The following is a 56,277-nucleotide window of genomic DNA, read 5'->3' on the forward strand; positions in this document are numbered from 1 at the left end:
AAGATAAGCACTCTATCCCTTAATTCAAGGTTACTATTCGAAAAGGCCTAAGATTTCACAATCTTGCCGCAATTTGGCGATCGCAGCCCCAGATATAGGGGGGTCGATTGACAAAACCCACCCCCTGCCGTTTTATAGTCGGTGCAATCCGATGTTTTGGCCTGCTGCTGTGGGCCGTCGGTCCCGGGTGTTCCGGCTGATAGTGTTCAGACGCCTCCAAAATCCAGGATTGTCCGGCCTGCATGTGCAGGTCTGGTCTGTGACTATGCCTATCAGGAGTTTCCTATGGCGAACGGTACCGTGAAGTGGTTCAACAGCACCAAGGGCTTTGGCTTTATCCAGCCGGAAGCCGGCGGCAGCGATGTCTTCGTGCATATCAGCGCCGTCGAGCGCGCCGGCCTGAATGGCCTGAACGACGGCCAGAAAGTCAGCTACGAGCTGGCGACCCAGAAAGGCAAGACCTCGGCGGTGGACCTCAAGGTTCTTTGAGCGCCTGCGATCATCGCATCGCACGAAACGGCGCCCTCACGGGCGCCGTTTTTTTGCGCCATTTTCATAGGGGCCGTCAGACCTGCGGCAGGCCAAAAACTTCGCGCGGCTCGGCCACGCCGCGCAGGCTGTGATACCCTAGGGACACTAGGCCGGTATCAGCGCCGGCGATCCGCACAAAGGTCTCCGAGGCCAGCAGGTTGCGATCCAGCCCGGTACACAGGTTTTCCAGACGCGAGGCCTCGTTCACGGTCGGCCCGATCAGGGTGAAGTCGAGCCGCGCACCGGTGCCGACATTGCCATACATCACCAGGCCTTCATGCAAGGCGATGTCGAGCGCCAGGACGGGTAGCCCCGTTGCCGCACGACTGGCATTGAGCGCGTCGACCGCGGCAAGCGCGGCCTGTGCCGCCTGCAGCGCGGCCATGCCGACATCCTGTGCCGAACGCCGATCATCCAGCTGAAAACTCGCCAGCAGTCCATCGCCGAGAAATTTCAGCACCTGCCCGCCTCCCGCCTCGATGGCCGGGCCGAGACAGTCGAAATAGGCATTCAGCGTTTCGACCAGGGGCTCGATCTCCAGCCGGTCGGCCAGGGCCGTGAATCCGCGCAGATCGGCATAGAGAATCACCGCCTCGATCCGCTCGGCTTGGCCGCGCTGGATCACACCGTTCAGCACGCGATGGGCCGCATCGCCGCCGATATAGGCGGCGATCAGGTCGCGGCTCATCTGGGTCAATGTGGCCGCCTTGACCGCCAGCGCCAGCAGCGGCACCAGCCGGCGCAGCCGCGTCAGGTGATCCTCGCTGAAACCACCCGCCCGCATGGTGGTGAAACTGCTGATCATGCCGATACCGGCATAGCGGTCGGTGATGTGATGGGAATTCTTGAAGGTCCAGCCGAAGCTGTGCGCCATGGCAAACCAGTCGGTCAGCCCCTGCTCGGCAAATTCCTGGAGCACCGGGAAATCGTATGTCGCATCCGGCCCGACCAGCGGACGATGCAGTTCTCCGACCTCGCTGGCCAGCATGTGGCGCAACGGACTGGCCACCCAGGCGGCAGGCTCCTCATCAGGATTGCGATGCGGCATGGCATCGTTGCCGATCAGGCCGTCTGTCTGCGTCCAGGTATAGCCGCGCGCCCGAAGCAGCGGATGCAGTGTCGCCATGCCGACGAACACCCGCTGCAGCGGAATACCGGCCGTGACGACCTGGCCACAGAAACCGGTGATCAGGGTTTCGGGAGCGACATCATCCAGGCCGGCCTTGACCAGCCACATCGCCACCGGGATGTCGCTCGCCGGCATATGTTCGCTATTGGGAATCATCATGCCCCCAGATTACACGACCACAGTGCCGATTTCCTGTGATGGCTGTTGGATTTATCTGTTTTACGCAGACTCATTCCCGCCGGATCAGCCCGGTGAGCGGTTTGGCGGCCCACCGGTCTCATCCGCCCGTGGGTCAAGGTCGGCCCGGACCGGCGCGGTACTCGGCATCGGCACGAAATCGGCCTTCTGCTCTTCTGGCGGTGCGGCGCGCTGGCGCATGCGATAGAGGGCAAAGCCCGCCATGGTGGCATGCATGACCGCGGTGAACCCGAACAGGCCAAGCGGTCCGAACCGGTCCATCGCCACGCCGGCGATCACCGGGCCGATCACCGAGCCGACACCATTGGTCAGCAGCAGGCCACCGGCCACGGCGACGAAATCGACATCCTTGGCCATGTCGTTGGTGTGGGCGACGCTGAGGGCGTAAAGCGGAAACGAGAAGACCCCGAACAGGAAGGCGGCAACGATCATCACCGCCGGCATGCTCAGATAGATGAAGATCAGCAGAAGCGCAGACACACAGGCCAGGGCGCAGGCGATCATGATGGTGCGGCGGCGGTCCATACGATCCGACAGCCGGCCGAATGGCCATTGCGCCAGCGCGCCGCCCACCACGGTGGCGCTCATGAACCAGGCGATCTGCGGCACCGTCAAACCGGCCTGTGAAGCGAAAGCCGGGGCCATGCCCCAGAAGGCGCCATTGGCGAGGCCGACGGTGAGTACGCCGGCGACGCCGACCGGCGAAACGCGATACAGCTTGCGCAGCGACAGGCGCGCCGAGGAAATCGGCGCCGGCGCCGGCGAGCGGGTCAGCGCCACCGGCACGGCAGCGAGCGAAACCAGGATCGATGCCAGGCTGAACAGATGGAAGCGCACCGGATCGTCGACCAGCATCAGCATCTGGCCCAGCGTGATGACGGAAAAATTCACCGTCGTGTAGGTGGTGAAAACGACACCCCGGTTTTCCGGCGTGGCACGTTCGTTCAGCCAGCTTTCGATGATCAGGTACAGGCCGGCCAGGCACATGCCGGTCATCGCGCGCAGCAGCCACCAGGGCAGCGGGCCGACCAGCATCGCATGTGCCAGCGGAACCACCGAGGCAATCGAAACCATGGCGGCAAACAGCCGGATATGGCCGGCGCGGCGGATCAGCTTCGGTGTCAGGACACAGCCGGCGACAAAGCCGATGTAATAGGCCGACCCCATCACGCCGATAGACAGCGCGCCAAAGCTTTCCAGATTGGCACGCACCGGCAGCAAGGTGCCCTGCAGACCGTTGCCGGTCAGCAGCAGGGCAACGCTGAGCAATAAGGCGCCGACGGGGGCAAGCGTGGCGATCATGACGTTTCCCAGCCTAGGGTTTCTGCTTCGGTCTGACCGGAGCCGCCGCGGCACACAGCATTACAATATTTCGGCCTGCTCGGGTCAGAGCCAGACGGGCATACGGCATAGGCTCGGTGGATCCGCAAAATTCTCGCATGGGTTGATATACCGGATAACCGTTGAGTCGATACCGCCCTGCGATTGCAGGGGCCAAGAGTTTATAATCTGTATGAAAACCAGTCACTAACCATACCACCCTCCCGGCTCCCATAACTACTTACGGTATTTTAATGAGGGTCATCCAGAAGGCGCGGGATATGACTCCGCCAACTGGTCTCAACCCCGATTAACCCTCATGTACATGCAGAACCTGAAGACCAAACCCGCAATCACCGGCCGCATGTTGCGCATCGGTCTCGGCATCTTCCTGCTGGGCCTGTTTGGCTATGCATTGGTACCGGGGGTGTTCTTCTCGCAACTGCCGACCGGCCGCGTGAATGCCGAACTGGTAACGGTCCGCGCGCCGATCGATGGCCAGATCAGTTATGCCGAGCCTCGCATCGGCGAACGGGTGAAACGCGGCCAGACCCTGGCTGTGCTGCGCGATCTGCCGGATCGCGATGTCCGCCTCGCCAACCTGCAGGCACAAAGCACAAGCCTGGCAGAACGCATCGCCGGCCTTGACCAGCAGGCTGCCGCCATGGAGCCGTTGCTGCAGCGCCTGGGCGGCGACAGCCGTAATTTCCGTGACGCGGTGATTTCCAATCTGCTGGCGCAGATTGCAGAAGCCGATGCGCGTGTGCGCCAGGCCGAGGCCAATCTCCGCCTGGTGGACGCGCAGTTCAAGCGTATCGAACCCCTCGCCGCCAAGGGCTTTGCCAGTCGCGCCGATTTTGATCGCCGCCACTCTGAAGTGGATGTGGCCCAGGCCGAGCTGGCAGCCCAGCGCCGCAGCCTGGATCGTCTGCGCCAGGAGCGTCAGGCCGCCGATCAGGGGATTTTCCTCAGCGACTCCTACAACAACGCGCCCTATTCACAGCAGCGCCGCGACGAGATCGAACTGCAGCGTCTGGCCCTGACCAGCCGCAAGGCCGAACTGGAGGCCGAGCGTGCCCAGGTTGACCGCCAGATCGAGGCCGAGCAGCGTCGCCGCCAGCAGATGGGCGAAGCTGTGATCGCCTCCCCGGTCAATGGCGTGCTGTGGCGCCAACTCGAAAGTGATGGCGCCACGCTTGGCGTCAGCCTGCCGATGCTGCAGGTCGCCGACTGCTCGCGTATCTTCTTCGAAGTACTGCGCGACCGCCGCTCCGGCGAAACCCTCTCGATCGGCGACAGCGTCATGGTCGAATTCGAGCGCAATGGCCGCATGGTCAATCACAAGGCCCAACTGGTCGGCCTGCGCGGCGATCAGGATGTCGGCCGGGAATTCGCCATTGCCACCGCCGCCAGCGCCGACCAGCTGCGCCTGATCTTCTCGGTCGATTTCGCATCGGGCAACGGTGGTAACGGCGCCGCCACGTCACAGGTGCAGGTGCAGAACGGCCAGCCGGAAGCCTGCCCGATCGGCCGCGTCGGCCGCCTGCATGCCAGCGACACCGTGATCGACCGCACCACACGCCGTCTGAACGACCTGTTCAGCGGCAGCTGACCGACGTGAACAATCTGCTGGCCACGATTCCCGGTGTTGCCCTGCTGGCCGGGGCCCTGCTGCTGCTGCCGCTGGTCAAACCCACCAACCTGCTGGTGCGGCGTAGCCTGATCGTGATCGTCCTGCTGCTCAGCCTGCGATATTTCTGGTGGCGCATCACAGAAACCGTGCCACCGCTGTCGCAGCCGGCAGATTTCACCTTCGGCCTGCTGTTTCTCATCCTCGAACTGATGCTGGCTTTCAGCACCTATGTCTGCCTGGTCACCTTCTGGCGCCATCGCGACAACACGCCGCTTGCCGAAGAGAACGAACGCAAGAGCCATCACAGCACCACGATGCCGGCGGTCGATGTCTTCATCCCGACCTATAACGAATCCTGGGAGGTGCTGGAGCGCAGCATCCTCGGCGCCCGGGCGCTGGACTACCCGAATTTCACGCTCTGGGTGCTGGACGATACGCGGCGCGACTGGTTGCGCGACAAATGCGCCGCATTGGGCGTGCGTTATCTGCGCCGCGACAGCAATGAAGGCGCCAAGGCCGGCAACATGAATCATGCGCTGGCGATATCGAAAACCGAAACCAACGCGCCCTTCATCATGGTGCTGGACGCCGATTTCGTGCCGAAGCGGAAATTCCTGCGCCGCATCGTCGGGTTCTTCGACGATCCGAAGGTGGCGCTGGTGCAGACGCCGCAGTTCTTTTTCAACCCGAACATGCTGCAACATAACTTCATGCTGTCGGAATCCTGGGTCGACGAGCAGCGCTTCTTTTTCGACACGCTGCAGCCGGCAAAGGACGCCTGGGACGTTTCCTATTGCTGCGGCACATCCTTTGTCGCCCGTCGTGCCGCCATCGAGGATATCGGCGGCTATCCGATGGAAACCATCACCGAGGATATCCTGCTCAGCTTCAAGCTGATCGATGCCGGCTATGTCACGCGCTACCTGAACGAAAAACTGTCCAACGGCCTGGCCCCGGAAACCATCGCCGAATATATCAAGCAGCGCAGCCGCTGGGGCATCGGTGCGATCCAGTCGCTGTTTGTCAAGGTCGGCCCCTTCGGCCGCAACAACCTCGACCTGATGCACCGTTTCCTGTTCCTGGAAACCGCCAATTACTGGCTCAGCCTGCCCACCTTCTGCCTGTTCGGGCTCATTGCCCCCTTGTTGTACTGGTATGGCGGCATCTCGATCCTGCGGGCCGATGCCGGCGACTACGCCTATCACTTCATGCCGGCCTTCTTCTCGTCTACCGCACTGTTCGTCTGGGTCTCCAGCGGCCGCATCATGCCGATCCTGACCGACCTGACCGAATTCGTCTGCGCCTCGCGCGTCGCGCCCTCGGTGTGGACGGCGCTGCTCTTCCGCAAGGCGCAGACCTTCCGGGTTACCAGCAAGGGCGTGATGACCGACCGCGTGCAGATCAACTGGACCGTCATGCTGGAAGCCGGCGCATTGTTCGCACTCACCGCGATCGCCATCATTGCCTATCGCACCAGCCTGGTCGAAGGCCGCCAGCCCGATGGTGGCGATCCGGCGCTCTATACCTTCTGGAGCTGCTGGAACCTGCTGATCCTGGCGCTGGTCATGCTGCTGTCGGTGGAACGCCCGCGCCAGCGCCGCGAGGAACGCTTCGATCTCAATGAACCCGCCACACTGCTGTGGCAGGGACTGCGCCAGCCGGTGCGGCTGCTCGACATGTCGGTCTCGGGTGCGCGCCTCGATCTGCCGCCGGCCCTGGCCATGCAGCTGCGCGATGCCGACATCATCATCGAGATCGCCGAGATCGGCCCGGTGACGGCACAGGTCACCTCGGCCGGCAGCGGCCTGGTGCATCTGCGTTTCGGCGCCGGTTCGCCGCGCGAGGCGATCATCACCAAGCTCTATACCGGCAATTACGAGAGCGTGGCGCAGCGGGCCGATATCGGCACCGCTTTCACCGGCGTGTTCAAGCGGGCGTTTGGCTGGCAGTGAGTTGATCCCGGTCCCCGGTTGCCATAGGTCTATGGCACGGGAGGCAAACATGGATCGCAAGCAGCATTGGGACACGGTCTACACCAGCAAGGCCGAAACCGAGGTCAGCTGGTTCCAGGATAATCCGGCCACCTCGCTTGCCCTGATCGAGCAGGCGGCCATCGGCCTTGATGCGGCGGTGGTCGATATCGGCGGCGGTGCCTCGCGCCTGGTCGATGCCCTACTCGCTCGTCAATACAGATCCATTTCAGTGCTCGATATCGCCGTTGATGCCCTGGCGAAAAGCAAGGCGCGTTTGGGCGCGCAGGCCGCGGACGTCACATGGATCGTTGCCGACATCACGCGCTGGCAGCCGCCACAGCAGTATGCGCTCTGGCATGATCGCGCGGTGTTTCACTTCCTCACCGATCCGGCCGACCGCCTCGCCTACAGAACCGCTCTGCTGGCCGGCACGGCGGCGGGCAACCGGATCATCATCGCCAGCTTCGCGCTGGACGGCCCGGAACGCTGCAGCGGCCTGCCGGTGATGCGCTATGCACCCGAGACTCTGCAGGCTGAACTCGGCACGCCGTTTGTGCTGACCGACTCCCGGCACGAAGAACACCGCACGCCCGGCGGCGGCGTTCAGCGCTTCCAGTATAGCTGCTTCATCCGCACCTGACTGTCAGCCCCGGGTGAAAGCCTCCAGCGCCGCCGGCGCCACGCCAGCCTGCGCAGCAATGCGGCCGGCAAGCTGGACTGCGGCGGGACGCAACTTGCCCGGCGGGCGATCGAGCCAGTAGGACACTGAATTCAGTGCAATGCGATGATCCACCGCCACCACGCGGCCGGCATCGATATCGCGCTGTGCCAGCGGCGGACGGGCCAGCGCGATGCCCAGCCCGCAGGCGGCGGCATCCAGCACCAGGCCGTAATCCTCGAAGCGGCGATCATGCACGGCAGGCCGATAGTCGAGCCCCTGTTCGGCGAACCAGGCGCGCCAGCCGGTGGCACTGGAATCATGGATCAGCGGATAGTTCAGCAGGCGCTTGGCATCGCCGCTGCCGATGATCCTGGCGAGTTCCGGCGAGGCGACGGGATAGCACCATTCCTCGAACAGCTGCAGCGACAGGCGGCCCGGCACTTCGCCACGGCCGCAGCGCAGCGCGAGGTCGATGCCCTCCTCTTCCATGTCGACCTGCCGGTGATCGACGCTGAACAGGATGCGCAGGCGCGGCTCGCCGCCATCTTCCAGCGCGGTCAGTCGCGGCATCAGCCAGCGGCTGCTCACCGAGGGCAGCGCGCTGAGCCGCACCACCGCCGTGCCGCGCGGTTCGGTCCAGCGGTCGGAATAGGCGCCGATCAGCGCAAAGGCCTCGCGGGTGGAGACATAGAGCCGGTCGCCATCGGGTGTCAGCGTCACGCCGCGCGCCTCGCGCTGGAACAGCTTGAGGCCGAGCCAGCGCTCCAGCTTCGCCACCTGCCGGCTGATCGCGCCATGGGTCAGGTTCAGCCCCTCGGCGGCGGCGGAAAAGCTGCCCAAGCGGGCCGCGGCCTCGAAGGCGCGCAGGGTATCGAGCGGGGGAAGCTGGGCGGGCAAGCTGTGATCCATACGCACAGCTGACCCACTATCTATTCGATTGTCAATCAGCTGATGCCGCCCCATGCTCTAGCTCATTGATTTTCAAGGAGCTTTCCCATGACCACCGCTTGCCCAGCCCTGCCGGCCCCGTCCGGGGCGACCCCGTCCCGGATCGATACCACCACCCTGATCCTGGTGGCGATCACCGTGCTGGGCTGGGCATCCGCCTTCCCGGCTATCCGCCTCGGCCTCACCGGTTTCGGCCCGCTGGAGCTGGGGGCGCTGCGCTTCGGGCTGGCCGCCATCCCGGCCGCCATCTTCCTCGCCGTCACCCGCCCGGCCCTGCCGGGCTGGCGCGACGGCTGGCGGTTTGCCTTCGGCGGCGTGGTGTTCGTCGCGCTCTATACCGTGCTGCTCAATCTGGGCCAGCAGACCGTGCCGGCGGCCGCCGCCAGCTTCATCATCAACGTCAACCCGATCCTCACCGCGCTGCTGGCCATGGCCTTCCTGAACGAGCGTTTCGGGCTGTATGCCTGGCTCGGCACGGCCTTGTCTTTCCTCGGCGTCGGTTTCATCGCGGTCGGCAAAATCGACGGCTTCAATGTCGACAGCGGCGTGCTGCTGGTGCTCGGCGCCACCTTCGCCACGTCAATCAACAACATCGTGCAGAAGCCGCTCTTCGCCCGCCACAAGCCGCTCACCGTGGCCGCGTGGAATATCGTGATCGGCGCCCTGCTGCTGGCCCCCATGCTGCCCGACAGCATCGCGCAGGCGCAGGCCGCACCCACCGATGCGCTGTTCGCCGCGATCTATCTCGCCGTCATCCCCAGCTTCGTGGTCTACGGCACCTGGGCCATGGTGCTCTCGCGCCTGCCGGCGGCGCGCGCCACCAACATGCTCTACGCCGTGCCGCCGGTGGCGACACTGATCGGCTGGCTCTGGCTCAGCGAAGTGCCGACCACGCTTGGCCTGATTGGCGGCGCACTGGCGCTCGGCGGTGTGGTGCTGGTGAATGTGAAGAGATAGGAAGACTGGATGCCTGCTTTCGCGGGCATCCAGGTCTTACGCTATCGATCCGCGTGATGCGCCTTGGCCTGCACGCCGGCTTCGCGGATCTGGCTCAAGGTCTGGCGCGGCGTCAGCGCTTCCGGATCGAGCTTGATCTCGATGATCGCCGGCTTGCCGCTCGCCTGCGCGCGCTTGAAGGCGGCGGCGAAGTCTTCGGTGCGCTCCACCGTCTCACCATGGCCGCCGAAGGCCCGCGCGTAAGCTGCGAAATCCGGGTTCTTCAGTTCGGTGCCGCTGATGCGGGCGGGATACTCGCGCTCCTGATGCATGCGGATGGTGCCATACATGCCGTTGTTGACCACGACGGCGATGATGTTGGCGCCATACTGCAGGGCGGTGGCAAATTCCTGGCCATGCATCAGGAAACAGCCGTCGCCGGCAAAAGCCACCACCGTGCGCTGCGGGTTGATCAGCTTGGCCGCCACCGAGGCCGGCAGGCCATAGCCCATCGAGCCCGACGTAGGCGCCAGCTGGTTGCTGTGGCGGCGATAACGGTGGAAGCGGTGCACCCAGGTGGCGTAGTTGCCGGCGCCGTTGCAGAACACCGCATCGGCCGGCAGCGTCTCGTCGAGCCATTTGATGATCTGCGACATCTGCACATTGCCCGGCGAGGTCACCGGCGCCTGCCAGGCCTCGTAATCGGCGCGCGACTGCTTGGTGGCCGCCGCCCAAGCCTTGCCATCCACCGGGCCCATCTTCGTGAGCGCGGCGGCGAAGCCGGCATTGCTGGCATGGATCGGCAGATCGGCGGAATAGACGCGGTTCAGTTCCTCGGCGCCGGCATGCACATGCACGATCTTCTGGTTCATCACCGGAATGCCGAACATGGTGTAGCCGCCGGTCGCCATCTCGCCCAGCTTCGACCCCATCACCAGCAGCAGATCGGCCTCCTTGACGCGGGCCTGCAGCTTGGGATTGATGCCGATGCCGACATCGCCGACATAATTCGGCCAGTCGTTATCCAGATAGTCCTGGCGGCGGAACACCGCGCCCACCGGCATGTCAGACGCCGCGGCCCACTCCTGCACTTGCGCGCGAACGGCCTCGCTCCAGCCGCTGCCACCCACGATCATGAAGGGCTTTTTGGCATCCTGCAGCATGGCTTTCAGCTGCGCCATCTGCTCCATCGACGGATGCGCTTCGGCCGGAATCACCGGACGGCCATCGGCGCAGTCCACCATATCGGTCAGCATGTCTTCCGGCAGCGCCAGCACCACCGGCCCACGCCGGCCCGACATCGCCACGCTGAAAGCGCGGCTGATGAATTCGGGGATGCGCGCCGCATCGTCGATCTGCGCCACCCATTTCGCCATCTGGCCGAACATGCGGCGATAGTCGACTTCCTGGAAGGCCTCGCGCTCCATCATGTCGCGGCCGACCTGGCCGATGAACAGGATCATCGGGGTCGAATCCTGAAACGCGACATGCACGCCGGCCGAAGCATTGGTGGCGCCCGGGCCACGCGTCACCATGCAGATGCCCGGCCTGCCCGTGGTCTTGCCATAGGCATCAGCCATCATCGCCGCGCCGCCTTCCTGGCGGCAGATCACGAACTTCATGTGGTTGGTATGGTCGTGCATCGCATCCAGCACGGCGAGGAAGCTTTCGCCCGGCACGCCGAAGGCCATATCGACGCCATGCAGGCGCAACTGCTCGACCAGGATCTGACCACCACTGCGTTTCATGATCGGTACTCTCTGACTGAAATGTTAGCGCTTGATCGGGGCGAAGGCCGCCGGGGTCATCAGCTGGTTCTGCTGGTTGATCAGATAACCGGCCTCGCCGCTCGCCTTGAGATAGGCCTGCCAGTCCGGATCGGCCTGCATGCCCGCACGCTTGGTCTCGCGGTCGGCGGCGCTCTCATAGGCCCAGATATGGATATAGGTGTTGATCGGGCCGGTCTCGGTGACCAGGAAGGCAAACGGCTGGCCGAGATGGCGGGTCTGCGCCTTGAAGCCGAGCTTCTCATACATTTCGAGCTGCAGCTTGATGGTGCCGGGGCGGCAGGTATAGGTGCGGACGTCGAGCAGCATGGACAGGAATCCTCCGGGGTTTCGGCCAAGGACACTAGGCAGCGACCGGCGCCCGCGCAAGCCGCCCGGAACGACCAAACTGGCCACGAAGGCGTGGGGTTAGAGCCTTGTTCACGTGGCGGAATCCCGGCATAAGCAGACGGGCTATAAGCGGGAGGAAAAGCATGCAGATTGCCGCGCGGATGTCGCGTCTGGGCTCGGAGAGCGCCTTCGAGGTGCTCGCACGTGCGAAGGCTCTGGAAGCCCAGGGCAAGAGCGTCATCAATCTCGGCATCGGGCAGCCCGATTTCCCCACCCCGCCGCATGTGGTCGAGGCCGCGATCAAGGCGTTGCGCGACGGCCATCACGGCTACACGCCGGCCAACGGCATCCTGCCCCTGCGCGAAGCGGTCTGCGCCGAGATCGCGACCCGCTACAAGGTGAATGTCTCCCCCGACCGCATCGTCATCGTGCCCGGCGGCAAGGTGACGATGGCGACCGCCATCGAAATGTTCGGCGAGCCCGGCGCCGAGATCATGTATCCCGATCCCGGTTTCCCGATCTATGAATCGCTGGTGAATTACACCGGCGCCACGCTGGCCGGCTATCCGCTGCTGGAAAAGAACGGCTTCGCTTTCCGCGCCGAAGATCTGCTCGCGCGCATCACGCCGAACACGCGGCTGCTGATCGTCAATTCACCGGCCAATCCCACCGGCGGCGTCGCGCCGGCCAGTGAAGTGAAAAAGCTGGTCGAGGGTCTGCAGCGCTTCCCGCATGTCACCATCATGGCCGACGAGATTTATTCGCGCCTGGTGCTGGATGGCGACGGCACCTATGCCAGCTTCATTCCCTATCTCGACCAGTTGCAGGATCGCCTGATCATCCTGGAAGGCTGGTCGAAGACCTATGCCATGACCGGCTGGCGGCTCGGCTGGGGCCTGTGGCCGGCGCGGCTGGCCGAACTCGCCACCAAACTGGCCATCAACACGCATTCCTGCGTCAACGCGCCGACGCAGTTTGCCGGCATCGCCGCCCTCACCGGCCCGCAGGATGCGGTGGAAGAGATGCGGCTGGCCTTCCGCCGCCGCCGCGACCTCTGCGTCGCCGGCCTGAACAAGATCCCGGGCATGAGCTGCATCAAGCCCGAGGGCGCTTTCTATGCCTTCCCCAACATCACCGAGACCGGCCTCAACGCCCGCCAAATGCAGGACGGGCTGCTGGAACAGGCAGGGGTTGCCACGATTGCGGGCACCAGCTTCGGCAGCCATGGCGAAGGCTATATCCGGCTGTCCTTTGCTGCCTCGGATCAGGCCATCACCGAGGCGCTCGGCCGTATCGCCAGCTTCCTGAGCCAGGCACGGCCGAAACATTAGGCGTTAAACGGCCTATTTTTTATACAAATAGGACATAAAATGAGCAAAAAGACCCTTCGAACTTATCCACACCCCCGTCTCTAGCGGGAATCCAGCGCGTTAAAGCCAGGTTAACACTGGCATAGAGCGTGCATAATTGAACCCGTCATTCCATTCCGGCCAAAGTGTTGTAGCACCCATGAAAAAGATCGAAGCCATCATCAAGCCCTTCAAGCTCGACGAAGTGAAGGAAGCGCTCCACGAGATCGGCCTTCAGGGCCTCACCGTCACCGAAGCCAAGGGCTTCGGTCGCCAGAAGGGTCACACCGAGCTGTATCGCGGCGCCGAGTATGTCGTCGACTTCCTGCCCAAGGTGAAGATCGAGGTCGTGCTCGATGACGCCATGGTTGAAAAGGCGGTCGAGGCGATCACCCAGGCGGCCCGCACCGGCCGTATCGGCGACGGCAAGATCTTCATCTCCACCGTCGAAGACGTCATTCGCATCCGCACCGGTGAAAAGGGCGCGGAAGCAGTCTGACGGCGGAGCAGGAACACTCCGCCTTCATCACTCTCATCGGATCGGCCCACCTCTCCGGATCGTCCCCATGAGTCGTTACCAACCAGGGAAGAACTAGCAGGAAAAAACAGCCATGGCTGATGCAAAATCCATTGTGAAGCAGTTTAAGGACAAGGACGTCAAGTACGTCGACTTCCGGTTCACCGATCCGCGCGGCAAGTGGCAGCATGTCGCCTTCGACATCACCATGATCGATGAAGCCACCCTCAAGGAAGGCATCATGTTCGACGGTTCGTCGATTGCCGGCTGGAAGGCGATCAACGAGTCCGACATGCTGCTGAAGCCCGACTTCGACAGCCTCACCTACGATCCCTTCTCGGCGCAGACCACCGCCGTGCTGTTCTGCGACGTTCTCGAGCCGCATGAAGGCACCCCGTACAACCGCTGCCCGCGCTCGATCGCCAAGGCCGCTGAAGCCTACATCAAGACCAGCAAGACCGGCGACGTGGCCTACTTCGGCCCGGAAGCCGAGTTCTTCGTCTTCGATGACGTGCGCTTCAAGACCTCGATGAACGAAACCTTCGTCTACCTCGACGACATCGAAGGCGACTACAATTCGGGTAAGGTCTACGAAGGCGGCAATATGGGCCACCGCGCCCCGATCAAAGGCGGCTACTTCCCGGTCGCTCCGATCGATCAGGGCGGCGACCTGCGCTCTGAAATGCTGACCACCATTGCCGGCATGGGCGTGACGGTCGAGAAGCACCATCATGAAGTGGCGAACAGCCAGCATGAGCTGGGTATCAAGTTCGCCACCCTGCTGAAGTCCGCCGACAGCATGCAGATCTACAAGTACTGCGTGCACAACGTGGCGCATGCCTGGGGCAAGAGCGCGACCTTCATGCCGAAGCCGATCAAGGGCGACAACGGCTCGGGCATGCACGTTCACCAGTCGATCTGGAAGGGCGGCAAGCCGCTGTTCGCCGGCAACAAGTATGCCGGCCTCAGCGAGATGGCGCTGTTCTACATCGGCGGCATCATCAAGCATGCCAAGGCGCTGAACGCCTTCACCAACCCGCTGACCAACAGCTACAAGCGCCTGATCCCCGGCTTCGAAGCCCCGGTGCTGCTCGCCTATTCGGCGCGCAACCGTTCGGCCTCCTGCCGCATCCCGTTCGGCGCCGGCGAGAAGGCCAAGCGCGTCGAGGTCCGCTTCCCCGATCCGGGCGCGAACCCCTACCTGGCTTACTCGGCCATGCTGATGGCCGGTCTCGATGGCATCAAGAACAAGATCCATCCCGGCCCGGCCATGGACAAGAACCTGTATGACCTGCCGGCTGAAGAGCTGAGCAAGGTTCCGCAGGTTTGCGGCAGCCTGCGCGAAGCCCTCGAGGCCCTGGACAAGGACCGCGCCTTCCTCAAGGCCGGCGGCGTCTTCTCGGATGACTTCATCGACAGCTACATCGATCTGAAGTTTGAAGAGGTGTATGCCTTCGAGCACACCCCGCATCCGATCGAGTTCTCGATGTACTACTCGGTCTAAAACGACCTTCCCTGGGCCGCGGCTTAACAGCCGGGTGTCCAACAAGCCCCGCCGGTTCCTGCCGGCGGGGCTTTCTTTTTAGACTTCCCCCGGCGCGACCCGGCCCGTAAAATTGACGCGTTGCCCTCCTGGTCAAACCGGGCGACGGGGGAGTGAAGATGCGGCCGGCAATCGCGATCCTGGCTCTGGCGCTGCTTGCGGGTGGCTGCTCGAAGGATTTCAGCACCACCAACATGGCGCGCTATCACGATGCCGGCACACGTGCCGAAAGCAGCCGCGATTATCAGGGCGCCGAAGAGAATTACGAACGTGCCCTGGTCTGGGCCGGGACCGAAAAGGTGCCGCCGGCCATGCTGTCGCTCACGCTCTACAATCTCGGCCGCATGAAGGGCCATGGCTGCAAATTCGAGGAAGCGCGCGAACTGTTGCTGACCTCGCTGGCCCTGGAAGAAGCCACCTCCGGCCCGGCCAGCACGCAGATTTCACGTCGCCTGTTCGAGCTGGCGCGCCTGTTCTATGACCGCAAGCAGTATGCCGAAGCCCTGCCCTATTATGCCCAGGCCATTCCCATGGTGCGGCAGCTTAAACTGGAAAACGAAAATCCGGTCGCCTTCACCGATGCCTTGCAGGAATACGCCACCAGCCTGCGCCAGACCGGCGACCCGCAGACCGCCGAGTCCCTTGCCGCCGAGGTCAGCAACCGGCGCATCCAGCATGCCGACGCCCGACCGCAATACCTGATCGTCCGCTACACCGCGATCTGCCGCAGCACGACCCTGGTGCAGGCTGGCCGCGCCTGAATCTCCGACACCTCCCGGCCGTGCCGGCCCTTGATTCCCAACAGTGGCCCGACCACACTCCGCGCCAATGAGCAACGCCGTCGTCAGCCCTCGCAAAGACATCACCGTTCGTCCCGGGCCAATCCTGTTTTTCGTCGGCGTGGTCAGCTGCTGTTTCGGCATTGCCATGCTGCTGCCGATGCTGGCCGATATCGTCGACGGCCATGAGGACTATACGGTTTTCCTGATCTGCTCGGCGGGCACCCTGTTTCTTGGCGCCGGGCTGGCCTTTGCCACCTATGACCGCACCCAGCAGATCAACCTGAACGAAACCCTGCTGCTGCTGCCGGCCACCTGGCTCACCATCAGCCTGGTCTCGGCCGCGCCCTTCATGCTGTCAGACCTGAAACTACCGCTCGCCGATGCAGTATTCGAAGCAGTGTCCGGCCTGACCAATACCGGCTCCACCGTCATCGTCGGCCTGGATGGACTGCCGAGCGGCCTGCTGCTCTGGCGCTCGCTGCTGATGTGGATCGGCGGCTTCGGCGTGGTGACCATCGCCGTGCTGGCGCTGCCCTTCCTGCGCATCGGCGGCCTGCAGCTGTTCAGCCTCGACCTGTCGCCCAATTCGGCCAAGTTCCTGCCGCGCATCACCGAGGTGGTGTCGCAGATCGGCATCATCTATGCCGTGCTGACCTTCATCTGCATGATCTGCTTCTGGCTCGCCGGCATGACGCTGTTTGACGCCCTCAATCATGCGATGACCGCGCTGGCTACCGGAGGCTATTCCACCCACGACGCCAGCATCGGCTTTTTCCAAAGCGCCGCCATCGACTGGGTCTCGATCGTGTTCATGGCGCTGGGCGCGATGCCCTTCGGCCTTTATATCGTCGCCACCTATGGCCGGCCCGGCATGCTGTGGCGCGATGAACAGGTGCGGCTGTTCCTCGGCATCATCGCTGCGGCCACCCTGATGCTGACCCTGTGGCGCATGCTGAACCATGACGTGCCTGCGGCAGAGGCCGTGCGCCAGTCCGCCTTTGTCGTGGTCTCCACCATCACCACCACGGGCTACACCAGTTACGATTATGCGCTCTGGGGCGGTTTCGCCGAGAATATCGCCCTGCTGCTGATGCTGATCGGCGGCTGCACCGGCTCCACCGTCGGCGGCATCAAGGTATTCCGCATCCTGCTGATGCTAAAAAGCCTGCGCACCCAGGTGCGGCGGCAGATTTTCCCGCATGGCACATTCCGCGTCACCTTCAACGGCGATACCGTGCCTGATGCCGTGCTGCGCGGCGTCGCCACCTATATCTTCGCCTATCTGCTGCTGCTCACCGGCCTGACCCTGGCGATTGCCGCCTTCGGCCTCGATTTCCGCGAGAGCCTCGGCTCGGCGGCCAGCGCGCTGGGTAATGTCGGCCCCGGCCTCGGCCCCGATAGTGGTCCCTGCTGCACCTTCAAGGAGGTTCCGGCTGGGGTGAAGTGGCTGATGTCGTTCGGCATGCTGGCGGGCCGGCTGGAAATCCTCATCCTGCTGATCCCGTTCAGCCGCTCCTTCTGGCGCAACTGACGCGCTCGGGCGTGATCACCGTCACGTCGGCGCCACCCCGCTCCCTTGTTGCGCGGCAGCGGCCGTCTATCGTCTTCGGACATGCTCACCCGTTTCGCCTGTCTCGCGCTGCTGCTCCCTCTCATGGCCTGCGCCGCCACGGATACACCAACCATGCCCGATCTGCCTGCCCATCATCTTGAGCGGTACGATCCGCAAAACGGCGGCCGCTTCCGCAACCCGGCCGGCAGTCCGGTGCCTGAAGACAGCCTGCTACTGGATCGCCTGCCGTTTTTCTGGAGCATGGCCTGGAGCGGGTTCCGCCGGATCGATATTCCGCCCGGTCATGTCCTTGCGCCATCCGAGGTGACGGCCGCGCTGCAACGCCACCACAACAGCGACAGCTACACCTGGATCGGGCATGCTGCTTTCCTGATCCGGCTCGGCGGCACCGCGATCCTGACCGACCCGTATCTGTCCGAACGCGCCGGCCCGTTCAATCTGCTCGGTCCGAAACGCTATGTGCCGGCAGCGCTGACGCCAGCCACGCTGCCCCCCATCGACATCCTTGCGGTCAGCCACAACCATTACGACCATCTCGATCTTGGTGCGATCGGTGCCCTGCCGAACAAGGAACGCGTTGCCGTCGTCGTGCCGCTGGGTCTGGCCGGCTACTTCCGCGACCGTGGCTATACCGACGTCACCGAGCTCGACTGGTATCAGAGCGTCGAACGCAAGGGCGTTACGATCACCTACACACCGGCTGTACATTTCTCGCGCCGAACCGCCTTCGATGCCAATCGCAGCCTCTGGGGCGGCTTCGCATTCAAATCGGCATCGCGCAACCTGTTCTTCTCGGGCGACACCACCTATGGCCCGGTCTTCCGTGAGATCGGTGCGAAACTCGGCCCCTTCGATATGGCTTTCGTGGGTATAGGGGCCTACGAGCCCCGCATCATCATGAGCAGCTCTCACACCACGCCGGAACAGGCTGCCCAACTCGCCAAGGATATCGGCGCGCAGCGAATGATCGGCATGCACTGGGGCACCGTGGTGCTGAGCAACGAACCGCCGTTTGAGGCCCCGGAGCGCCTGCGCGCCGGCGCCGCTGCCGTGGGCTATGCGCCCGGCGAGGCCGATGTCATGCCGATCGGCGAGACGCGGGCCTTCTAGCCGGGAACTTTGGCGGGGCAGCGCCATTATCCTCGACCAGCCCCGAGGAGCCCCGATGCCCAGCGAAACCCTGCATGCCCCGCGCGAACGCCTGTCCGCGAAAACCCTGTCGATGCACCACGCCATCGTCTCGCTGATGGAAGAGCTGGAAGCGGCCGACTGGTATCGCCAGCGTGCCGACGATTGCGAGGATGCAGCACTCAAGAAGATCCTGTTGCACAACATGCGCGAGGAAATCGAGCATGCCGCCATGGTGCTGGAATGGCTGCGCCGCAACGACGAGACCTTCGCCGCGCAGCTGAAGGAATATCTGTTCACCGACAAGGATATCGCTGCGCAGGAAGAAGCCGCGACCGGGAAAGCCTGACGTCAGGCCGCCGCAACGACCTCCAACTCCACCAGCCAATCCGGCAGCAGGGTTTGCACCACGATTGCCGTCGTCGGCACCGCGCGCCCGTTCAGCGCGGCGACCCGCGCATTCTGGTTCGCCTCGACATAGGCTGTGTCGCGCAGGTAGCTGGTGATGCGCACGATATTGTCCACGGTCATGTCGGCGCTGGCCAGGATGGTGCGCAGGTTCGACCAGATCAGCGCCAGTTGCTCATCCAGCGTCTTGCCTGCCACGCCGGCCTGATCCAGGCCCATGGTGCCGGCCACATAGAGAAACCGCGTTGGGTTGCGAACTTCCAGCGCGTGGATGTAATCGGGCGTGGTGGCATAAACGCCCGCAGTCGGATTGCGGGCTATGGTTTCCATGTCTTCCTTCACTGTTTCAGCCGCGCGAGTGCGCGCGTATCGGTCTCCACCATCGCGGTGGCATAGGGGCCGAGCCGGCCGCGCAGGCTGGCGACGGTGGCCGGATCGGCAGTGGCGGGCGACCCTCCATACGGCGGCTGCGGCTCGTATTCAATCTGCAGCTGGATTTCGCGCGCCACCTGCTCGCCAGCAATTGCCGTCACCAGCGCCAGGCCAAAATCGATGCCCGCCGTGACGCCGCCGCCGGTGACGCGGTTGCGGTCGGTCACCACGCGCTCGGCCACCGGCGTGACACCGAAGGCACTCAGCCGCTCCAGCGACATCCAGTGCGTGGTGGCACGATAGCCGTTCAACAGCCCGGCGGCCGCCAGCACCAGTGCCCCGGTGCAGACCGCCGTCACATACCGGCAGCCCGGTGCCTGGCGCTTCAGGAACTCCAGCACCACGACATCTTCCATCGCCTGCAGATGCCCCGGTCCACCGGGCACGCAGACCACGTCCAGCTGCGGACAGTCGGCATAGGTGGTGGTCGGCAGGATGGTGAGGCCGGCGCTGGAACTGCGTACCGGCTGCAGATCATGCGCCAGCAGATGGCAGGTGGCGTTCGGCAGCTTGGAAAATACCTCCCAGGGCCCGGTCAGGTCGAGCTGGGTCAGGTTGGGGAACAGCAGGAAACCGATCTGCAGGGACATGGGACATCCGGGATGATGGTGTGAGACAGCAGCCGCAGTGTGGCGACCCGGCCGGGCCACAGCAAGCCGGAAATCCATGCTGTAGCAAAGGCTTGCACAGGCTGGACAAGCGATCTTGGTCGCGATACCGTATGTTATAATATAACATTAAAGGTACCTGCATGACCGAGGCCGCCCCCAGCCCCCGCCTGCCCGTCACCGTCCTGTCCGGTTTTCTCGGCGCCGGTAAAACCACACTGCTCAACCATGTGCTCACCAACCGCGAGGGACGTCGTGTCGCTGTCATCGTCAACGACATGAGTGAAGTGAACATCGACGCCGCGCTGGTGCGCGATGGCGATGCGAAACTCAGCCGCACGGACGAAAAGCTGGTTGAAATGTCGAATGGCTGCATCTGCTGCACGCTACGCGACGATCTGTTGCAGGAAGTGACACGGCTGGCACAGGACGGGCGCTTCGACTATCTCCTGATCGAATCCACCGGGATCGCCGAACCGATGCCGGTCGCGGCCACCTTCGACTTCCGCGATGAAGCCGGTTTCAGTCTCGCCGACGTGGCTCGTCTCGACACACTCGTCACTGTGGTCGATGCCTATAACTTCATCCGCGATTACGCCTCGACCGATTTCCTGCGCCAGCGTGGCGAAAGCATGGGGCCGGAAGACGAGCGTACCGTCGTCGACCTGCTGATGGAGCAGATCGAATGCGCCGATACGATCCTGCTGAACAAGTCCGATCTGGTCACAGCGGATCAACTGGGTTTCCTTGAGGGCCTGATCCGCAGTTTCAACCCGCGGGCCCATATCGTACCCGCCAGTTTCGGCAAGGTCGCACTCGATCAGATCCTCGATACAGGACGCTACGATCCCCTGCACACACAGAGCTTGCCCGGCTGGCAGCAGGCGCTGCTCGGCCATCACCTGCCGGAAACCGAGGAATATGGAATCCGCAGCTTCGTCTACCGGGCACGGCGACCGTTCCATCCCTGGCGTCTGTATCGCTGGTTCAACAGCGAATGGAAAAACGTATGGCGATCGAAGGGGTTCTTCTGGCTAGCCACGCGCATGCAGCATGTTGGCTCCTGGTCGCAGGCTGGCGCAGTGACGCGCCATGAACGTGCCGGTGCCTGGTGGGCCACCATTCCGCAGGAGCATTGGCCTGACGACGACGAGTGGCAGAGCAGCCTCGATGGCATCTGGCATCCAGACTACGGCGATCGTCGCCAAGAAATCGTCCTGATCGGCGCAAACATGGATGAGGCAAGCCTGCGCCGCGGCTTCGATGCCTGCCTGCTGACGGACAAGGAAATGGCCGGCGGGGTCGAAGCCTGGCAAACGCTGCGCGATCCCTTCCCGCGCTGGGAGCGGCCGTCGCAGCCGGAGGCGGCATGACGCAGCATCAGGCCGCTCCACAAGCCTTGCTCGGACCTGCGCCTGCGATCCTGGAGGGCATTCATCACCCCGGTGTCAACCTCGCGGTCTGGACACGCAGCCTCTCGCCCTGCCTGCAGCTCGCGGCTGCCCAGCGGATTGACAGTGGTACCGCCCCGCTCTGCCTGTATGTGGAACCCGGTGAAGCGGCAGGCCGCCTGCCCGATCTGTTGCCGTCGGCGGCGCTTGCTGCGGATATCGCCTGTCTGGCCGAGCAGTTCCTGCGGATCAGCGGCAGCCCGCGTGCCCATGTCGAGCTTGAAGTCCTGCACCACGATGCCTGCCGTTACTTCCATGTCGATCAGGTCGGTTTGCGGCTGCTCTGCAGCTATGCCGGCCCGGGAACCGAATGGCTCAGCGAGGATAATCTCAACCGTGCCGCCCTCGGCACCGGCAACAATGCCGCCGTCGTCCGTGATCCGCGCCGTGTGCATCGGCTGGAAACCGGCTGGGCCGCTCTCTTCCGTGGCGAGGCGGCCGCCTCCGGTCGAGGCATTGTCCATCGCTCGCCGCCGATCCGGCAGAACGGCGAACGACGCCTGCTGCTGCGTATCGATGTGCCGGGACCGCATATCGCGGAATAGACAGGCGAGCCACGATTGCGCAGTATGGGCGGACCACCGCCGGAGTCCGTCATGGCCCACGCCCTTACACCGTCCTCACCCGCCCCATCCTCATCCAGCAGCGTCACTGGCCATAACCGCCCCGATCTCGACACCGACGCGATCCGCCAGGCCCGCGTCGATCTCGCGGCCTGTTTCCGCATGGCGGCACGGCTCGGCCTGCATGAGGGTATCTGCAACCATTTCTCCGCCATGCTGCCGGGCTATGACGACCTCTTCCTGGTCAATCCCTATGGTTATGCCTTCAGCGAAGTGACCGCCTCGAATCTGGTGGTCTGCGATTTCCATGGCCATGTGGTGGCCGGTGACGGCGTGCCGGAAGCCACCGCCTTCTTCATCCACGGCCGCATGCATAAAAACGTACCGCGCGCCCGTGTCGCCCTGCATACGCATATGCCCCATGCCACCGCGCTCTGCATGGTCGAGGGTGACCCGCTGGTCTTCGCCGGCCAGTCATCGCTGAAATTCTACGGCCGCACCAAGGTCGACCGCGACTATAACGGCCTGGCGCTGGATACCGGCGAAGGCGACCGCATCGCCGCTGCCGTGGGCGATGCCGATATCATCTTCATGCAGCATCATGGCGTGATGGTACTGGGCAAGACCATCGCCGAAGCCTGGGACGACCTGTATTACCTCGAGCGCGCCTGCCAGGTGCAGGTGATCGCCGAAAGCACCGGGCGCAAACTGCTGCCGGTGCCCAAGTCCATCGCCGAGACGACATACAGGCAGATGCGCGAGGGCGATGGCGAATCCGCCCGCCTGCATCTGGAAAGCATGAAGCGGATTCTGGACCGCGAAGAGCCCGATTATAAGAACTGACTAAAGCGTCTCATCCACCTTGGACGCAATATCCTCGATCTGCGCCTGGGTCATCAGTGACACCGGCTGATCCGGATTGAAAGCCGGGAACCGCAACGTCACAACGGTGCCCTTGCCCGGCGCGCTGCTGAGATCGAGCAGGCCGTGATTCAGTTCGACCATCGCCTTGGCCAGTGGCAGGCCCAGGCCGGTGCCGGCATGCTTGCGGCTCAACATGCTGTCGACCTGGCCAAATGGCACAAAGGCCGTGCGGATATCCGCCGCCGTCATGCCGATGCCGCTGTCGGTGACACGGATGACGACAGCGCCATCAGATTCACGATCGATCGCAATCTGCACCCTGCCCTGCGGCGGGGTGAACTTGATCGCATTGGACAGCAGGTTGATCAACACCTGCCGCAGCATCCGCTCGACCACCAGGACATGCAGGCCGGGCTGGACGATATCGACCGAAACCGCGACCTGCTGCTCTGTCGCCAGCGGTCGCAGCAAGCGCACCACCATCTCGACGGCATCCTCCACCTCGACCGGCTCGGCCTCGCGGGTATCGAATCCGCCGGCCTCCAGCTTGGCCAGATCCAGCAGGTTGTTGATCAGGTCGAGCAGATGCTGGGCACTGTCGTTGATATCGGCGGCGAATTCCAGATAGCGTGCATTCTGCATCGGACCGAAGCGCTGATGGCGCAGGATATCCGAAAAGCCGACGATCGCATTCATTGGCGTGCGCAATTCGTGGCTCATATTGGCAAACTGCTTGGTGCGTGACGTATTGACGTCCTTGGCATTGTGCAGCGCGATGGCCAGCTCGCGCGTCATCATCTTCAGGCGATGGCCAGCGGCACGCTGGGCCCGCAGCAGCAACTGGGCATGCAGGATCACTGGCGTCGCGACCAGGATTGTGATGATGCCGCAGATCGTGAACATCTTGCCGGTCAGCGGCTGCTCGAAGAGCGCGCCGCAGATCACCAGCAGAATCTGCGTGACAACGGCGCAAGCCACCACCAGGAGCGCCGTTGAAAGCGCGGGATGGCGACGGCCGAGCCAGTGATTGGCGGCATTCAGCTGGCGCAGCAGACGGGGTTGCGTATTGGTAGGACCGGGCATGCCCGATATTAGAAGTTGTCCCGGTCGCAATTGCAGTTGAAAAATAGCAACCTGCGCATAACAGGACAGGGTCCCGAAAAACCTTCAGCCAAAGGTAGAAATTCAGGAAATTTCCTCTGCATCCTGAGGAACTGGCGCGGCCAGACTGAGCCGCGCCGGAACCGTGAAACGATCAACTCTTGCCGAGCAGCTCCTTCAGCTTCAGCCGCTCGATGATGACCTTTTCTTCCTCGTAATTCTGCGCGACGAATTTCTGGTAATCGACGCCGTCCAGATACATCACCACCATATCGAGGCGGTTGCAGGTCTCCGTATGCTCCGCGCTTAGCGCCGCCTTGCGGAACACCTCACGCAGCTTGGCCGTGACAGCCGGATCGAGTCCCTTGGGTGCGCCGACGCCGTTGGGCGCCTGCATCACCACGTTGTAGCCACTCTCCTTCAGGGTCGGCACAGCGGGGAAGCCGGCCAGCCGCTGCTCGCTCCAGGTCGCCAGCAGGCGGAAGCGTCCGTCGCGCACCAGCGGTGCCCAGGAACTGGAATCGGCCAGCACCTGCACATGACCGCCCAGCACTGCCTGCAAGGCATCGGCGCCGCCCTTGAAGGGCACATGGCTCAACTGGATCTTTGCGGCATAGGAGAATTCCTCCATGCCGATATGCGTCTGCCCGGCGATGCCGGATGTGGCATAGGTGATTGTATCGGGCTTGGCTTTTGCCGCCGCCACCAGCTCCTGGACGGTCTTGAACGGCGAGTCCGCGCGCACGGCGATGCCGAAGGTCTGCCCGGCCGTACGGGCAATGAAGGTGAAATCGCTGCGCGGATCATGCGCAAAGCTGCCAAGCTGCGAGAAGCGTGTCACGCTGAGCGGAATCTGCCCGATGGTATAACCATCGGGCTGCGCCGTGGCGATGGCGGCGGCCCCGATCATGCCGGCCGCGCCGGCGCGGTTCTCCAGCGTGATCGGTTGCCCAAGCTCGGTTGCTGCCACACGGCACAGCGCGCGCATGGTGGCATCGGCTGTGCCGCCGGCCGGCCAGGGACAGATGAAACGGATCGGCCGCGAGGGATAAGCCTGCGCGAGCGACGGTTTGGCGAAGGTCAGAGTTGCGATGGACGCAAGCGTTCCCGTCAGGACCTGACGGCGGTCAGGTCCCTGCAGCATTTTTTTCATATGTTTCCTCCGGTTTTGCTCTTTTTGGTGGCTGGTCTTCGCTACCCCACGATGCCGATCTGCCAGGGTACGAATTCGTGGTCGCCGACACCGAGCAACTCACTCTTGCTCTTCTCGCCCGATGCCGTGCGCAGGATATGTTCGAAAATCTCCTGCCCCATTTCCTGCATCGACCTGGTGCCGTCGAGGATCTGGCCGCAGTTGATATCCATGTCCTCTTCCAGCCGGCGATACATCGGCGAATTGGTAGCGAGTTTCAGCGACGGCACCGGCTTGGCGCCAAAGGCCGAGCCGCGACCGGTGGTGAAGGCGATGATATTGGCGCCGCCGGCAATCTGTCCGGTGGCCGAGCAAGGGTCGTAGCCGGGTGTATCCATGATGACGAGGCCTTTGGTCTTCACCGGCTCGGCATATTTGTAAACATCCATGAGAGGCCCGGTGCCGCCCTTCATCGACGAGCCGAGCGACTTCTCGAAGATATTGGCCAGGCCGCCAGCCTGATTGCCGGGACTGACCACGCCGTTGATCTGCACATCGCGGCCCACGGCATAGACATCTTTCCACCAGCGAATCCGCTCGATCAGCTTCTCGCCCACCGCTTGCGTCACCGCACGCCGCGTCAGCGTGTGCTCCACGCCATACAGTTCCGGCGTTTCGGACAGGATCGCCGTGCCGCCATGGCGGACCAGAATGTCCATCGCCGCACCCAGCGCCGGATTGGCGGTGATGGACGAAAAGCCGTCCGACCCACCGCACTGCAGGCCCACCGTGATATGGCTGGCCGGCACGGTCGTCCGCTTCACATCATTGGCAGAGGGCAGGATTTTCTTCACCGCCTCGACGCCGGCCTCGATGGTCTTGCGGGTGCCGCCGGTCTCCTGCATCACGAAGGTGACGAGATTGGCGCTGCGCTCCAGTCCCTGCTCCTCCATCATGCCGCCCAGCTGGTTGCGCTCGCAGCCCAGCCCGATGACGACGACAGCGGCAAGGTTGGCATGCCGGATATAACCGCCCAGTGTGCGACGCAGCAGTGCCATCGCCTCGCCAGTCATTTCCATGCCGCAGCCCAGCGCATGGCTGAACGCTACCACGCCATCGACATTGGGGAAGTCGGCCAGGCGTTCCTCGGTAAAATGCCGCGCCACCGCATGCACCACGGTGGCCGAGCAGTTTACGGTCGAGACGATGCCGATGAAATTGCGCGTGCCGACACGGCCATCGGGGCGCACGATGCCCTGGAAGGTGGCGCGCTCGGCTTCGGGGATCATGTCGACCGGCCTGTAGCCCTGCCCATAGGCATAGTCGCGGTCGAACTCGCGGAATTCGGTGTTATGGCCGTGCAGCATGGTGCCGGCGCGGATGTCATCGGCGGCGAAACCGACGGTGACGTTGTATTTCAGGATCGGCTCGCCTTTCTTGAGATCGCGGGCAGCGATCTTGTAGCCCGCCAGCACCTTGTCACGGATCAGGAAGCCCGGGTTGCGGTTGTCGCCTTCCACCGGCATGCCCGGCACCACATCGATGCGGGCGACCACCGTGTTGTCATCCGGGTGCAGGCGGATCACGGGGCCGATCAGGCGTTTGGCATGCAGGTCGATCATGGACATCGGGGCAAAACTCGACTGGGCTGGCGGTGCCGGCTGCTGGCCGGAAAATGTTACCGGTAACATTTCAGGGCCGAGCCTACCGCGGAATTGCCGCGCTGGCTATAGTGGAATGGTGAAGAAGCCCAGCAAGAAACCGGCCGAGCGCCGTTCCGCAATTGCGAAGACGCCCACGCTTGCCGATATTGCGGCCGAGGTCGGCGTCACCAAAATCACGGTTTCCCGGGCTTTGAATACACCGGACCAGCTCTCCCCTGCCACGCTGGAAAAGGTACGCGCCGCGATCAAGCGCAGCGGCTATACCCCCAACCTGCTGGCCGGGTCTCTATCGTCCAACCGCTCGAAGCTGGTCGTCGCGCTGGTGCCCAGCATCTCGGGCGCCATGTTCACCGCCACGATGCAGCAGGTCGCCGAACATCTGCAGAGCCACGGCTACCAACTGCTGATCGGCCAGACCGGCTACGACGATGCGCGCGAGGATGCGCTGCTGGAAGCCGTGATCGGCCGCCGGCCAGATGGCATCATTCTCACCGGCATCGTGCATTCGGCCCAGGTGCGCCAGAAGCTGCGCGCCGCGTGTATTCCGGTGGTCGAAACCTGGGATCTGACGCCGAAACCGATCGACATGCTGGTCGGATTTTCACACCCCGCCATAGGCAAGGCCGCGGCGGAGTATCTGTACAAGCGCGACTGCCGCCGCCCGGCCATCATCTCGCCCGACGACCGCCGTGCGAAACTGCGCGCCGAAGCCTTCAGCGCGGTCTATGCCGCGAAGAAATATGCCGTGCCCGTGGTGGAAGCACCGGCACCAACGCCGATGGGCGATGGCCGCAGTGGCCTGGCCACCCTGCTCCGCGACCATCCCGATATCGACGGCGTGTTCTGCGGTTCCGACAATCTGGCGCTCGGTGCGCTGATCGAGGCCAAGGCGCGCGGCATCACGGTGCCGCAGCAACTCAAGATCATCGGCTATGGCGACCAGAGCTATGGCAAGGATGCCGACCCGCCGCTGACCAGCGTGCGGATCGATGGCGCCGCCATCGGGCGGCTGGCGGCGGAAATGCTGATGGCGCGCGCGACAGGACAGCCGCCGCGCAAGAAGGTTGTGGATATCGGATTCAGCATTGCCGAGCGTGCCAGTGCGTGAAGCTTATATATAAGATCGTGCCCGCAGTTGCCGCTCCCCCAGCCAACTTTGCCCAATATGGGATGATCAGATGGCCGGGACAGACTGCAGGCAGATCATCTTCGGGATATCTCTACCCCAAATACGCATAACCAAAAAAATCGCTGATCTTCGCGATATTAGTGTAAAAACACCCGCAGAATCTGGACGTTTTTTTTATATAAGTCCTGATCCACCGAGGCGGATGCATCGTACACCGCGTGTTATCACCTCAATACTGAAAACTCTCACATCCGCAGCCCGGGTGTCATCTGGCGCAGCGCAAAGGCAATCAGTCATGTTTTCCTTTTCCCAGAGCGCAAACCGCGACCTGCAGGCGCAATTCACTGCAATCAACCGCGCACAGGCCATCATCGAGTTCAGCCTTGATGGCAAGATTCTGGATGCCAACGAAAACTTCCTGAAAGCCATCGGTTACACGCTGGCGGAAATCCAGGGCCAGCATCACAGCATGTTCGTCACGCCGGAATATCGCGCCAGCGCCGAATACAAGGCCTTCTGGGCCAAGCTCGGCCGTGGCGAATACGAAGCGGCGCAGTATATGCGTATCGCCAAGGGCGGCCGGGAAATCTGGATCCAAGCCAGCTACAATCCCATTTTCGACAAACGCGGCAGGCCATACAAGGTCGTCAAATTCGCCACCGACATCACCGAACAGAAGCTGGCGATGGCCAATTACGAAGGCCAACTCTCTGCCATCGGCAAGTCGCAGGCGGTGATCGAGTTCACGCTCGACGGCACGATCCTCACCGCCAATCCGAATTTTCTGAATGCACTGGGTTACAGCCTGGACGAGGTGAAGGGCAAGCATCACCGTCTCTTTGTCGATCCGGCCGAACGCGAGAGCGCCGCATACAAGACTTTCTGGACCAAGCTCGGCCGCGGCGAATACGATTCCGGTCAGTACCGGCGCGTCGGCAAGGGCGGCAAGGACGTCTGGATTCAGGCCAGCTACAATCCGATCATGGACGCCGCCGGGCGGCCCTACAAGGTGGTGAAATATGCCACCGATATCACGGCACAGACCAAGGCAGCGCAGGCCATGCAACTGGCCGTGCAGCAGGTGCAGACCGTGGTGGAGGCGACCAAGGCCAATGACCTGACCCAGCGCATCCCGCTGGAGGGCAAGCTTGGGGAAATCAAGGTGCTGTGCGCCGGCGTCAACGACCTGGTCGACACCATGACCGGCATCATCAGCAATATCCGCGAGGCCTCGGGCACCATCGCGGCCGCCTCGGGGGAAATCTCGACTGGCAGCCAGGATCTCGCCAGCCGCACGGAATCGCAGGCCGCCTCCATAGAGGAAACCGCCGCCTCGATGCATGAGGTGACGGCAACGGTGAAGCAGAATGCCGACAACGCCCAGGCCGCCAACCAGCTCGCCTCTGCGGCGCGCGACACCGCCGAAAAGGGCGGCAGCGTGGTGCGCGATGCGGTGACAGCCGTGACCCAGATCGAGGAAAGCGCGCGGAAGATCAGCGACATCATCGGCCTGATCGACGAGATCGCCTTCCAGACCAATCTTCTGGCACTCAACGCCTCGGTCGAAGCCGCCCGCGCCGGCGAGGCCGGCAAGGGCTTTGCCGTCGTCGCCCAGGAAGTCCGCGCCCTGGCGCAACGCTCGGCCAATGCGTCCAAGGACATCAAGGCACTGATCCAGACCTCGAATACCCAGGTCAAGACCGGTGCGGCACTGGTCAACCAGGCAGGCGGATCGCTGAACGAGATCGTCGGTGCCATCAAGAAGGTGTCGGATATCGTCGCCGAAATCGCTACCGCCTCGCGCGAGCAGTCGACCGGCCTGGAGCAGATCAATACCGCGATTGCCAGCATGGACGAAATGACCCAGCGCAATGGAGCCCTGGTGGAGGAAACCTCCGCCTCGGCCCAGTCGCTATCCAGCCAGGCGCAGGAGTTGGCCACTCTGGTGCAGCGCTATCGCATCAGCGGGCAGCCGGCCGGCGTGCAGAAGCCGACAGCCGGCATGTCACAGATCGTGGTGCCGCGCCCGGCAAGCAGCCCTGAAGCACGGCCTGCCCCGCGCCCGCAACAACGACCTGCCCTGAAAGTTGTCGAAACGCGGCCCGCACCGAAGAAACCGTCCATCGCCGCGCCGTCCAGCAGCCGCGAGTGGTAGGAGTTCTAGGCGCCGTCCTTCGGCGCTGACTCCTCCGGCGGACGGGCGACGGCGATCTGCCAGTTGCGGCGGATCGCCAGCACCCGCACCGCAAAACACAGCAGGCCGCCGGCGATCATGCCCCAATGCGGCGGCAGGCCCAGCGCCTCGCCCGCCACCACCACGGCGGCGCCAGCGAGCGCTGCCACGGCATAAACCTCCGCGCGCAGCACGGTGGGAATTTCGGCCAGCATGATGTCGCGTGCCATGCCGCCCCCGATGCCGCTCAGCACGCCCAGCATGGCTGCTGCCAGCGGGTTGAGGCCATACATCAGCGCCTTCTGCGTGCCGAGCACGGCAAACAGCGCCAGCCCGGCAGCGTCAAACAGCTGCACCGGCTGTTTCAGCCGCTCGATCAGTGCGGACTGGAAAAACACGATCAGCGCGGCAATGCCGGCAATCACCGGATAGGCCCAGTCGCGGATCGCCACCGGCGGCAGCGCACCGATCAGCACATCGCGCAGGATGCCGCCTGCAGCCGCGGCAGCAAAGCCGAGCACCAGCACCCCGAACAGGTCGAGCCGCCGCCGCACGCCGGCGGTGGCGCCCGACAGCGCGAAAACGAAAGTGCCGGCAAAATCGAACAGCGTGAGCAGCATGGCATCTGCAGATCAGATCAACCGGCGCAGCCCGCTCCGGTCAGGAGAACTTCTTTTTCGGCTTCGACCAGCCGGCCTTGGTTGTAGCAGGTGCGCGATCCGGCTGGAACGCCCCTGCCTCGCCGCCCTGGCCTTCGGCGCGCTCCTTCTTCTTCCACGGCGGCTTGCCGCCGCCACCCGCCTTGAAGCCGCCGGCCTTGTGGTCGCCCGGCTTGGCGAAATCACGTTTCTTGAAATCGCCCTTGCGGAATTCGGCCTCGGGTATCCAGGCCTTCTTCTCGCGCGGCGGTGCGGCGGTTTCCGGCGGCGGGCCGTCCACGCGCGTGATGGTGATCTGCTTCTCGCCGGTGCCTTCGCGTTCGATGGTCTGCATGAAACGCTCGGCCACGCCGGCGGCGATCTCGAACTGGCTTTCGGTGTGGAAGATCTTGATGGCGCCGACATCCTTGCGGGTGACATGGCCGACGCGGCAGATCAGCGGCAGCAGCCAGCGCGGCTCGGCATTCTGCTTGTGGCCGGCCGAAATCTTGAACCAGCTGCCGCCCAGCCCGCCCCGGGCCGGACCGTCGCCGGCAAAGCCCTCGCGCGGTGCCCGCTTGCCATAGACCGGAGCTTCGTGTTCAGCCGCCACATCCAGCATCTCTTCCGGCGCCGGGCGGTTTTTCTGCTGCAGGCGCAGGAAGGCCGCGGCCACCTGTTCGGCACTGTGGGTTTCCAGCAGCTGGGTGGCAAAGGCCTTCTCGTCGTCGGTCAGTGCGCCCTGCAGGCTTTCGTCATTGAGGATCCGCTTGCGGTCGGCGGCGATGATCTCGGCGGCCGAAGGCGGCTGGCCCCATTTGGCATCGATATTGGCATCGCCCAGCAGACGCTGGATGCCCCGGCGGCGGTTATGCGGCACGAGCAGCACGCAAATGCCCTTGTTGCCGGCACGACCAGTACGACCCGACCGATGCAGCAGCGCCTCGCCATTGGTCGGCAGGTCGGCATGCACTACCAGCTCCAGGCCCGGCAGGTCGATGCCGCGCGCCGCCACATCGGTGGCAACACAAATCTGGGCGCGGCCGTCACGCATCGCCTGCAGCGCATGGGTGCGCTCGTTCTGGCTCAGCTCGCCCGACAGGGCCACGACCGTGAAGCCGCGATTGGACAGGCGCGCGGTCAGATGCGTCACTGCCATGCGGGTACCGCAGAACACGATGGCGCTTTTCGCATCATGGAAACGCAGCACGTTGATAATGGCATTCTCGCGCTCGTTCGGTGCCACCATCAGCGCGCGATATTCGATATCGACATGCTGGGACTTTTCGGCCGCGGTCGAGATGCGCACCGCATCGCGCTGGAAGCGCTTGGCCAGCTGGGCGATCGGCTTGGCCACGGTGGCGGAGAACAGCAGCGTGCGGCGTTCGGCGGGAGCTGCATCGAGGATGAATTCAAGATCTTCGCGGAAGCCGAGATCGAGCATCTCGTCGGCCTCGTCCAGCACCACGGCGCGCAACGCGCCGATATCCAGCGCGCCGCGCTCGATATGATCGCGCAACCGGCCCGGCGTGCCGACCACGATATGGGCGCCGGCATTCAGCGCCTGGCGCTCGGAACGCATGTCCATGCCGCCGACACAGGAGACCACGCGCGCATTGGTCTTTTCATACAGCCAGTCGAGTTCGCGGCAGACCTGCAGCGCCAGCTCGCGCGTCGGCGCCACGACCAGCGCCAGCGGCGGTGCCCAGCCGCCGGCACGGAACGGCTCGAAGCCTTCGGAGCCCTGCAGCAGCGTGGGGGCGATGGAGAGGCCGAAAGCGACCGTCTTGCCCGAACCGGTCTGTGCCGAAACCAGCAGGTCGGCCTCGCTGAGTTCAGGCGCCAGCACGGCACTCTGCACGGGGGTGAGCGTGGTATAGCCGCGCGCGGTGAGCGCATCGGCCAACGGTGCGACAGCGCCCGCGAAGGGGACGCCAACAGAATCAGACATGGGGACTCGAACTTTCCAGGAGATAAGGAACGGCGGGGATCGCAGCGGCCCACCCAGCAGTCGCCCACGCAAACCATGGCGAGGCAGACACAGGGCCGATCAGGGAATGGCGATCATCCTGCGCCGGCCCTGCTGGGGCCGGGGTATAGGCTGCAATGCCGCATCCGTCAACTGCGAGCCGGCAAAGGCAGCCGGTTCCGCGACTTACATCGCCAGGCCGGGCCGCTGGACGGTCTGGCGCCTGCCGGCGACGGGGCAGCGCCTCGCAATTGCCCATCCCCGTCGCCGGACGGTGCGTCACACGCCCGGATATACGCTGGCATGGCATGGGCTGGCCGGGTTGTACCGGTTGCTGCCTCGAAGGTCGCAACAATCAGGGCGGATAATCGAAAAATAAGCAGCAGCACTACACCTGCACTGCTAAGCAAACAGCCAGATAAATGCAGGCGACTACGGCCATGTTCATTCTTAACTTTAACCGTCTCCCGATTATCTTCACCGCGATGCTGATACTGGCCACCGCGATGCCGTCGCATGCGGCGGATGCACGCCGCGTCGAGACAGTACAGACAACGCCAGTGCGCGTCGGCGGCACCGGTATGGGGCTGGCGCTGATGCGCGCGGTCGGAGACCAGATTGAGAAAGCTGCGCCGGCAATCGATGTTCAGGTCCTACCCAGCCTTGGCACTGCCGGCGGCATCAATGCGCTGGCGGCGAAAGCCATCGATGTCGCCATCGCCACTCGTCCGGCTGGCGCAGACGAAATCACTGCCGGCATCGAAACGGCCGCCTGCCTCAGCACCGCGCTGATCTTCGCCACCTCGCGCAGCGAAAGCTTCGACATCAAAGCGATAGACCTGCCGGCGCTTTACCGCGAGGTGAATCCACAGTTTCCCGATGGCCGCCCGCTGAAGATCATCCTGCGGTCGCGCACCGGTTCCGAAGTGCCCTATCTGATAAAACGCTTCCCTGCGCTGGAGGAGGCCTTTACCGCCGCCTATCGCCGCACCGGCATCCCGGTCGGCGCGACCGACCAGGAGAATGCCGTTCTGGCCCAGCGCACTGCCGACTCATTCGCGATTACCACCCTGCTGCAGGTACGCGCCGAGAAGCTCACCCTGACCCCGCTCTCGCTCGACGGCGTGATGCCAGCGCCACAGACGATTGCCGATGGCAGCTATCCGATTCCACTCAAGGTCTGCCTGCTGGTCGCGCGCGATGCCGCACCGGCTGTGCGCCGCGTTGCCTCCTACATAACCACGCCTGCCGGACGAAAATTGGTCCGCGCCTTTGGTGCCGAAGTCACGCCCTGATCTGTCATGCCAATGGCCGATGACAGAATCGAACACATCCTGCGGCGCATCGCCGTCTGGATCGGTATTCTTGTCGCTTTGGCCGTTCCCGCCGGTTACGGCACCATCGCCTATTTCGATCAGGTCAAGCTGCAGAGCCTCGCCGCAGAGTTCACGGCGCGGCAGGTTGCGCGCTACGCCTATGTCCAGGGCGAGACTTGGCGCTACAGCAACCATCGCGTCGGCGAGATCGTCGAAGTGTTCGCCAACGATGAAGCATCGGCACGCCGCTATGTCTATGATAATAGCGGCATGCCGGTGGTCGTGATCGGACCTCAACAGCCCAGACCGCTTATCCGGGCTGTGGCGCCGGCGATCGCCGGCGCAGAAATAGTGGGCAGCGTGGTGGTGGAAAGTAGCATGCGCCCTCTGCTGCAGCGCACCTTTATGCTAGGGCTTCTGGGATTAGCGCTTGGCCTGTCGGCCTTCGGCAGCATTCATCTTGCCACCACGGCGTTACGTCGTGCGGCCGATGAACTGAACCGGCAGTATGCCGAAACCGATGCCGCGCGTCAGGCGGCGGAAATTCAGCGCCGCAGCGCCGAGAATGCCAATCGCAGTAAATCGGAATTCCTTGCCAATATGAGCCACGAACTGCGTACGCCGCTCAATGCCGTGATCGGATTTTCCGACATGATGCAGCAGCAGCTGATGGGACCGTTATCCGGGATCTATGCTTCCTATGCCGCCGATATCAACACCAGCGGCCGGCACCTGCTCAGTGTCATCAATGACATCCTTGATCTTGCCAAGGTCGAGTCCGGCCAGGCCACGGTGGCCGGCGAATACTGCGACCTAGCCGAGATTTTTGAAACCTGCCTGCGCCTGACCGAACTGCGCGCGCAGAAGCAGGGGGTTGCCCTTGTCGCCCATCTCGACCTGCCGCCGGGCGAAGAGATGGGTACAGTCGACCCGACCCGCACGAAGCAGATCGTGCTCAACCTGCTATCCAATGCCGTCAAGTTCACCCCGCACGGCGGCAGCGTGACGCTGGATGTCGCCCGCCCTGAACCTGGCTTGCTGAAAATCCGCGTGAGCGATACCGGCATCGGCATGACCCCGGCCGAGATCGCCATTGCCCTCGAGCCCTTCCGTCAGATCAGCAACACTCTAACGCGGCGTTTCGAAGGCACCGGCCTCGGCCTGCCGATTTCGCGCAAATTCGCTGAGCTGCAGGGCGGCAGCCTGACCCTGGACAGTTCTCCGGGCCAGGGCACAACGGTAACCGTGATACTGCCGGTCGGCGGACTGCAGTCAGGCGGCAGTGTGCAGCGCGAGCCGACGGTATAATCAAGTCTAAAGTGCCCAGCCGAATGCTCATCCGGCGCACCATAGACGGCAACAGCCTGCGACTCAGGCTAGGTGCGATCCTAGCATGAGCAAGCCGTTGTTGAGAAAGCGCGCACCGGATGTGGTGGCGCGCATGCCTGCAACATTATTTCTCTGCGCAGCAGCCGGTGTGCATTTCGCGCAGCATGCTCAACTCATCGCGGTTCGGGCAGAAATACGGTAGCACCGCGTCATCGCGCGCCTCGGCCGGAATGCTGAGCCAGTCGCGGCAGTCGCTGCGCGCGCGGCACTGGCCGCAAACCCGCTGCATGTCGTGCAATCCGCCGCGCATCGCCGCGGTGTTGCGCAGGCCGGTGCGTGCCAGTACCTCGTCCAGTTCGGCGCTGCCGCCGCTGCTGGCGATCACGGCGCCAAGATCGGCGCTGCCCATGCCTAGGTCATGCGCGATGCGGCCGCGCTCCGGACGATCCAGCTCCTGCCATTCGCGCTCCTCCGACAGGCGGTGGAAGCAGTCGCGGAACCACGCAGCCATGCGGCCGATCAGGGCGCGGTCATGCAGGTCATGGGTGTGAATCTGGCTCTGGGCGGTCATGGCGCAGCCTCCTCTGCCGGTCGGACGCGGGATCAGCCTAGTCTGCCGGGGCAATACCGCTTTGTTCTGGATCAAAGGAGGCCGAAATACCGGCAATAATCCGGGCTGCCGAATAGTCTTGCGGTGCGCGGGTACGAGGCAGACACTGGGCTCCAGACGACTCCAGACAACCAGACCACGCCCGCCATGGCGCCGCGCCGCCATGCTGTGGTGCCGTTTGTGCCCTTAAAAGCCTCTGCGCCTTGAAAGCCCTGCCCCATGTCGGCCCGCAGCACGGAAACCACCGTCACCTTCAGCCATGCCTTTCAGATCAAGGGCGTGGATGAAACGCTGCCGCCGGGCACCTATCTGCTGGTGACCGAGGAGGAGCGGCTCGACGGCCTCTCCTTCCCCGCCTGGCATCGCACCGCCACGCAGCTGCACCTGCCCGCCATCGCCACGGCATCGGCCATGCGCCAGGCCGTCACCATCGATCCCGAAGACATGGCGACGGCGCTGATCGCCGATGGCAAGTTGGGCGCCGCCGCACCCGGGGGCGCGCCACCGGAATCCCGGCGGGCCTGAGATGCTGCTGCAGATCCGCCACCGCACCATCTATCTCTATACCCGGCCAGTCGATCTCGGGCCGCACCGCCTGATGCTGCGCCCGCGCGAAACGCCTGAACTCAGGCTGCTATCCTTCGCGGTGGCGACCACGCCGCCCAGCCTGTTCAGCTGGAGCCAGGATGTCTATGGCAACAGCGTGGCCCGCGCCCTGCCACTGTGGTCGGCCGACAGTCTGATGATCGACTGCGACATCCGGGTCGACAACCAGGCCTTTGCCGCGCCGATCCTGAATATCGCCGCCAATGCCGCCGACTATCCCTTTCGCTACGATGACGGCGAGTGGAACAATCTCGGCCATCTGGCGCTGCCGCAATATGCCGATCCGCAGGGCCGCCTGCAGGCCTGGATACAGGGCTTCATTGCCGCCCGGCCGACTGGCACGCTGGCGCTGCTGCGCGATCTCAACATCGGCATCGCCGATGCGATTGCCTATCAGAGCCGGCAGGATCACGGCACGCAAACACCGTTGGAAACCCTGCAGCGTGGCTGGGGGTCGTGTCGCGATTTCGCCGTACTGATGGCGGAAGCGGCCCGCTGGCTCGGCTTCGGCGCGCGCCTGGTGTCGGGTTACATCTACCTGCCCGATCTCGATCCCGGCATGACCATGCCGGCCCCGCCGCATGAAAGCGGCAAGGCCGAAGCCGCCGGCCCGGCGCCGGGTGCCACCCATGCCTGGGTGGATATCTACCTGCCCGGCGCCGGCTGGGTGGCGTTTGATCCCACCCATCGCAGCTATGGCGGCGCCAATCTGATCCCGGTGGCGGTGGCGCGCGGCATTGCCGAACTGCCGCCGGTGGAAGGCAGCTTCACCGGCGCAAGCGGCGATTATGTCGGCATGCATGTGGGTGTGACTGTCTCCGCCGCCATCGCGCAACGCGGCGTGATCCGCGGGCAGTGAGGGGATGACGCTTTTAAGATCGCGCAGCCTGCCTCGTCTCTTGTCAGACTGCAGCCGCGACCCTACCTCACTTTGGTAAGCCTCTGATTATGATTGAAGATTGACAGTTTTCGACCCCGCATCTTCAGCGGAACGAGCGGCAAATAAGCCCGGCTTAAGAGTCGAATAAGACGAAATAAGCATCCGCCACCCCCGCCTGCCATAGCGCGTCCAGGCGATGGCCACGTTCAATGCAACATATTGAATCCAATGATACTTCCGGGGGCCTATTCGCCCTTGTGCCGGTGCGTCGCGGTGGCGATCTTCAGTTCGGCCAAGGCCGGGCGGTTGGGGCAGAAATCCGGCGCGATGCCGGTCGCCGCCCCGCCCATGTCAGCCGTGCGCTCCAGCCACTCGCGGCAACCGGCCCGCTCAGGGCACTGGCCGCAGGCGCGCTGCAGGTCATGCACCGGCAGGCCATGCAGGCTGGTGGTGCGACCGAGGCCGGCGCGCGCCAGCAGGCAGTCGAATTCGGCGCAGCCCGCGCTCTCGCGCATCAGCGCGCCGAGATCGCCGCCGCCCATCCCCAGATCCTGGGCGATGCGCCCGCGCTCCGGGCTGTCCAGCCCCTGCCATTCGCGCGCGGCCGAGAGCCGGCGCCAGTATTGCCTGAACCATCCGGCCAGGCCGCCGGCCAGCGTGGCGATTGTCATCGCTGCCTCCTCCCACAGGTACGGCAGCCTGGAGTCTAGGCGCGCGGCAACGACGCACTTTGCGCTGGATCAACCCAACGCCATCCTGGCATCGATAGCGAGGCGCAACGGCCCGGCTTCAGCCCGGCTTGGCGATACGCAGGAACACCTCGCCGACCAGCAGATGGGTCACCATGCCACCGCCATCGGCATGGTTCACAGCGCCATCATCGAGCGGCAGCACGAGGCGGTCGTATTGCAGGATCTTCGGCCCGTCCCAGCGCGTGACGCTGACATGAAAGGCGCCGCGCTGCGCCATCGCGAGATCGAAATGCTGGCGCAGCACCGGGCGCGTCTCGATGGTCACGCCATCCGGCCCGGCGGCCAGTGCGGCCGTATGGCGATAATTCTCGCCCATCGCCAGATAGGCGTAGCGGCCATCGCCACCAACATCGACGATGGCGAGATCCGTCGGTCCCGGCAGGGCCGCGCCCAGCGCCGGCCCCAGCGGCAGATCGGCAAAACCCGCCATCGGACGGTGTCCTCTGGTCTCGTCATACCAGGCCTTCAGCGCGATCAGCGCCGGGGCGACGATCTCATCGGCGGCATAATGCCGTTTGTCGCCATTGGTCATGGTGAAAACGGGGTCACGCGGCCGGCACCGGGCGCGGCCGGCCATGCTCGTCGATGGCGACATAGGTGTAGACGCCTTCGGTCACCTTGATCTCGGTGGGATCAAGACGGCGGGCGACGATGGTTTCCATCTTCACCGCCATCGAGCTGCGGCCGACGCGGATGACGCGGCCATAGATCGAGACGATGTCGCCCACCTTGATCGGCTGGTGGAAGGTCATCGCATCCACCGCCACGGTGACGACGCGGCCCTGGGCGCGGCGCGCGGCGATAATCCCGCCGGCGATGTCCATCTGGCTCAGCACCCAGCCGCCGAAGATATCGCCGTTGCCGTTCATGTCGGCCGGCATCGGTGCCGAGCGAATCACCGGTTCCCCGCGGTCCGCCGTGGTATCTGTCGAGTCGCCTGCCATTATATTCCTACCAGATGTTGGTTGTTTCCCAGCAGCGGCCTACTATACTGCGGCGCAAATACGAGTCACCCCTTAATCCGAATCCGTGAATAGAATGAACGACTTGTTCCAGCAGGGAAGCAAGGGCGGCAGCGATTACACCGCCAAGGACATCGAGGTTCTCGAAGGCCTGGAGCCGGTGCGCCGTCGTCCCGGCATGTATATCGGCGGTACCGACGAGCGGGCCCTGCACCATCTGTTCGCCGAAGTGCTCGACAATTCGATGGACGAGGCCGTCGCCGGCCATGCCGACCGTATCGAGGTAACCCTGCAGGCGGATGGCAGCCTGAAGGTGACCGATAACGGCCGCGGCATCCCGATCGACCGGCATCCCAAGTTCAAGGACAAGTCGGCGCTGGAGGTGATCCTCACCACACTGCATTCGGGCGGCAAGTTCTCGTCCAAGGTCTATTCCACCGCCGGCGGCCTGCATGGCGTCGGCATCTCGGTGGTGAATGCGCTGTCGGATCGCCTGACGGTCGAGGTGGCGCGTGACAAGGAGCTGTGGCGGCAGGAGTATTCGCGCGGCGCCCCGCAGGGCAAGCTGGTGAAAGTGGGCGCGGCGCCGAACCGGCGCGGCACCGCGGTGATCTTCCATCCCGACGAACAGATTTTCGGCAAGGGCGCGCATTTCCGCCCCTCGCGCATCTTCAAGATGGCGCGCTCCAAGGCCTATCTCTATCCGGGCGTGAAGATCATCTGGGCCTGCGCGCCCGAACTGCTGAAGGGCAGCGAGGAAGTGACGCCGGCCGAAGCGGTGCTGCATTTCCCCGGCGGCCTGCAGGATTACCTGAGCGAACAGCTGGAAGGCCAGCAGACCGTGACGCCGACGCCGTTTGCCGGCCGCGCCGAGCTGGCGGGCGAGCGTGGCAAGGTGGAATGGGCGATCCACTGGCCGCAGGATATCGACGAAGGCTGGCTGCAGTCCTACTGCAACACGGTAACCACGCCCGAAGGCGGCACGCATGAGGCCGGCTTGCGTTCGGCCCTGCTGCGCGGCCTGAAGGACTATGCCGAGCTGACCAACAACAAGAAGGCGGCGCAGATCACCGCCGACGACATCCTGGGCGCCGGCGCAGCGATGCTGTCGCTGTTCATCAAGGATCCGCAATTCCAGGGCCAGACCAAGGACAAGCTGGTCACCGTGGAAGCGCAGAAGCTGGTCGAAACAGCGATCAAGGATCACTTCGATCACTGGTTGTCCGGCGCACCGCAGCATGCCAATGCCCTGCTGGCCCGCCTGATCGAGCGCGCGGAAGACCGCCTGCGCCGCCGGGCGGAGAAGGATGTCAGCCGCAAGTCGGCGACGCGCAAGCTGCGCCTGCCCGGCAAGCTGGCCGACTGCGCCGACGAAGCCGCCAACGGCTCGGAAATCTTCATCGTCGAGGGTGACTCGGCGGGCGGCTCGGCCAAGCAGGCGCGCGACCGCCGCACCCAGGCCGTGCTGCCGCTGCGTGGCAAGATCCTGAACGTGGCTTCGGCCGGCTCGGGCAAGCTGGCCGCCAACCAGGAGCTGGCCGACCTGATCCAGGCACTGGGCTGCGGGATCGGCAGCAAGTATCGCAACGAGGATCTGCGCTACGACAAGGTCATCATCATGACCGATGCCGATGTCGATGGCGCGCATATCGCATCGCTGCTGATGACTTTCTTCTTCCGCGAGATGCCGAAGCTGATCGAGCATGGCCATCTCTATCTTGCCCAGCCGCCGCTCTATCGCCTGAGTGCCGGCGGCAAGACCTTCTACGCCATGGACGATGCCGACAAGGACAGGCTGATCAAGGAGCATTTCGGCACCCGCAAGGTCGAGATCAGCCGCTTCAAGGGCCTGGGCGAAATGCCGCCCAGCCAGTTGAAGGAAACCACGATGACGCGGGCGAACCGCGTGCTGCTGCGGGTTCAGGTGCCGGTGGAAGAAGTGAAAGAATCCGAAGACCTGGTCGAGCGCCTGATGGGCCGCAAGCCGGAAATGCGCTTCCAGTTCATCCAGGAGCGCGCCGCCTTCGCCACCGACATCGACGTGTGATGCCATGCAGGGGATAGTCGGGGTTACCAACCTGCCGATTATTGCCCTGGTGACTCTGGCGCTTATGGGCGTCAATGTCCTTGTCATGGTTGGCGTCAGCGTGGTGCATCCGCGCGAGGAAGGCCCGGCCCACTGGGCGCTCAGCAATGTGCTGTTTGCCGTCGGCGTTGCCGTGCTGATGCTGCGCACGCCGCAGAACGAGCCCTATGTGGCGTTGTTCGGCAATGCCATGTTCGCACTTGGCTATCTGCTGCAGTGGATCGGCTTCATGCGGTTCAAATACCGTCCGGCGCCTTACCGCAGCACCGCCGTCCTGTTTGTCGTCTATCTCGCTGCCTTCTCCTGGTTCCTGCTGGTTGATCCCAACCTGGTCATCCGCGCCGCCCTCATTGCCGCCATGGCATGCGTCGCCTGCAGCCTGATTGCCTGGACGATGCTGTTCCGCATCGAGGCGGCGCTGGTGCAGACCCAGGCCTTCATCGGCATGCTGGCCGGCGCGCTGGGCGTGCTCTACCTGCTGCGTGCGATTGCAGCGCTCACGGGAGCATTACAACAGAGCGATTTCGGCGGCGGCCCGCTGGGAGCAGGTATCTTCCTGCTGCCCTCCATCGCCTCGCTGCTGGTCACGGCCGCCTGCATCCTGATGCTGAACCAGCGACTGCAGCAGCGTCTGCAGGTCAGCGCCCAGACCGACCCCCTCACCGGCCTGATCAACCGCGGCCTGATCGACGATCTCGGCGCCAAGGAAATCTCCCGCGCCAAGCGGCACGGCTATGGCCTGTCCGTAGTGGTGTTCGATCTCGATCATTTCGACACGGTGAACAGTGAGTATGGTTTCAGCGCCGGCGATATTGTGTTGCGCCAGGTCGCCGAGATCGTGACCCGCAACATGCGGCGCGAGGATTATCTTGCCCGCCTCGATGGCACCACCTTCTGCCTGCTGTTGCCCAGCACGCGCCTGGGCGGTGCACAGCAACTGGCGGAACGGCTGCGCCTTGAAATCGCCGCCGCGGCGATCGATGTCGGCAAGGGTGTCGTTTCACTGACTGCCAGCTTTGGTCTGGCCGCCCTGGGTCTGCATAGCGACGACTGGAACGAGATCACGCAACAGGCGCAGGTCGCGCTCTATCGCGCCAAGGCTGATGGGCGCAATCGCATCGAGATCGCGGCCTATAGCGAACTGTCACCGGAATTGACGGTCTAGGCGGCAAGCCATTGCCGCAACGCCGCTGCCGTTTCATCGGGCAGTTCCATGGGTGGCAGATGGCCGCAATGCTCCAGCACCACCTGCACCGCATTGGGGATCAGCGAGGCCATCTCGTCATGCAGTTCCAGCGGTGTGAGCGCGTCCTGTCGTCCGCACAACACCAGTGCCGGCACCTTGTAAGTCTTAAGGTCCGGACGACCGTCCGGCCGGTTGATGATCGCGGTCTGCTGCCTGATGAAACCGTCACGGCCGATGGCCTCTGCCATCGCCATGATGCGATCAACCAGTATCTTGTTGGTCTGGTTGTCCGGATGCAGCAGCAGTGGCAACAACTGTGGCGTCACACCCTTGAAACGTCCGATCTGGCTGAGGCGGATCAGTGCGCTGCGGCGCTCGGTCTGTTCCGGCGTATCGGCCCGCGACGAGGTATCCATCAGTGCGATGCGGGTAACCCGCTGCGGCGCCTGACGCATGATTTCCTGCGCGACATAGCCCCCCATGGACAGGCCGCAGAGCGCGAAACGATCCGGTACCTCTGCCAGGATCAGCCGGGCCATATCGCCAAAGTTGTCCTGGTCGTAATGACAGCGTGGCGAGATGCATTGCGCCGCGTCAGACAGGCGGGCGATCTGCTCACGCCAGAAATCGTCGGTCAGCAGCAGGCCGGGAATGAGCACCAGCGGCTCGCGCATGGGAAATCCTTTCAACTCACTTGATCAGGCGGGACAGTGTTCTAAACTCAGGATGCGCGGCACTGCCAAGCCATTCGAACAGGCACATCTCGGCGGTGACCAGCCCGATCCCTGCCGCCGCCATGCGATTCTTTGCCACGGCGACGCTGTCCGGATGCCGCGATGAAATAGCATCGGCGACCACCATGACCTTGCGGCCTGCACCAGCCAGTTCAAGCGCTGTCTGCAATACGCAGACATGCGCCTCGATCCCGGCAATCACCACCTGAGGACGGTCGATGCTGGCGATATACTCACGTACTGCCGGCTCACTCCAGGCGGAAAAGTGCAGTTTTTCCAGCATTACGCTGCTGCCGGCAGCCGTGCGGATTTCCGGGACCGTAGCCCCCAAACCTTTTGGATACTGTTCTGTCAGCAGCACGGGAATCTGCAACACGGCTGCAGCCTGCAGCAGAATCCCGGTCTGTCGGACAACGCGTTCGCCGTCATGCATCACCGGCAGCAGGCGATCCTGAATATCAATAACCAGCAGCAGGGATTCTTTGGTGGACAGCAGCATGTGCAGCATCTAGGTGGGTTGAATGTGAGGATATAGCGCCGTTGTGCCAAATGCCACCGCATGGGTCGCCCCGCAGTTGCTTTTTCGCAACCATCCGGTGCAAAATCAACCGCCCCCATCGCCGCCGATTTCATGCATCTCGATACACCAACAGTCAGCTTTATAACGGTTCTCGTAACGTGCCTTGAAACCGGCATTCTCGTCGCGCTGTGGCGGATTCATCGCGGCATGCGAGGACTTTCCTTCTGGGCTGCCGGCGCCATGGCGATCTCGATCGGCGTGCTCGGGATTTACCTGCGCAGCAGCATGCTGCCCTCAGCTTCGCTCGTTGTTGCCAACTTTTTCGTGCTCGCCGGATTTATCCTGACCTGGTGGGGCATCGAGGCCTTTTTCGGCCGCCCCCTGCCCTACCGTGCTGGTGCGGTGATCTTCGTCGTAGCCGCCGTCGGGGTGGTTTACTTCACCGCCGAAAGCAATTCGCGCCTGCGCATCGTGACCTTGCTCGGTAGCTTTGTGCTGCTCTCGGTTCTGCGGGTCCATAGCATGCTGCGCGATCTGAGGCCAAGCACGCGCTTCTCCCAGATTCTGTCCGGCATGACGCTGGGTACCCAGTCCCTGTTCTATCTCGCCCTTGCGCTTGCGGTGTGGTCACTGCCGGCGGTCGAACGGCCGCTGGCGCAGCTTCCGATTTTAGGCTGGATCTTCCTGATCCCGATGCTGCTCTCGATCACCGTGGTCTTCGCAGCCATCCTGCTGGTCAACCAGACCATCGCAGCCCGCCTGCAGGAGGCGGCGCGGCGCGACGCACTGACCGAAGCTCTGACCCGGCGCGCCCTGGACGAAGCCGCGGAAATCGAGGTCGCGCGCAGCAACCGCCACCGCACCCCGCTCAGCCTGCTTATGCTGGATATCGACCATTTCAAGCTGGTGAACGACCAGTATGGCCATCCGGCGGGCGATGCAGTGCTGCGCCGCTTTGCCACGGCAACCCAGGCCTGCCTGCGCCGGGAAGACCTGTTCGGGCGCGTGGGCGGCGAGGAATTCTGCGCCCTGCTGCCCAACACCCCCGCCACCGGCGCAGCCTTGCTGGCCGAGCGCATCCGCAAGGCCGTAGCCGACCTCGTCATCGAGGTGGACGGTCATCGCGTGCCACTGATGGTCAGCATTGGTGTCGCGACCTTGGGCGAGCACGGAAAGGCGTGGCAGGATCTGGTACGCCAAGCCGATGCCGCGCTCTATGCCGCCAAGCGCGCCGGTCGCAACCGGGTGGTCATCGCCGATGCCATCCCGCTGCCTGCCGCCGCAGCGGATTAGTCGCTGAGCAACACCGGCAAGGTCATCCTGCCGAGTACGGTTCGGTGACGCCACCGAATACCGCCTAGCCTTGCTGATCGCCCTCAGACCGGCCGGTCGCCCTTCTGCACTTTCAGCGTGCGGTTATCCACGCCGGGCAGCATCCGCGCCGGATCGCGGGTGACAACCACGTCGATGACCGTCGGGCTATCCGTCTTTGTCAGCGCCTCGGTGATTGCCGGGCCCAGCTTTTCCGGGTCGGCGACACGAATGCCGTGGCAACCCATCGCCTTTGCAATATTTGCATAGTCCATCTCGATCAGGTCGGAGGACTGATAATTCCCCGCGCCGTAGACAGCATGCTGCAGCGCTTTCACATAACCGGAGGCGGCATTGTTGAAGACGATGGTAATGAAATTCGCGCCGAGCCGCCGCGCGGTTTCAAGATCGCCCAGCGACATGTTGAATCCGCCATCGCCGGTCAGCGCCACGACACGGCGCTTCGGACCGACGCCGATCTGGGCCCCCAACCCACCCGGCACGCCATAGCCGATCGAGGCAAAGCCGCGGTCGGCAACGAAATGACGCCCGGCCGCCTTGGTCTCGAACAACAGGCCACCCCAATGCGCAGCAAAGCCGCCATCGGCAACCAGCACGGCATCAGCCGGCATCCGCTTGTTCAGCTCACCCATGATGCGCCCGATATTGATCGGCGTCTCGGTGGATTCGAGCCGGTCGGCCGCGCCCTTGCGCCATTCGGCCATTCGTACCGGTACTTCGGCGCAATAGTCCGCCCTCGCCGCTGCCCGCTTGTGACCATCCCTCAGCGCTGCGGCCATGGCTTCCAGTGTCAACTTGGCATCGCCCACCAGCGCTACATCGGTGCGTGTGGTGCGGCCGATTTCCTCTGGCCAGATCTCGACATGGATGACCGGCTTGCCGGCACCGATCAGCGAGAAACGGCGGGTAGCGATCTCGCCCAGTTTGCAGCCGACAACGATCAGGCAATCGGAGGCTTCGACCAGCTCATTGGCAATACGGGAATAGCGGCCGAACACACCTGCGGAAAGTGGATGGTTGCAGCTGATCGCACCTTTGCCTGACATGGTATGGGCGACCGGGATGCCTTCCTGCTCCGCCAGGGCGATCAGTGCATCATAGGCTTCGGAGACATGGATGCCGCCACCGACCAGAAGCAGCGGCCGCTTCGCCTTCGCCATCATCTGCACTGCCCGACTGAGTTCGGCCGGATCGGGCAGCGAACGTCGCGCCTGCGCCTTCAGCGTACCGGCGTCGATCCAGAAATCGGCAGCGGAGAAATCATGTTCCGCATGGGCAATGTCTTCCGGAATGTCGATCAGGACCGGGCCCGGCCGGCCGGACGTGGCGACCGCATAAGCACGGCGCACCGCTTCAGGGATGCGCTGGACCATGTCGATGCGGATCACCTCCTTCACCACCGGACGCAGGATATCGATCTGCCGCGCCTCCTGCGTCATGTTCTTGAAGGAATGTTCCCGATTGGTGTTGCCGGTGATCGCGATGATCGGAATGCCGGCATTGTAGGATTCCGCCAGACCGGTAACGATATTCGTGGCCCCCGGTCCCTGCGTCGCATCCACCACACCAGGGCGGTTGGTGACACGGGCGTAAGCATCGGCCGCAAAAGCGCCGCAGCGTTCATCGTTGATCAGGGCATGCTTCAGCCCCAGGGCGCGGCAGGCCTCATAGAAGGGCAGTAACTGGAAACCACCCATTCCGAAAAGAAGGCCTGCATCGCTCAACTTGAGCATTTCGCCAAGGGCGCGCCCGCCTTGCATGGTGCGGGTCGCGTTTGTGAACTGGGGAGAGGCTGTCATGGTCTCTGCTTTGCTGTGTGTTTATTACTTTGGAGTCTGATCATTCCGCCTGGGCGCCGGACTTGCGCACGACCTCGCCCCAGTTGCGGGCTTCCTCTGCGATGAAGGCCGTGAGAGCCGCACCAGTCAGGGAGCGCGGATTGGCGCCGAGAGTGGCCAGCCGCTCGCGGAATTCCGGCATCCCGTGAATGGCTGTCACCTCGCGGGTCAGCCGTTCGGTGATTGCCGTCGGAGTGCCGGTCGGCGCGAACAGCACGAACCAGCTTTCCGCCACGAAGTTTGGGAACCCCGATTCCATCATGGTCGGCACATCAGGCAGCACTGGCGAGCGTTGCGCCGCGGTGATCGCCAACGCCCGCAGGCCGCCGCTCTTCACCAGCTGCAGGGCGGAAGGCAGATTGTCGAACATCAGGTCGACATTGCCGCCGACCAGATCGGCCACGGCCGGGCCCGAACCGCGATAGGGCACATGGGTCAGTTTCAGTCCGGAGGCGACCTTGAACATCTCGCCCGAAAGATGGATCGAGGTACCGTTGCCGGCCGATGCGAAGCTGAGACCATCAGGCTGCGCCTTGATCTCCTTCACCAGCTCGCTGACGGTCTTGGCCTGGACCCGCTTGGGGCTGACAACCAGCAGATTGGGCACGCCGGCGATATAGGCGATGGGCGCGAAGTCCTTCACCGGATCATAAGTGAGCGTCTTGTAGAGTGAGGGATTGATCGCATGGGTGCTCACCGCCCCCATCAGCAGCGTGTAGCCATCCGGCGCGGCCTTGGCCACGGCACTGGCCCCCACCCCGCCGCCGGCACCGGCGCGGTTCTCGACGACGACCGGTTGGCCGAGCCGGACGGAGAGTTGCTGCGCCACCAGACGACCGAGGGCATCCGTCGTGCCGCCCGCCGCGAAAGGCACCACGACGGTGACGGCGCGCGCGGGCCATGCCTGCGCCCTGACCGGACTGGTCGGGACGGCAATTGCCAGAAAACCGGCCGCACAAGCGGCGAGCAAAAGCGCTTTGATCAGAGATTTCATCGTTTCTTCCCCTTACCGCGCCGATATCGGATGACCGGCGCAAAAAAATACTTGTCTCGTTTAACGAAACTATGTATCTATTATTGAGACAGATTTGGCCGGCCTTTGTCAAGCCGTCAATTCAGAGGCCACGCCTTGCCCCGTATTTCCACGAAAGCTCCCGCAGCCCCCGCCTCGGCCGTCGATGGCGGCATGCATCAAAGCATCGCCCGGATTGACCTGCTGATTTCAGCGCTGAGTCAGGAGCCGGAAAAAGGCCTGCGCCTGGTCGAGGTCTGCGCCGCGACAGGGCTCGGCAAGGCCACCGCGCATCGGCTGCTGTCCGGGCTGGTGCAATACCGACTGGTGGATCACGACGCGGAAAGCGGCCGTTATTTCGTTGGCTACAAGATCTTTTCCTGGGCCAGCGGCGTGTCCAACCGCAACGGCCTGGTCGAGCTTCTGCATCCCGCCATGGCCCGTCTGGTCACGCAGTTTGGCGACACGGTCTATCTGGTCGTGCGCAATGGCGACGCGGCCGTCTGTGTCGAGCGGCTGGAGGGCAGCTATCCGATCAAGAGCCTGACCCTGAAAGTGGGCGACCGGCGACCACTGGGCATCGGTGCGGGCAGCGCCGCCATCCTGGCCGCGCTGTCGAAGCCCGAGCGGACGGCAATCATCGCCCAAGGCGCTGCGGCACGCCGCGCCTTCCCGCTGTCGGATGCCGGCCTAGCCGCCATTCTCGGGAAGGCCGACACCAAGGGCTATGCCTGTATTGACGGCGCCATCGTGCCGGGCGTCTGCACCATCGGTGCGGCGATCACGCTTGATGACGGCAGCCCGGTCGCGGCCATCAGCGTCTCGGCGATCGCGGATCGCATGAGCGCGGAACGCCAGCTGGAGATCGCACAAGCGATCAAGGCGGAAATCGAGACATTGCGGAAGACCAATGCCGCCTTTTTCAAGGCGGCGAACCGCTCACGCCTGATGAGCGGCATCGGGGCATAGCCGACGCCGCACCGTCAATTGCTCAGCAAGACCGGCAAGGTCATCTTGCCGAGTACGGTTTCGGTGACGCCGCCGAAAACCATTTCGCGCAGCCGCGAATGACCGAAAGCGCCCATCACCATCATATCGGCATTACGCGCCGCCGCCTCGGCCAGCAGCACCTGCCCCACCTTGCCGCCATTGGCCGGAATCACGGCGGATTCCAGCCGCAGGCCGTGCCGCTGCATATGGTCGGTGATCTCGGCCAGGGCCGTGCGCCCCTTGCGCTCAGGTCCGACGGAGATCAGATGCACCACCTCGGCGCCCCGCAGCAAGGGCATAGCATCGTGCAATGCACGGGCAGCCTCGCGCTTGCCATTCCAAGCCACCAGGATGCGGCGACCAAGTTCCGGTGTGCCGCCAGCATAGGGCACCGCCAGGATCGGACGGCCGGCCTGCAGGGCCAGTTCATGCGGCAGCACATCGGTGCCATAGGGAATGGCGGCAGGGTCGGCCGGATTGGGATCGGGCTGGCCGACCACGGCGATATCGCTGCAGCGCGCGGCCAGACGCAAAGCCTCGACCGGCGCGAGGTCGCTGCTGAGCCAGCGATGCTCGATACCGGCATTGCTGCAGATTGAAAGAAACTCCTCCTTGGCACCGACCGAGGCCTTCTGCGCCTCGTCCATCTGCTTTTGGATCAGCTCGGTGGGAATATACTCACCCATGTAATAGGGCACATTCGGCGGCGGGACTGTGTAGAGTCCGCTGATGCGCGCGCCGAAGCGCCGCGCCATCGCAATGGCGATCTGCGTGCGCGCAGCATTGCGCGGGTCCAGCGTCAGATGAACCGTGATATCGCGGTAACTCATCGCCCGGCCTCCTTCGTTATGGCCGTGCCGCTTGTTCCCCCGGCGACATCGACCGTTGTTATCGGAAGTGCAGATGATGTACAGCGCAGACAGGAGCCTGCGTCAGACAAATGTAGGCAGGTGCGCCCGCCGAAACAAGCGCATCCCGACTGTCAGATAGGTTAATGCTGCCCGGTAGCGACTGGCTGCGAGGCCCGGCCGATCATCCGTATCAGGTGTCCCGATCAGGCGGCAGCCTGAACCTTCCACGGCGGCAGGCGGTTTTCCTCGACTGCATGGCAGGCCACGGCACCGCCCTCGACGATGATCGCCTTGGGTACTTCGCGCTTGCAGCGCTCATTGGCGAGCGGGCAGCGCGGATGGAAGCTGCAGCCCGGCGGCGGATTGAGCGGGCTGGGCACCTCGCCGGCTACTGGTGTGCGCGAGCGCCCGGTCATGTCGAGATCGGGAATCGCGTCCAGCAGCATGCGGGTATAGGGATGCAGCGGGCGCGAGAACAGCGTCTGGGTATCGGCCCACTCGACCAGGCGGCCGAGATACATCACGCCGACCTTGTCGGAGACATGATAGACCACGGCCAGGTTGTGGCTGATGAACAGGTAGGTCAGGCCGAGCTTGCGCTGCAGATCCTTCATCAGATTGAGGATCTGCGCCTGCACCGACACGTCGAGCGCCGAGGTCGGCTCGTCGCAGACCAGGAATTCCGGCTCGCCGGCGAGCGCGCGCGCAATCGAGATGCGCTGGCGCTGGCCGCCGGAGAATTCATGCGGGAATTTGCGCGCATCCAGCGGCGACAGGCCGACCTGGGCAAGCAGCTCGCCGACCCGCTTGTCCACAGCGGCATTGCCGCTCAGCAGTTTGCGGAAACGCAGCGGCTCGGCCACGATGTCGCCGACCCGCCAGCGCGGATTGAGCGAGGCATACGGATCCTGGAAGATCATCTGCATGCGCCCCTGAATATCGGGGTGTTTACCTCGCTCCGCAGCCGAGCCGATCTCTACGCCTTCGAAATTGATCGAGCCGTCGCTCGGCTCATACAGGCCGACGATCAGGCGCGCGACGGTGGACTTGCCGCAGCCGGACTCGCCCACCAGGCTGAAGGTCTCGCCCTTATTGATTGAGAAATTCACGCCATCGACGGCGCGCACGATGCTGCGCCCCTTGCGCTCCAGCAGGCGGTTCAGCCAGGGCGCCGACACATCGAAGACGCGCTTGAGGTTGGTGACCGTGAGCATGGGAACGGAGAAGTCTCGGGTTCTGGTGGGCTTAGACATGTGCCGGATCCTTCACCAACCAGCAGGCGGTCTGGCTCTTGCCGCTCGGCATCGGCTCGGGCCGGTCGACATAGCAGCGGTCGAAGACCTTGGGGCAGCGCGGGTTGAAGGCACAGCCCTTGGGAATCGCATTCAGGCGCGGCATCGAGCCATCGATCTGGGTCAGACGCTCGGTCTTGTGCCCCATAGCCGGGATCGCACCCATCAGGCCGACGGTATAGGGATGATGCGGGCGCTTGATCACATCCTGCACCGGGCCGATCTCGGCGATGCGGCCGGCATACATGACGGCAACGCGGTCGGCGGTCTCGGCGATCACGCCCATATCGTGGGTCACCAGCATCACCGCCGTGCCATGCTCACGGCACAGGCGCTTGAGCAGCTGGATGATCTGCGCCTGGATCGAGACATCCAGCGCTGTAGTCGGTTCGTCGGCGATGATCAGCTTGGGTTCGGCGGCGAGCGCCAGTGCAATCACCACGCGCTGGCGCATGCCGCCGGAGAACTGGTGCGGATAGCTGTTGATACGCTCGGCGGCAGAGGGAATGCCGACATCTTCCAGCAGCTTGACGGCACGGTCACGCGCCTGCGCATGGCTCAGTGGCAGATGGGTCAGGATGGTTTCGACCAGCTGGTCGCCGACCTTGTAGAGCGGATTGAGGCTGGTCAGCGGATCCTGGAAGATCGCACCGATCTGGCGGCCGCGGATCTTGCGCATCTCATGATACGGCAGGTTGTCGATGCGGCGACCTTCGAGGCGGATTTCGCCTGCCGCGATGCGACCCGGCGGCTCCAGCAGCCCGATGATGGCCGCGCCGGTCATTGACTTGCCGGCGCCGGACTCACCCACCACGCCCAGCACTTCGCCGGCAGAGATTTCCAGCGACACGTCGTCGACGGCCACCAGGGTGCCGCGTCGGGTGGGGAACTCGACGCGCAGGTTTTTGACTTCAAGCAGCTTCGGGCTGGTCATGCTACTCACCGGAGCTTCGGGTTGAGGGCATCGCGCAGCCAGTCGCCCAGCAGATTGACCGCGAGCACCAGAACGGCAAGGACGATGCCGGGGAAAATGGTGATCCACCATTCGCCGGAGAACAGGAAATCGTTACCGATGCGGATCAACGTGCCGAGCGAGGGCTCGGTCGGAGGCAGGCCAACACCCAGGAAGCTGAGCGTCGCCTCGGTGATGATGGCCAGCGCCAGGTTGATGGTGGCGATCACCAGCACCGGACCCAGCACGTTGGGCAGCACATGGCGGATGGCGATCAGCGGACCGGGCAGACCGATGACGCGGGCGGCCTGCACATATTCCTTGCTCTTCTCCACGAGCACGGAACCGCGCACGGTGCGGGCATACTGCACCCAGTAGCTCAGCCCGATGGCGACGACCAGCACGGCTTCAGCGAAATCGGAATGCCGCGCCTGACCCAGGATGCCGCGTGACACGCCATCCACCAGCAGGGCAATCAGGATTGCCGGGAAGGACAGCTGCACATCGGCAACGCGCATGATGAAGCTGTCGACCGCGCCACCCAGATAACCGGCGACCAGGCCGAGTGTGATGCCGACCGTCATGGCGAAGATCACCGCCATGAAGCCGACGACAAGCGAAATGCGCGAGCCATACATGATGGTGGACAGCAGATCGCGGCCCTGGTCGTCGGTGCCGAGCAGGTATTTCGCTTCGCCGCCATCTTCCCAGGCCGGCGGCTTGAAGGCATCCGAAAGCTCCAGCGACGCCAGATCGAAGGGATTATGCGGCGCCAGATACGGCGCGCCGAAAGCGCCGATGATGAAAATCGCCGTGATCAGCGCCGACACCATGACCAGCTTGGAGCGGGTGAAGCTCCAGTAGATGTCGCTGTCAGACGCCTTGCGCCAGAAATCGATGACGCGTGCAGTGGGCAGCATCATTTCGCACCTGCCTTGGCGCCCGAGCTGCGCAGGCGGGGATCAACCACGAAATAGAGAATATCGACGATCAGGTTGATCATCACGAACAGCATGCCGATCGCCACCAGGTAGGCGGCCATAACCGGGATATCGACCGCCTGCACCGACTGCAGGAACAGCAGGCCGACGCCGGGCCAGGAAAACACCGTCTCGGTGATGATGGCAAAGGCGATGATCGAGCCGAGCTGCAGGCCGGTGATGGTGATGACCGGCACCAGCGTGTTCTTCAGGGCATGGCCGAAATGCACCGCGCGGTTGGTCAGGCCACGCGCGCGGGCGAATTTGATGTAGTCGGTGCGCAGCACTTCCAGCATCTCCGAACGCACCAGGCGCATGATCAGGGTCATCTGGAACAGGCCGAGCGTGATGGATGGCAGGATGACGGCCTTCCAGCCGCTGACGGTGAGGAAGCCGGTGCTCCACATACCGAGCTTGACCACATCGCCGCGGCCAAAGCTGGGCAGCCAGCCGAGCAGCACGGCAAAGATCAGGATCAGCAGGATGCCGATCAGGAAGGTGGGCAACGAGATGCCGATCAGCGACACCGTCATCATGCTGCGACTGAGCCAGTGGCGCGGGTACAGGCCGGAGAACACGCCCATCGGGATGCCGACGCAGAGTGCGACGATCATCGCGACGATGCTGAGTTCCAGCGTGGCGGGCAGGCGCTCAAGGATCATCTTGCCGACCGGTTCGGCAGTGCGATAGCTGAGACCGAACTTGCCCTGCACGGCATTGCCGACAAAGCGGGCGAAGCGGACGGGTGTGGGGTCGTCCAACCCCAGGCTCTTGCGCAGTTCAATCCGTTGCTCGGCGGGCAGATCCTGGCCGGCAATGATGGCGACGGGGTCGCCAACGTAGTTGAACATCGCAAAGGCAATGAAGGCCACCGCAAGCATAACAAGCGCGGCCTGCACCAAACGGCGAATGATAAACGCGATCATGGGGGCAATCTGGAAACGGAGGGCGGCCCGAGTGTCTGGCCCGGGCCGCCCATCACCAGTGTATGGCTTACTTCATCTTCACGAAGCGCAGCGGGAAGTAGTTATCCGAGAGCTGGACAAGGTCGACATTGTCCTTGGCAGCCCAGACCACGACCTGCTGGTGCAGCGGGATATAGGCGAAGTCGTCGAGATAGATCTTGGTGGCTTCCTTGATCATCGCGTCGCGCTTGGCCTTGTCGGTTTCCTGTTCGATCTTGTCGGCCAGCGCATCGAACGCCTTGTTCGAATAGCCGCCGGCATTGAACAGGCCCTTGCCCGATGCCTTCGACGGGGTCTGGATGAGCGACTCAAAGACGTTGTGCACGTCATAAGTGGCGCCCGGCGACCAGCCCAGCATGTAGAAGGAAATCTGCGGCGACTTCTCGATGTCAGAGGCCGTGCGCAGGATCTGGGCGAAGTACTTGGCGCGGGTCTGCGCAACCAGGTTGATCTTGATACCAACCTTGGCCAGCATCGCCACGGTCGCCTGGCAGATCGCTTCGTCGTTGACGTAGCGGTCGTTCGGGCAATCCATGCGGGTCTCGAAGCCGTTCGGATAGCCGGCTTCCGCCAGCAGCTTCTTCGACATTTCCGGATCAAACTTCGGACGCACATCGGCGGCCTGGTCGTAACCGTTCAGGCCGGTGCCGATCATCAGGGCGCTGGGGCGCGACTGGCCACGCATGACAGTGCGCTTGATCGCCTCGACGTCGACGGCACGATAGAACGCTTCGCGGACCTTCTTGTCCTTGAACGGGTTCTTGCCCTTGACGCTGGTATCCGGCAGCTCGTCGAGCTGCTGGTTGAAGCCCAGGAAGACGATGCGGGTTTCCGGCGCCTCGAGAACCTTGCGGCCCGCGGTGCGCTTGATGCGATCGGTATCCTGCGGCGGCACGGTGTAAACCATGTCGACCTCGCCCGACAGCAGGGCGGCGATGCGGGTGGCATCGTTGGCAACGCGCTGGAAGATCACCTCGGTGAGGTTATGCTCCGGCTTGTCCCACCAGGTCGGATTCGGCTCGAGGATGGTGCGCACATCCGGCTCGCGCAGCTTGAGCTTGAACGGGCCCGTGCCGTTCGAGTTGCGGGTGGCGAAGTTCTCTTCGTTCTTCGTCATGTCCGCGGTGAACTGGGCGTTGTTCTTATCGGCCCAGGCCTTCGACATGATGCCGATCTGCGACAGCTTGTCGTTCAGCAGCGGGTCGGGATACTTGGTCTCGATTTCCACAACGGTCTCGCTGACCTTGCGAACTTCCTTCACCGACACGAAGTTGCCGGCGACATTCGAGCCCTTGCCGGCAGCGCGGCCATAGGAGAACACCACGTCATCAGCGACGAAGGGCTCACCGCCATGGAACTTCACGCCCTGGCGCAGCGTCCAGCGCCACACGGTCGGGCTCGGCATTTCCACCTTGGTGGCGAGCGCCGGCTCGAGCTTCAGGTTCTTGTCGCGACGGAACAGCCCCTCATACATGTTGAGGTTAAAGCTGAGCAGGAACGTCTCGTTGCGGGCATACGGGTCCATCGAGTTGACGTCGCCGTCATTGGCCCATTTGAACGTCTTGGCCGCGGCCGGCTGTGCGCCGAGCAGAGCGACCGTGGCAACTGCTGCGACCAGCGTCGCCTTCAAGAACTTGCTTCTTTGCATCGTCCCCTATTCCTTCTCCCAAACGGTGATATCAGCCTGTATTTTTCAGGCCGTAAGCTGACAAGTCCGCCCCCGCGGTCCTTGCAGCGCTGCCGGATCATAGGCGGGCAGACGTATATACGTCTACACCTGACTGTAAAAACATCATGGCCAAAAAACTGCCCCTGTGCCTGCCGTTAAGGCAGCCGATACCCGGGTGGAACAGCAAGGTTAATCGAACCAATTCCGCGCGGATTGGTCCGCGTTTTTGCTGCCGCCGTCTTGGCGAATCTTGCGTCGGCAACTACTGCAGACGGCGCGCCAGCGAGACCACGTCCCTGCCCTTCACGATCCGGCGGGCCGGCATCACGATGGTGCAGCCTTCGGCCGGCGCGCGCAGTTCCTCATCGCCATCGGTGGCGATCAGGGCGCCGCCCGGCAGGTCTTCAAAGCCGATGAAATTGGCGGCGAAACGGAACTGGTCCGTCTTGGCCACTTTCACGTCGGTGACCTCGTAGCGCTTGGCCGGGCCAGTCTCGGGTTTGTATTGCGCTGCGAGATCGGCAGGGATCAGGCCATAGAAATCAAGGAAGCGCATGGTGATCGAAATCGCGATCTCGCCGCTGCTGCGCGCAAAGTGCTGACCGCACTCAACCACCACTGCAAGCGGGCTGGCATCGGGTCTGCCGAAGGCATCGTACTGGATCAGCGGCCGGCCAGGATGCTTCACGCCAGGCAGGATCACATGATGCAGGGGCGAGTGCAGGAAGCGCGTCAGCGGATCGAGCTTGGCATGCGGCTCGTAGATCAGCATCGACGGCACCGCATAGGAGGTCGAATGCAGGTCCAGCAGGCCATCCGCCTCGGCATAGATATGGCGCAGCGCACGGGCGCGCTTCACATCCACGGTGGCATCCGGCCCTTCCAGCGTGTCGGCATCCCACACGCGGTTGAAGTCGCGTTCGACATAGCGCGATTCAAACGGCT

Annotated in this window: 52 protein-coding genes (1 of these 52 only partly in view); 25 read left to right on the forward strand and 27 right to left on the reverse strand. The window is 63.7% G+C overall.

From position 1 onward, the window contains the following. Positions 1-285 precede the first annotated feature (285 nt). On the forward strand, positions 286-489 hold the full coding sequence (locus AAG799_RS04220) for a cold-shock protein (RefSeq protein ID WP_341894552.1): 204 nt from the start codon (positions 286-288) through the stop codon (positions 487-489). A 76-nt stretch (positions 490-565) separates the two neighbouring features. Here the strand turns inward: AAG799_RS04220 and AAG799_RS04225 are convergent, their stop codons facing one another. Beyond that, positions 566-1,819, reverse strand: a complete 1,254-nt coding sequence (locus tag AAG799_RS04225) for an adenylate/guanylate cyclase domain-containing protein (RefSeq protein ID WP_341894553.1) — start codon at positions 1,817-1,819, stop codon at positions 566-568. Between the two features lie 84 nt (positions 1,820-1,903). Continuing rightward, the gene (locus tag AAG799_RS04230) at positions 1,904-3,160 is read right to left on the reverse strand and encodes an MFS transporter (RefSeq protein WP_341894554.1); all 1,257 of its coding nucleotides are present in this window, start codon (positions 3,158-3,160) and stop codon (positions 1,904-1,906) included. 337 nt (positions 3,161-3,497) lie between these two features. On the opposite strand from AAG799_RS04230, the gene AAG799_RS04235 reads away from it, so the two are divergent. From AAG799_RS04235 to AAG799_RS04245, 3 genes are read left to right on the forward strand one after another with little or no spacing between them, the layout of a single operon-like run. After that, positions 3,498-4,790 carry a hypothetical protein gene (locus AAG799_RS04235; protein WP_341894555.1) on the forward strand — a complete coding sequence of 431 codons (1,293 nt, stop codon included), beginning with the start codon at positions 3,498-3,500 and terminating at the stop codon, positions 4,788-4,790. Positions 4,791-4,795: 5 nt separating this feature from the next. Further along, a complete protein-coding gene (locus AAG799_RS04240; protein ID WP_341894556.1) occupies positions 4,796-6,763 on the forward strand; it encodes a cellulose synthase catalytic subunit in 1,968 nt (655 codons plus the stop codon). A 49-nt stretch (positions 6,764-6,812) separates the two neighbouring features. After that, positions 6,813-7,424: a class I SAM-dependent methyltransferase gene (locus tag AAG799_RS04245; RefSeq protein WP_341894557.1), complete on the forward strand. Its 612-nt coding sequence runs from the start codon at positions 6,813-6,815 to the stop codon at positions 7,422-7,424. A 3-nt stretch (positions 7,425-7,427) separates the two neighbouring features. Here AAG799_RS04245 and AAG799_RS04250 read toward each other — a convergent pair whose 3' ends face one another. Then, the gene (locus AAG799_RS04250) at positions 7,428-8,342 is read right to left on the reverse strand and encodes a LysR family transcriptional regulator (RefSeq protein WP_341894558.1); all 915 of its coding nucleotides are present in this window, start codon (positions 8,340-8,342) and stop codon (positions 7,428-7,430) included. A 99-nt stretch (positions 8,343-8,441) separates the two neighbouring features. Between AAG799_RS04250 and AAG799_RS04255 the strand changes: the two genes are divergently transcribed. Then, positions 8,442-9,350: a DMT family transporter gene (locus AAG799_RS04255; RefSeq protein ID WP_341894559.1), complete on the forward strand. Its 909-nt coding sequence runs from the start codon at positions 8,442-8,444 to the stop codon at positions 9,348-9,350. A gap of 41 nt (positions 9,351-9,391) precedes the next feature. Here the strand turns inward: AAG799_RS04255 and AAG799_RS04260 are convergent, their stop codons facing one another. Continuing rightward, positions 9,392-11,077 carry a thiamine pyrophosphate-binding protein gene (locus AAG799_RS04260; RefSeq protein WP_341894560.1) on the reverse strand — a complete coding sequence of 562 codons (1,686 nt, stop codon included), beginning with the start codon at positions 11,075-11,077 and terminating at the stop codon, positions 9,392-9,394. A gap of 24 nt (positions 11,078-11,101) precedes the next feature. Beyond that, positions 11,102-11,425 carry an NIPSNAP family protein gene (locus AAG799_RS04265; RefSeq protein WP_341894561.1) on the reverse strand — a complete coding sequence of 108 codons (324 nt, stop codon included), beginning with the start codon at positions 11,423-11,425 and terminating at the stop codon, positions 11,102-11,104. Between the two features lie 164 nt (positions 11,426-11,589). Here AAG799_RS04265 and AAG799_RS04270 point away from each other — a divergent pair, with 164 nt between their 5' ends. The 7 genes from AAG799_RS04270 to AAG799_RS04300 all read left to right on the forward strand — a co-directional run bounded on the left by AAG799_RS04270 (position 11,590) and on the right by AAG799_RS04300 (position 18,687). Continuing rightward, positions 11,590-12,777, forward strand: a complete 1,188-nt coding sequence (locus tag AAG799_RS04270; RefSeq protein WP_341894562.1) for a pyridoxal phosphate-dependent aminotransferase — start codon at positions 11,590-11,592, stop codon at positions 12,775-12,777. A 178-nt stretch (positions 12,778-12,955) separates the two neighbouring features. Further along, positions 12,956-13,294, forward strand: a complete 339-nt coding sequence (locus tag AAG799_RS04275) for a P-II family nitrogen regulator (protein ID WP_297684422.1) — start codon at positions 12,956-12,958, stop codon at positions 13,292-13,294. 112 nt (positions 13,295-13,406) lie between these two features. Continuing rightward, a complete protein-coding gene (glnA, locus tag AAG799_RS04280) occupies positions 13,407-14,816 on the forward strand; it encodes a type I glutamate--ammonia ligase (protein WP_341894563.1) in 1,410 nt (469 codons plus the stop codon). Between the two features lie 158 nt (positions 14,817-14,974). Further along, positions 14,975-15,616, forward strand: a complete 642-nt coding sequence (locus tag AAG799_RS04285) for a tetratricopeptide repeat protein (RefSeq protein WP_341894564.1) — start codon at positions 14,975-14,977, stop codon at positions 15,614-15,616. 67 nt (positions 15,617-15,683) lie between these two features. Then, positions 15,684-17,168, forward strand: a complete 1,485-nt coding sequence (locus AAG799_RS04290) for a TrkH family potassium uptake protein (RefSeq protein ID WP_341894565.1) — start codon at positions 15,684-15,686, stop codon at positions 17,166-17,168. 153 nt (positions 17,169-17,321) lie between these two features. Continuing rightward, positions 17,322-18,320 (forward strand): MBL fold metallo-hydrolase, encoded by a 999-nt coding sequence (locus AAG799_RS04295; protein WP_341894566.1) that lies wholly within the window; start codon positions 17,322-17,324, stop codon positions 18,318-18,320. A 55-nt stretch (positions 18,321-18,375) separates the two neighbouring features. Then, a complete protein-coding gene (locus AAG799_RS04300) occupies positions 18,376-18,687 on the forward strand; it encodes a ferritin (RefSeq protein ID WP_341894567.1) in 312 nt (103 codons plus the stop codon). A gap of 2 nt (positions 18,688-18,689) precedes the next feature. Here the strand turns inward: AAG799_RS04300 and AAG799_RS04305 are convergent, their stop codons facing one another. Next, the gene (locus AAG799_RS04305; RefSeq protein WP_341894568.1) at positions 18,690-19,076 is read right to left on the reverse strand and encodes a RidA family protein; all 387 of its coding nucleotides are present in this window, start codon (positions 19,074-19,076) and stop codon (positions 18,690-18,692) included. Positions 19,077-19,084: 8 nt separating this feature from the next. After that, positions 19,085-19,768, reverse strand: a complete 684-nt coding sequence (locus AAG799_RS04310) for a DJ-1/PfpI family protein (RefSeq protein WP_341894569.1) — start codon at positions 19,766-19,768, stop codon at positions 19,085-19,087. Between the two features lie 161 nt (positions 19,769-19,929). Here AAG799_RS04310 and zigA point away from each other — a divergent pair, with 161 nt between their 5' ends. The 3 genes from zigA to AAG799_RS04325 are packed head-to-tail and all read left to right on the forward strand — an operon-like array spanning position 19,930 to position 22,643. Then, complete coding sequence (gene zigA / locus AAG799_RS04315) at positions 19,930-21,159, forward strand: zinc metallochaperone GTPase ZigA (RefSeq protein ID WP_341894570.1); 1,230 nt, start codon at positions 19,930-19,932, stop codon at positions 21,157-21,159. After that, complete coding sequence (locus AAG799_RS04320) at positions 21,156-21,782, forward strand: DUF1826 domain-containing protein (RefSeq protein ID WP_341894571.1); 627 nt, start codon at positions 21,156-21,158, stop codon at positions 21,780-21,782. The genes zigA and AAG799_RS04320 overlap by 4 nt, the downstream gene beginning before the upstream one ends. Positions 21,783-21,833: 51 nt before the next feature. Beyond that, on the forward strand, positions 21,834-22,643 hold the full coding sequence (locus AAG799_RS04325; protein ID WP_341894572.1) for an aldolase: 810 nt from the start codon (positions 21,834-21,836) through the stop codon (positions 22,641-22,643). Here AAG799_RS04325 and AAG799_RS04330 read toward each other — a convergent pair whose 3' ends face one another. The 3 genes from AAG799_RS04330 to AAG799_RS04340 all read right to left on the reverse strand — a co-directional run bounded on the left by AAG799_RS04330 (position 22,644) and on the right by AAG799_RS04340 (position 26,525). Further along, entirely contained in the window at positions 22,644-23,747 is a 1,104-nt protein-coding gene (locus AAG799_RS04330; RefSeq protein WP_341894573.1) for a HAMP domain-containing sensor histidine kinase, read from the reverse strand. It lies immediately after the preceding gene. 172 nt (positions 23,748-23,919) lie between these two features. Next, a complete protein-coding gene (locus AAG799_RS04335; RefSeq protein ID WP_341894574.1) occupies positions 23,920-24,918 on the reverse strand; it encodes a tripartite tricarboxylate transporter substrate binding protein in 999 nt (332 codons plus the stop codon). Positions 24,919-24,959: 41 nt separating this feature from the next. Then, positions 24,960-26,525, reverse strand: a complete 1,566-nt coding sequence (locus AAG799_RS04340) for a UxaA family hydrolase (protein WP_341894575.1) — start codon at positions 26,523-26,525, stop codon at positions 24,960-24,962. A gap of 109 nt (positions 26,526-26,634) precedes the next feature. Here AAG799_RS04340 and AAG799_RS04345 point away from each other — a divergent pair, with 109 nt between their 5' ends. Continuing rightward, positions 26,635-27,669, forward strand: a complete 1,035-nt coding sequence (locus AAG799_RS04345) for a LacI family DNA-binding transcriptional regulator (protein ID WP_341894576.1) — start codon at positions 26,635-26,637, stop codon at positions 27,667-27,669. A gap of 316 nt (positions 27,670-27,985) precedes the next feature. Continuing rightward, positions 27,986-29,845, forward strand: coding sequence for a methyl-accepting chemotaxis protein (locus AAG799_RS04350; protein ID WP_341894577.1), 1,860 nt, complete (start codon positions 27,986-27,988; stop codon positions 29,843-29,845). A gap of 5 nt (positions 29,846-29,850) precedes the next feature. On the opposite strand, the gene AAG799_RS04355 is transcribed toward AAG799_RS04350, so the two are convergent. Together AAG799_RS04355 and AAG799_RS04360 are read right to left on the reverse strand one after the other, a co-directional pair. Next, positions 29,851-30,483 (reverse strand): trimeric intracellular cation channel family protein, encoded by a 633-nt coding sequence (locus AAG799_RS04355; RefSeq protein WP_341894578.1) that lies wholly within the window; start codon positions 30,481-30,483, stop codon positions 29,851-29,853. Between the two features lie 40 nt (positions 30,484-30,523). After that, a complete protein-coding gene (locus tag AAG799_RS04360) occupies positions 30,524-32,452 on the reverse strand; it encodes a DEAD/DEAH box helicase (protein WP_341894579.1) in 1,929 nt (642 codons plus the stop codon). 458 nt (positions 32,453-32,910) lie between these two features. Between AAG799_RS04360 and AAG799_RS04365 the strand changes: the two genes are divergently transcribed. Both AAG799_RS04365 and AAG799_RS04370 read left to right on the forward strand, forming a co-directional pair. Further along, positions 32,911-33,765 carry a substrate-binding domain-containing protein gene (locus AAG799_RS04365; protein ID WP_341894580.1) on the forward strand — a complete coding sequence of 285 codons (855 nt, stop codon included), beginning with the start codon at positions 32,911-32,913 and terminating at the stop codon, positions 33,763-33,765. A 12-nt stretch (positions 33,766-33,777) separates the two neighbouring features. Beyond that, positions 33,778-35,094, forward strand: coding sequence for an ATP-binding protein (locus AAG799_RS04370; RefSeq protein ID WP_341894581.1), 1,317 nt, complete (start codon positions 33,778-33,780; stop codon positions 35,092-35,094). Positions 35,095-35,239: 145 nt separating this feature from the next. Here AAG799_RS04370 and AAG799_RS04375 read toward each other — a convergent pair whose 3' ends face one another. Next, the gene (locus AAG799_RS04375; protein ID WP_341894582.1) at positions 35,240-35,686 is read right to left on the reverse strand and encodes a DUF6455 family protein; all 447 of its coding nucleotides are present in this window, start codon (positions 35,684-35,686) and stop codon (positions 35,240-35,242) included. A 258-nt stretch (positions 35,687-35,944) separates the two neighbouring features. On the opposite strand from AAG799_RS04375, the gene AAG799_RS04380 reads away from it, so the two are divergent. Beyond that, a complete protein-coding gene (locus AAG799_RS04380) occupies positions 35,945-36,250 on the forward strand; it encodes a hypothetical protein (RefSeq protein WP_341894583.1) in 306 nt (101 codons plus the stop codon). A gap of 1 nt (position 36,251) precedes the next feature. Then, complete coding sequence (locus tag AAG799_RS04385) at positions 36,252-37,190, forward strand: transglutaminase family protein (protein WP_341894584.1); 939 nt, start codon at positions 36,252-36,254, stop codon at positions 37,188-37,190. A gap of 266 nt (positions 37,191-37,456) precedes the next feature. On the opposite strand, the gene AAG799_RS04390 is transcribed toward AAG799_RS04385, so the two are convergent. From AAG799_RS04390 to AAG799_RS04400, 3 genes are all read right to left on the reverse strand, one after another. Further along, positions 37,457-37,882: a DUF6455 family protein gene (locus AAG799_RS04390; protein WP_341894585.1), complete on the reverse strand. Its 426-nt coding sequence runs from the start codon at positions 37,880-37,882 to the stop codon at positions 37,457-37,459. Between the two features lie 118 nt (positions 37,883-38,000). Next, the gene (locus AAG799_RS04395) at positions 38,001-38,558 is read right to left on the reverse strand and encodes a hypothetical protein (protein WP_341894586.1); all 558 of its coding nucleotides are present in this window, start codon (positions 38,556-38,558) and stop codon (positions 38,001-38,003) included. Next, positions 38,509-38,862, reverse strand: a complete 354-nt coding sequence (locus tag AAG799_RS04400; protein ID WP_341894587.1) for an acyl-CoA thioesterase — start codon at positions 38,860-38,862, stop codon at positions 38,509-38,511. The genes AAG799_RS04395 and AAG799_RS04400 overlap by 50 nt, the downstream gene beginning before the upstream one ends. Before the next feature lie 139 nt (positions 38,863-39,001). Between AAG799_RS04400 and parE the strand changes: the two genes are divergently transcribed. After that, positions 39,002-40,972, forward strand: a complete 1,971-nt coding sequence (parE, locus tag AAG799_RS04405; RefSeq protein ID WP_341894588.1) for a DNA topoisomerase IV subunit B — start codon at positions 39,002-39,004, stop codon at positions 40,970-40,972. A gap of 4 nt (positions 40,973-40,976) precedes the next feature. After that, positions 40,977-42,176: a GGDEF domain-containing protein gene (locus AAG799_RS04410; RefSeq protein ID WP_341894589.1), complete on the forward strand. Its 1,200-nt coding sequence runs from the start codon at positions 40,977-40,979 to the stop codon at positions 42,174-42,176. On the opposite strand, the gene AAG799_RS04415 is transcribed toward AAG799_RS04410, so the two are convergent. Further along, a complete protein-coding gene (locus AAG799_RS04415; RefSeq protein WP_341894590.1) occupies positions 42,173-42,871 on the reverse strand; it encodes an alpha/beta hydrolase in 699 nt (232 codons plus the stop codon). The genes AAG799_RS04410 and AAG799_RS04415 overlap by 4 nt on opposite strands. Before the next feature lie 16 nt (positions 42,872-42,887). Then, a complete protein-coding gene (locus AAG799_RS04420) occupies positions 42,888-43,430 on the reverse strand; it encodes a hydrolase (RefSeq protein ID WP_341894591.1) in 543 nt (180 codons plus the stop codon). Between the two features lie 228 nt (positions 43,431-43,658). Between AAG799_RS04420 and AAG799_RS04425 the strand changes: the two genes are divergently transcribed. Next, complete coding sequence (locus tag AAG799_RS04425; RefSeq protein WP_341894592.1) at positions 43,659-44,744, forward strand: diguanylate cyclase; 1,086 nt, start codon at positions 43,659-43,661, stop codon at positions 44,742-44,744. Positions 44,745-44,827: 83 nt separating this feature from the next. On the opposite strand, the gene AAG799_RS04430 is transcribed toward AAG799_RS04425, so the two are convergent. After that, complete coding sequence (locus AAG799_RS04430) at positions 44,828-46,582, reverse strand: thiamine pyrophosphate-binding protein (RefSeq protein ID WP_341894593.1); 1,755 nt, start codon at positions 46,580-46,582, stop codon at positions 44,828-44,830. A gap of 40 nt (positions 46,583-46,622) precedes the next feature. Continuing rightward, positions 46,623-47,615, reverse strand: a complete 993-nt coding sequence (locus tag AAG799_RS04435) for a tripartite tricarboxylate transporter substrate binding protein (protein WP_341894594.1) — start codon at positions 47,613-47,615, stop codon at positions 46,623-46,625. A 135-nt stretch (positions 47,616-47,750) separates the two neighbouring features. Between AAG799_RS04435 and AAG799_RS04440 the strand changes: the two genes are divergently transcribed. Beyond that, on the forward strand, positions 47,751-48,602 hold the full coding sequence (locus tag AAG799_RS04440; RefSeq protein WP_341894595.1) for an IclR family transcriptional regulator: 852 nt from the start codon (positions 47,751-47,753) through the stop codon (positions 48,600-48,602). Positions 48,603-48,616: 14 nt separating this feature from the next. Here the strand turns inward: AAG799_RS04440 and AAG799_RS04445 are convergent, their stop codons facing one another. The 7 genes from AAG799_RS04445 to AAG799_RS04475 all read right to left on the reverse strand — a co-directional run. Then, complete coding sequence (locus AAG799_RS04445; RefSeq protein ID WP_341894596.1) at positions 48,617-49,453, reverse strand: universal stress protein; 837 nt, start codon at positions 49,451-49,453, stop codon at positions 48,617-48,619. 224 nt (positions 49,454-49,677) lie between these two features. Beyond that, positions 49,678-50,727 (reverse strand): oligopeptide/dipeptide ABC transporter ATP-binding protein, encoded by a 1,050-nt coding sequence (locus tag AAG799_RS04450; RefSeq protein ID WP_341894597.1) that lies wholly within the window; start codon positions 50,725-50,727, stop codon positions 49,678-49,680. Next, positions 50,720-51,700, reverse strand: a complete 981-nt coding sequence (locus tag AAG799_RS04455) for an ABC transporter ATP-binding protein (RefSeq protein ID WP_341894598.1) — start codon at positions 51,698-51,700, stop codon at positions 50,720-50,722. Before AAG799_RS04455 ends, AAG799_RS04450 begins: the two co-directional genes overlap by 8 nt. A 5-nt stretch (positions 51,701-51,705) precedes the next feature. Next, positions 51,706-52,641, reverse strand: a complete 936-nt coding sequence (locus AAG799_RS04460) for an ABC transporter permease (protein ID WP_341894599.1) — start codon at positions 52,639-52,641, stop codon at positions 51,706-51,708. Then, positions 52,638-53,624, reverse strand: coding sequence for an ABC transporter permease (locus AAG799_RS04465; RefSeq protein ID WP_341894600.1), 987 nt, complete (start codon positions 53,622-53,624; stop codon positions 52,638-52,640). The genes AAG799_RS04460 and AAG799_RS04465 overlap by 4 nt, the downstream gene beginning before the upstream one ends. 67 nt (positions 53,625-53,691) lie before the next feature. Then, a complete protein-coding gene (locus tag AAG799_RS04470) occupies positions 53,692-55,311 on the reverse strand; it encodes an ABC transporter substrate-binding protein (protein ID WP_341894601.1) in 1,620 nt (539 codons plus the stop codon). 283 nt (positions 55,312-55,594) lie between these two features. Next, a protein-coding gene (locus tag AAG799_RS04475; protein WP_341894602.1) for a succinylglutamate desuccinylase/aspartoacylase family protein crosses the window boundary here: on the reverse strand, positions 55,595-56,277 show its 3' portion. The gene runs 274 nt beyond the window's last position; only the last 683 of its 957 coding nucleotides appear in the window; the start codon falls outside the window, past its right edge; the stop codon is at positions 55,595-55,597.

The organism is Ferrovibrio terrae (assembly GCF_943371255.1).
GTDB lineage: Bacteria > Pseudomonadota > Alphaproteobacteria > Ferrovibrionales > Ferrovibrionaceae > Ferrovibrio > Ferrovibrio terrae_B.

Excerpts from the sequence above, each read along its gene's own strand:
- AAG799_RS04220 (WP_341894552.1), top strand. The coding sequence starts at position 286 with ATGGCGAACGGTACCGTGAAGTGGTTCAACAGCACCAAGGGCTTTGGC.
- AAG799_RS04225 (WP_341894553.1), bottom strand. The coding sequence starts at position 1,819 with ATGATGATTCCCAATAGCGAACATATGCCGGCGAGCGACATCCCGGTG.
- AAG799_RS04230 (WP_341894554.1), bottom strand. The coding sequence starts at position 3,160 with ATGATCGCCACGCTTGCCCCCGTCGGCGCCTTATTGCTCAGCGTTGCC.
- AAG799_RS04235 (WP_341894555.1), top strand. The coding sequence starts at position 3,498 with ATGTACATGCAGAACCTGAAGACCAAACCCGCAATCACCGGCCGCATG.
- AAG799_RS04245 (WP_341894557.1), top strand. The coding sequence starts at position 6,813 with ATGGATCGCAAGCAGCATTGGGACACGGTCTACACCAGCAAGGCCGAA.
- AAG799_RS04255 (WP_341894559.1), top strand. The coding sequence starts at position 8,442 with ATGACCACCGCTTGCCCAGCCCTGCCGGCCCCGTCCGGGGCGACCCCG.
- AAG799_RS04260 (WP_341894560.1), bottom strand. The coding sequence starts at position 11,077 with ATGAAACGCAGTGGTGGTCAGATCCTGGTCGAGCAGTTGCGCCTGCAT.
- AAG799_RS04265 (WP_341894561.1), bottom strand. The coding sequence starts at position 11,425 with ATGCTGCTCGACGTCCGCACCTATACCTGCCGCCCCGGCACCATCAAG.
- AAG799_RS04270 (WP_341894562.1), top strand. The coding sequence starts at position 11,590 with ATGCAGATTGCCGCGCGGATGTCGCGTCTGGGCTCGGAGAGCGCCTTC.
- AAG799_RS04275 (WP_297684422.1), top strand. The coding sequence starts at position 12,956 with ATGAAAAAGATCGAAGCCATCATCAAGCCCTTCAAGCTCGACGAAGTG.
- glnA (WP_341894563.1), top strand. The coding sequence starts at position 13,407 with ATGGCTGATGCAAAATCCATTGTGAAGCAGTTTAAGGACAAGGACGTC.
- AAG799_RS04285 (WP_341894564.1), top strand. The coding sequence starts at position 14,975 with ATGCGGCCGGCAATCGCGATCCTGGCTCTGGCGCTGCTTGCGGGTGGC.
- AAG799_RS04290 (WP_341894565.1), top strand. The coding sequence starts at position 15,684 with ATGAGCAACGCCGTCGTCAGCCCTCGCAAAGACATCACCGTTCGTCCC.
- AAG799_RS04295 (WP_341894566.1), top strand. The coding sequence starts at position 17,322 with ATGCCCGATCTGCCTGCCCATCATCTTGAGCGGTACGATCCGCAAAAC.
- AAG799_RS04300 (WP_341894567.1), top strand. The coding sequence starts at position 18,376 with ATGCCCAGCGAAACCCTGCATGCCCCGCGCGAACGCCTGTCCGCGAAA.
- AAG799_RS04305 (WP_341894568.1), bottom strand. The coding sequence starts at position 19,076 with ATGGAAACCATAGCCCGCAATCCGACTGCGGGCGTTTATGCCACCACG.
- AAG799_RS04310 (WP_341894569.1), bottom strand. The coding sequence starts at position 19,768 with ATGTCCCTGCAGATCGGTTTCCTGCTGTTCCCCAACCTGACCCAGCTC.
- zigA (WP_341894570.1), top strand. The coding sequence starts at position 19,930 with ATGACCGAGGCCGCCCCCAGCCCCCGCCTGCCCGTCACCGTCCTGTCC.
- AAG799_RS04320 (WP_341894571.1), top strand. The coding sequence starts at position 21,156 with ATGACGCAGCATCAGGCCGCTCCACAAGCCTTGCTCGGACCTGCGCCT.
- AAG799_RS04325 (WP_341894572.1), top strand. The coding sequence starts at position 21,834 with ATGGCCCACGCCCTTACACCGTCCTCACCCGCCCCATCCTCATCCAGC.
- AAG799_RS04330 (WP_341894573.1), bottom strand. The coding sequence starts at position 23,747 with ATGCCCGGTCCTACCAATACGCAACCCCGTCTGCTGCGCCAGCTGAAT.
- AAG799_RS04335 (WP_341894574.1), bottom strand. The coding sequence starts at position 24,918 with ATGAAAAAAATGCTGCAGGGACCTGACCGCCGTCAGGTCCTGACGGGA.
- AAG799_RS04340 (WP_341894575.1), bottom strand. The coding sequence starts at position 26,525 with ATGTCCATGATCGACCTGCATGCCAAACGCCTGATCGGCCCCGTGATC.
- AAG799_RS04345 (WP_341894576.1), top strand. The coding sequence starts at position 26,635 with ATGGTGAAGAAGCCCAGCAAGAAACCGGCCGAGCGCCGTTCCGCAATT.
- AAG799_RS04350 (WP_341894577.1), top strand. The coding sequence starts at position 27,986 with ATGTTTTCCTTTTCCCAGAGCGCAAACCGCGACCTGCAGGCGCAATTC.
- AAG799_RS04355 (WP_341894578.1), bottom strand. The coding sequence starts at position 30,483 with ATGCTGCTCACGCTGTTCGATTTTGCCGGCACTTTCGTTTTCGCGCTG.
- AAG799_RS04360 (WP_341894579.1), bottom strand. The coding sequence starts at position 32,452 with ATGTCTGATTCTGTTGGCGTCCCCTTCGCGGGCGCTGTCGCACCGTTG.
- AAG799_RS04365 (WP_341894580.1), top strand. The coding sequence starts at position 32,911 with ATGTTCATTCTTAACTTTAACCGTCTCCCGATTATCTTCACCGCGATG.
- AAG799_RS04370 (WP_341894581.1), top strand. The coding sequence starts at position 33,778 with ATGGCCGATGACAGAATCGAACACATCCTGCGGCGCATCGCCGTCTGG.
- AAG799_RS04375 (WP_341894582.1), bottom strand. The coding sequence starts at position 35,686 with ATGACCGCCCAGAGCCAGATTCACACCCATGACCTGCATGACCGCGCC.
- AAG799_RS04380 (WP_341894583.1), top strand. The coding sequence starts at position 35,945 with ATGTCGGCCCGCAGCACGGAAACCACCGTCACCTTCAGCCATGCCTTT.
- AAG799_RS04385 (WP_341894584.1), top strand. The coding sequence starts at position 36,252 with ATGCTGCTGCAGATCCGCCACCGCACCATCTATCTCTATACCCGGCCA.
- AAG799_RS04390 (WP_341894585.1), bottom strand. The coding sequence starts at position 37,882 with ATGACAATCGCCACGCTGGCCGGCGGCCTGGCCGGATGGTTCAGGCAA.
- AAG799_RS04395 (WP_341894586.1), bottom strand. The coding sequence starts at position 38,558 with ATGTCGCCATCGACGAGCATGGCCGGCCGCGCCCGGTGCCGGCCGCGT.
- parE (WP_341894588.1), top strand. The coding sequence starts at position 39,002 with ATGAACGACTTGTTCCAGCAGGGAAGCAAGGGCGGCAGCGATTACACC.
- AAG799_RS04410 (WP_341894589.1), top strand. The coding sequence starts at position 40,977 with ATGCAGGGGATAGTCGGGGTTACCAACCTGCCGATTATTGCCCTGGTG.
- AAG799_RS04415 (WP_341894590.1), bottom strand. The coding sequence starts at position 42,871 with ATGCGCGAGCCGCTGGTGCTCATTCCCGGCCTGCTGCTGACCGACGAT.
- AAG799_RS04420 (WP_341894591.1), bottom strand. The coding sequence starts at position 43,430 with ATGCTGCTGTCCACCAAAGAATCCCTGCTGCTGGTTATTGATATTCAG.
- AAG799_RS04425 (WP_341894592.1), top strand. The coding sequence starts at position 43,659 with ATGCGAGGACTTTCCTTCTGGGCTGCCGGCGCCATGGCGATCTCGATC.
- AAG799_RS04430 (WP_341894593.1), bottom strand. The coding sequence starts at position 46,582 with ATGACAGCCTCTCCCCAGTTCACAAACGCGACCCGCACCATGCAAGGC.
- AAG799_RS04435 (WP_341894594.1), bottom strand. The coding sequence starts at position 47,615 with ATGAAATCTCTGATCAAAGCGCTTTTGCTCGCCGCTTGTGCGGCCGGT.
- AAG799_RS04445 (WP_341894596.1), bottom strand. The coding sequence starts at position 49,453 with ATGAGTTACCGCGATATCACGGTTCATCTGACGCTGGACCCGCGCAAT.
- AAG799_RS04450 (WP_341894597.1), bottom strand. The coding sequence starts at position 50,727 with ATGTCTAAGCCCACCAGAACCCGAGACTTCTCCGTTCCCATGCTCACG.
- AAG799_RS04455 (WP_341894598.1), bottom strand. The coding sequence starts at position 51,700 with ATGACCAGCCCGAAGCTGCTTGAAGTCAAAAACCTGCGCGTCGAGTTC.
- AAG799_RS04460 (WP_341894599.1), bottom strand. The coding sequence starts at position 52,641 with ATGATGCTGCCCACTGCACGCGTCATCGATTTCTGGCGCAAGGCGTCT.
- AAG799_RS04465 (WP_341894600.1), bottom strand. The coding sequence starts at position 53,624 with ATGATCGCGTTTATCATTCGCCGTTTGGTGCAGGCCGCGCTTGTTATG.
- AAG799_RS04470 (WP_341894601.1), bottom strand. The coding sequence starts at position 55,311 with ATGCAAAGAAGCAAGTTCTTGAAGGCGACGCTGGTCGCAGCAGTTGCC.